Source organism: Photobacterium obscurum (assembly GCF_026191635.1).
Lineage (GTDB): Bacteria > Pseudomonadota > Gammaproteobacteria > Enterobacterales > Vibrionaceae > Photobacterium > Photobacterium obscurum.
Map to the genome: position 1 here is coordinate 1 of NZ_JAKRRW010000028.1, position 57,671 is coordinate 57,671.

The window sequence follows — 57,671 nt, forward strand, 5'->3', positions numbered from 1 at the left end:
GATGGTCAAGAAAAATCATAAATGCCTAGCGAGTAGTGAGCTGTGCGAGCGTCAGGAGTGGCTTTATTATTTTACTTTACCATCATTCCCCTAAACACCCTTTTGGCAGGGTGGTGGTTTCACGCAGTGAGGCCATCGCCTTGCTAAGCCTTCAGGGACAAAAAGCGTACACACTATTATACATAGTATGTACGCTTTGAATATCCATAAGAAGCATTGCTAGTAAAGGGTTGTCACTCACTCACACGCGAGTAGACATGTTTTTTACTATATACTCCTAACAGCTCCCTTTTTTAAGGTTTTACTGTTTTGTGGTGCTTCTTTTTATAGAAGCTCCACGCTTGCTCCAAGGCTTTTTCATGCATCTTTTCTCGTAGTTTTTCGAAGTCGACCTTTTTTCCCACAAGCTACCTCATCAATACGCTAAAAGTATTAAAGCTATATTCTTAAGAGTAGTATAAAACATTGAGTTATATGGACTTTATAATATTTTTTGGCAGAAACAAGATCACTATAGCAAATTGGCATACAAGCTATGTATATGACAGCATAAAAAATGCCAGTCAGATCAACTGACTGGCATTGAAGCATAATAAAGCTGTTTTTTTATACAATCACTTGGGCAATGGTATAGCCAATTGTACAAGCAGATACCACACCGATCAGACCAGGTGCCATGAAGCTGTGGTTAAAATACCATTTACCAATTTTCGTCGTTCCCGTGACATCAAAATTACAAGTTGCAATATCTGATGGATAGTTAGGAATGAAGAAGTAACCATAAGTTGCCGGCATCAGACCAATGAGCAAGGCTGGGTTTAGCCCCATTGCCAAGCCAACCGGTAACATCATACGTGCTGTCGCAGCCTGACTGTTAACCACCACAGAAACAATGAACAGTGCCAATGCAAAGGTCCACGGGTAACCCTGAACCATTTCGGTGATACCCGATTTAAATGAAGGCATCGCATACTGGAAGTAAGTGTCACTCATCCACGCAATACCAAAGATAGCAATTGCGGCTACCATTCCGGACTTGAACACAACACCTTCGGGCACTTTCTGAACATTGGTACGAGTTACCAGTAAGATCAGACCACCAAATGCCAGCATCATCATCTGGATAATCACAGACATTTTAATCGGCTTGGCATCGCCAATCGTACGGATTTCAGGCACCATCGCTACAACAACAATTGAGGCCAGTGCAAGAATAAACAGCATTACCGCATGCTTTGCAGAAGCCGGTAGCTTTTCATCCAACGAAGTCGAAGTGGTGTGTAGAATCTTATCGCGCCATAGCGGATCTCTCAGGCGTCGCTGATACTCAAGATCCTCGCTCAGATCGGCACCACGGCGCAGACTGTATAGTGATAGCAGCAGTGTACCAATCAACGTAGACGGTACTGTTACCATCAGAATCGTTAGTAGGTGAACGCTGTCTTGCATACCTGAAATCTGCGCCAGGTAATACACAACCGCCGCCGAAATCGGACTAGCCGTAATTGCCAACTGAGAAGCGACTGAAGAAGCGGCCATCGGACGCTCTGGTCGAATACCATTTTTCAGTGCGACATCACCGATGATTGGCATGATCGAGTACACCGCATGGCCGGTACCCAACATGAAAGTCATGGTGTACGTGACCAATGGACCTAAGATAGTCACACGTTTAGGGTTACTACGAAGAATTCGCTCAGCAACTTGCAGCATGTATTTCAAGCCACCCGCAGCCTCAAGAATCGATGCACAGGTTACTACCGCAAGAATAATCAACATCACAGTAATCGGCGGTGATGTTGGCGGCATCCGGAAAATGAAGACTTCAACCAGCAAGCCAAGCCCCGATACCACACCTAAACCAATACCACCAAAGCGGCTGCCCGCATACAACACGAGAAGAAGGAATAAGAATTCCAAATACAGCATACTCGTTATCTCCCTATATCGAAAAATGCAGATCTCACTATGAGATCACCAATACTTTAGGGGTAGACTGCCAGCAGCATTACGCTTTGCTTTTGATGAAAATCAAAATAAAACAGCTATTAACTAGTCAGTCATTGATATGTGAAGGCAACCTTAAAAACGACATACTGTAAAGATATATGTGCTACAAGTTTAACTGCATATATTCACCATATATTCAATATTATGCAACATATTAAAATGCAGTTTTTTTGTGCTACTAGCTGTTTATTCACCCTTCCCATCAAGCATTGAAACAATTCAGCCCAGCAGTGCCGGGCTGAATTTCGGTGTCAAACTCACTTAAGCAGCAGGTTAAGTATCACTCCCGTCGGGTTTTGGGCATTCTTTGACATGGCAGAGATTGGCATCAATATCCTGGTTGCCCAGCAGACGAAGCCAGAGGGCGGGCAGATGCTTCGGCCTTACATTAGGACTTTCCAACTGAACAGGAAGCACCGAGGCCCACTCTCCCCCGCCGATTTGGTTAGCGAACACAAACTGGAACGGTAAATAATCGACAACTCCCAAACGCAAGTCCGTCGCGGTTAAGTTATTGCCAACCTGCTCATATTTAACAAAATGACGCGTAAACTCCTCCAGCATCACTAGGTGTTGCGGCTTTTCATCCAACATCCACTGCCCGCGCTCGTGAGCTATAAAATCAATAGTCGGCTCGTCATCAAGCAGCGAGGTTAATCCTTCCCAATAAGTATCGCCATCTAAGACAACGACTCGCCATAGTACGGTGTTGACTGGTGTAGGGGTAATAAATACAGGCCGCTCAGCTAGATCCGTATCTGCCAACTGGTCATGTACGCGATTTTCAACCATATTGAGAGCAATCACAGACCAAAGCAGATACAAACTCGAAACCGCCAATCCGATCCCGCAAAGTTTCGCCATACGATCCCGCCATAACAAACTGGCGACAATCATCACCAACAGAGGAATCGTATAAAGCGGATCAATAATAAAGATGCTGGACACAGCCACACTAACCGGGAAAGGCCAAAACAACTGGGTTCCATAAGAAGTAAACGCATCAAGCAAAGGATGCGTGATAAGACATGCGGCCACTAACAGCCATAACTGGGCAAAGCCAAATGGTGTTGTTCGCCATTTTTGCCATCCCCATGCGAGCAGCAACGAAAAAGGCAGTAATACGAATAATGAATGACTGAAGCCCCTGTGTTTCACCATATCGGAGACAGGATCACCATAGCTTAGCAATACATCCAGATCGGGCAAGGTGCCAAGTGCGGCCCCAGCCAACAATACTTTGGGCGAACATTTTTTACCTGCGACAAGTCCTGCAACGGCGGCACCTAATGCGGCCTGAGTAACTGAATCCAACGTTTTCTCCTTTTTTGGCCAGTTATACCAATCTACATGAATATCGAATCTACTTATCCAAGTTGGTATTATCTGTTTTATTTTCTGGCCATTATCCTCGGCTGATTCGGCACACTCTATCAAAGTTATGCCCCGAAAGGACAAAAAGCCCACCTTATGTAAAGTAAACAAAAGTAAAAGTATGGGCTTGGTCTCAGTTCAGCGATAGTGAATTCGCTACTTTAAATCAGGCAACATCAATTCACTCTGACAAAGGGAAGATGTATATGCCAACAAAAGTTTCTGAATACATGACACGCAAAGTCATCACCATCCAGCCAGAAGCTGGCCTGCGTGAAGCATTCTTTTTAATGCGCGATGAAGCCATCCGCCATTTACCCGTGACCAATGCAGAGGGCGAGCTAGTAGGCATCGTAAGCGACCGTGAGCTGCGGCGGCCAGGCTGGGTAGACGAATCACCAGACATCGGCCACGAATATGACCTGACCGATGATATGCATATCGGCGATGTCATGATCAGAGATATCATTCACGTTCGTACCCATGACACCCTAACCAAAGCAGTCGGAACAATTCTGGACTACCATGTGGGCGCAGCTCCTGTGTTGGATAAAACCGGAGAACTGGTAGGAATGTTGTCAGCTGTCGATTTATTAAAAGCATTTCAGGACACGCTGGAGTCACAAAAATCGAACAAGAAAAAGAGCAAATCAGCCGCCTAATGGTGAGCCATCACAACAGTTGTGATAATGACGCAAAAAAAAGGCTTGCCGCAATGGCAAGCCTTTTAAGTTCTGAAACCGGACAACTAGTTAAACAGCCCTTTCAGTAATTTATCAGCCGCTTTCTTGATATCGTCGTCTTTGGCTTTGTCACCAAGCAGCTTTTCAAGCCCGCGCTCAACTTCCTTGTGCGCTTTCTTCTCTAGCTCGTTGTTCTGCTTTAATAACGCCGCTAAATTTAAGGAAAACTTCGGCTCGGTCCAATTGCCTTTTACGTCAATGGGTACCGTTAAATCTGCCACTTCATCGATCTGTTTTCCACCCTGGCCTTTGCTGGTTGCAACAACTGACGTGTTCACGGTGAAATCGATAACCTCGCTCACAAGGTTCGTCTGGCCTTCGCCGGCAATACGTAGCAAAGGAGAATCAACATCCAGATTATTGGTTGATGCCTTGCCCGAGCCCAGTTTGAACGTCGCCGTCATCGCCGAGAAGTCTGTCTTTTTCTCTTCTTTTACATACTCTGCTTTCTTGCCTTTGAGCGTCGCTCTGGCCTCACGGATCATCTCAGGCACGTTCACACCGTATACCGCGCCGTCGGCAAAATTAATATCAACTGTACCGGCAACATTTTTACGGATACGCTGCTCTGCCAGACCAGAGCCTGAAAGCTTGACTGTAATATCCCCTTTGCCCGCCAAGACGTCATTATCAATCACATCAACCAGCATTGGCTGAACCTGCACACCACGGATCTGCTTGGACACTTTATAGGTAGGCAGCTTGCCATTGGCATTTAATGTTGCTTGCGTTTTGATGTGGCCTTGATAAAGGTCCGCATCAAAATGTTTCAGTGTCAGTATCCCTTTTGCAACTTTGACATCCACCAGCACATTGGCTAGCTTGGCATTGGCGGCTTTCAGCTTGCCCAATTTCATCGTACCGGCAACATCCAAAGTCTTCAGAGCCGAGAGATCCGGTTCGACGTCTTTACTCATGGCAGGCTCAGACGCCGAATAAGGCTTACCAGTAGACGTTGAAGAGGTGTCAGAAGGCTCAACCGCTGGCTCCTCCTTGTTACCCAATCCTAGGAATGCGTCAAGATCAATACTGTCGCTATTTACAGCAAAACGGATCACCGGAATATCGGCACTCTTAAACGACGCATTGCCATCGAGGCTAATTTCATCGATGTCAGTCTGGAACTGACTCAGTGTCGCCATTCCCTTTTTCACATCATATTCAGCGTCGGCATTAAATTTCACAGTCATGTCAGGGCGTGGCAAAGCTGCGCCTTTAAGAGCAGATTGCATCGTCAACTTCTGCAGCTTCACCAAATCAAAAGCTTCGTTCAACTGCAGGCGAGTCTCCCCTTTGGCATCAAAGGCGAGATCCGGCACCTTCCCTTGGGCAGTAAATACCACGGTTGACCAATCACCGGCTTTGAACTTATCGACGTTTAGGCTCAGAGACTGAATATCATTCACTGCGTCTTTGGCAGATGCCGATAATTGAATGTTCTTGAGCTCGGCATTATTCATCTCAGGTACAATAAACAACTCACTTGCCCCCTTCGCCGAGAAGGCTAGTTCACCGTTTTTACCCATGACATCAAAATCAACCTTCGCCCACTCGCCTGGAGCAAACTGGCTCAAAGTAAAGTTCAAGGCACTGATCTGTGTGAAAGTGCCCGCCTTATCGTCACGGATCTCAGCGCTGGCATTAACAAGCTCGATGCCCTCCAGACTGATTGTCCACGGTTCGGCAACCTCTCCAGCCTGTGACTCAGGCTCTGCCTGTACGGGTAATTGCTCCCCCCCAGAGGATTCCACTTCTTGCTCTGGAGCACCTTGCTGCCCAAGTCCGTCAAGGTTGCTTACGCCATCTTTGCGGGTCTGGATAAACACGCGGCCATCATGCAGGCTGATATTGCCAATTTCGAGATGACGAGAAAACAAAGGCATTACCGATACGGAAAGCTCGGCACTTTCCAATTGCACCAAGTTAGGCTCGGAGAAACCGTCAGGGTTACGAAATTCTGTCTGGCCAAGCGTAAAGCCAATACTCGGAAAGAAGCGCCAGCCAATATCTCCGTTAATCACTAAATCACGTCCGGTGGCTTTCTTGACTTGTTCAGATAGGAGCGGCTTAAACTGGTTCGGGTCAACCAGCGCTAGCAAAGCACTCACTCCGATTACCACAACCAGCACAATCGCCAGAACGACATACAAAAGCTTTTTCATCGTGTCCTCGTGTTATCCGTCCACATTAAATTGGGATCAGAGCCACCTTCATCATCAGGGCTCGACTCCATTATGACAGCGAATAGATCTATAAGTTTTTAATTTTTAATGTGATGTTATTTGATTAAAGCAAAAAAATGGGCAGCCGTTAAGGCTGCCCATCAAATATCACAATATAAAATTAAGGCTGACAACGTCAGCCTTAAGAATCAGAATGCTTATGACTTCAGCAGTCTAGCAATGTGTGCTTTCAGCACGTCAATCGCAATACGGTTCTTACCACCACGAGGAACGATGATATCCGCGTATTGTTTTGACGGCTCGATGAACTGCATGAACATTGGGCGAACTGTTTTCTGGTACTGCTCCAGAACAGATTCCATGGTACGGTCACGTTCAGCAACATCACGCTGCAGACGACGTAGCAGACAAATATCTAGTGGCGTATCCATGAAAACACTCGCATGCATGATTTCGCGTAGACGAGGATCTGTCAGCAGCAAGATACCTTCCAGAATGATCACCTTTTTCGGTGTCATCGGCGTCGTTTCTACCATGCGAGTGTGCTCGCTGTAGCTATATTGCGGTACTTCTACCGTTTTACCTTCAACCAGCATCTGCAGGTGATCACAAAGCAAATCATGATCAAGCGCATTCGGGTGGTCATAATTGGTTTTGACCCGCTCATCCATGGTCAGGTGACTTTGATCGTTATAGTAACAATCTTCCGTGATAACACCGATCTGATGATCGCCGACTTTTTCTTTTAGCTCTTTATAAACTGTACTGGCAATCAGACTTTTACCGGACGCAGAAGCGCCTGCGATACCGATAATTACGCATTGGTGTGAGTTTTCAGACATATCAGAAAGCACCTGTAAGACAACGTAGCGAGGTGGAAATACTTTTTAAAACAACTATCTGTCATTCTATATTTGATCAGAGAGTTGTGCGAATAGGTATAATTAAACCGCTTGATTATAGGGATTTGCGTGGCCAGATGCCAGCAAAAATGCGACATCTGACACTTTTGGTTGTAATGCCTTCATAATTTTCACAAATAAAGGCTTACATTGTACGAATAGTAATCTGCTCGGCGACTGGCGTGCCCTGCCAGTAGAGTCGACTCGCCACCGAACCCGCCAATTCGATATATGCCTGTGCCTGTTCAGACTCTGGATCTGACGCTACCGTCGGCTTACCGTTATCAATATCCTCGCGGATTTTGATATGCAGTGGCAATTGCGCCAACAACGGAACCGCATATTCCTGTGACATTCGCTCGGCACCGCCAGTACCAAAAATCGGCTCGTGATGGCCGCAGTTGCTGCAGATATGATAGCTCATGTTTTCCACAACACCGATCACAGAGACATCAACCTTATTAAACATGCTGACGCCTTTAATCGCGTCCGCCAAAGCCAAATCCTGTGGCGTGGTTACCACCACTGCGCCTGTTACCGGGATCTGCTGGGCCAGCGTCAACTGAATATCACCGGTACCCGGCGGCATATCAATCACGAGGTAGTCCAAGCCCGGCCACCATGTCTCATTGATAATCTGCGACAGCGCCTTGGAAGCCATAGGTCCTCGCCAGATGGTAGCGCTCTCGGCCGGCACCAAATAACCCACCGAGTTGGTATACAGCCCACACGACTCAATCGGCATCATCATCTTGCCGTCAGGAGATTGCGGTTTCTCGTCAACAGTCCCCAACATCATGGGAACCGAAGGGCCATAGATATCAGCATCCAGTAGTCCCACTTTGGCACCCTGTGCCTGCAAGCCGAGTGCAAGGTTAACTGACGTCGTCGATTTACCAACGCCCCCCTTGGCTGAGCTGACCACGATAATATTTTTCACGCCCTTGAGCGGTTGCTTGTCTCCACTTGCTAACGGGGCGACCCGGGTAGTGACAGAAAATGAGACGTCACTAGGAATATGATGAAGTTGCTGCTGGGTGATCACCCACTGCTCAAGCAATTCAACCACCGTAGAGGCAGCAAAAGGTAGAGTGATTGAAATCTTGCCGTCGGCTGATACCGATACAATATTGGGCGTGTCAGCCCAGTCGGCATGAAGCCACGGATGTTCAAACTGATTAAGCCAACGGGTAATATCCGCCACGCTTTCAAAACGGGTGATTGAGTCACTACTCATAGTTTTTAGCGCTCCATTTTTGTTCTTCTACTTCATCCTATCACCATTGCCTATTTATCGCCCCCATTTACTCTGATAATCAACAGATCATCCTAGGCAATACGCCGTCCATCAGGTACTATTTAAGGCTACGTTTTTATTACCCATCATGAGCGAAATAAGTAATTATGGCTGCAAATCCAAGAAAAATTCTGGTGACCTGCGCCCTACCGTACGCTAACGGTTCTATCCACTTGGGTCACATGCTTGAGCATGTGCAAGCGGATATCTGGGTGCGCTACCAGCGCCTTCGCGGCAACGAAGTTCATTTCATCTGTGCAGATGATGCACACGGTACTCCAATCATGCTTAAGGCCCAGCAGATGGGTATGGAACCTGAGCAGATGATTGCCGAAGTGAGCAAAGAGCACCAAGCTGACTTTGCTGGCTTCGACATTAGCTTTGACAACTACCACAGCACACACTCTGACGAGAACCGTGAGCTTGCATCGTTCGTCTATACCCAGCTAAAAGACAAAGGCTTTATCACTAGCCGCACAATTTCTCAGCTATTCGACCCTGAGAAAGAGATGTTCCTGCCAGATCGTTTCGTAAAAGGTACCTGCCCGAAATGTAAAGCAGACGATCAATACGGTGATAACTGTGATAACTGTGGCGAAACCTACAGCCCGACAGATCTGATCGATCCTAAATCTGCGGTTTCTGGTGCAACACCAGTGATGAAAGATTCCGAGCACTTCTTCTTCGACCTGCCTCAGTTCGAAGGCATGCTAAAAGAATGGACCACATCAGGCGCGCTTCAGGACGAAACTGCAAACAAAATGCAGGAATGGTTCGAGTCTGGCCTACAGCAGTGGGACATCTCGCGTGATGCGCCATACTTTGGCTTCGAGATCCCAGGCGAAAAAGGCAAATACTTCTACGTATGGCTTGATGCGCCTATCGGCTACATGGGCTCGTTCAAGAACCTTTGTGACAAGCGTGACGATCTAGACTTTGATGAGTTCTGGAACAAAGATAGCTCAACTGAGCTTTACCACTTCATCGGCAAAGACATTGTCTACTTCCACAGCCTGTTCTGGCCTGCAATGCTTGACGGTGCCGGCCTACGTAAGCCTAACAATGTATTCGTGCACGGCTACGTTACAGTAAACGGCGCGAAGATGTCTAAGTCTAAGGGTACCTTTATTAAAGCTGGTACTTACCTTCAGCACCTAGATCCTGAGTGTCTGCGTTACTACTACGCGGCGAAGCTGAACAACCGCATTGATGACTTAGATCTTAATCTTGAAGACTTCACCCAGCGCGTAAACAGCGACGTGGTAAACAAGATTGTCAACCTGGCATCACGCAATGCAGGCTTTATCGCCAAGCGTTTCGAAGGCAAGCTAGCAGACAACTTCGCAGAGCCTGAGCTATATGCAGAGTTTGTTGCAGCTTCAGATCGCATTGCTGAACTTTACGAGAACCGTGAGTACAGCCGTGCCATCCGTGAAATTACGGCCCTTGCTGACAAAGCAAACCAGTACGTTGACGAGAAAGCCCCTTGGGTTGTTGCGAAGCAAGAAGGTAAAGATCAGGAGCTACAGGAAATCTGTTCTGTCGGTATCAACCTGTTCCGCGTTCTAATGACTTACCTGAAACCTGTTATGCCTCAGCTTGCTGAGCGTACAGAAGGTTTCTTAAACGAAACCCTGACTTGGGAAGGCATTGCACAACCGCTAACTGGCCACGAAGTGACTAAGTTCAAGGCGCTGTTCAACCGTATCGATCCTAAGCATGTTGAAGCGATGGTAGATTCTTCTAAAGAAGATGCTGCAGCAGAAAAAGCGGCGGCGGAAGCTGCAGCGAAGCCAGCTGGCCCGCTAGCAGAAGAGCCTATTGAAGCAGAAATCGAATTCGACGATTTTGCTAAAGTTGATATGCGTATTGCTAAAATCGTTTCTTGTGAAGAAGTGCCAAAAGCAAACAAGCTACTGAAGTTCCAGTTGGATATCGGCGGCGAAATGCGTCAGGTCTTCTCAGGGATCAAATCGGCTTACACACCGGAAGAGCTTATTGGCAAACACACCGTTATGGTTGCTAACCTTAAGCCACGCAAAATGAAGTTCGGTATGTCTGAAGGTATGATTCTGGCAGCTGGCCCTGGTGGCAAGGATCTTTGGATTCTAGAACCGCACGAAGGCGCCCAGCCTGGTATGCGTGTGATGTAATTTACACCACTTTTAAAAAGGAGCTTCGGCTCCTTTTTTTTCGTCTAAGACTAAAAATCTGCTGTTTTATTCATACTAGCTATCTACATTCTCCGCTCTGCCACCTACTCCCTTCAGTCCATGAGTGCTCAGCAACTAGATTCTATTAACCAAATTATTACCTACTTAATCAGTATCAACTCCACAGACTATTTTCTCGGCAAACACAGATGTTAACGACTACTTTTATTCTGATGATAAAGTTCGCTTATACTCGGTATAAACGTAACTGTTATTCGTTTTTATCGATGTAACAACATAAAAAACGATTAAATATCAATCACTAGGTTAATATTTGGTTAAATTTAGTGTTTTCAGAACACCATTCTGGCCAAGAAAGTGTGATCTGAAACATACCTTTTAATTTTGAACAGCATTTTACTTCGCATTAACACCTGATCTGCTGTTAATCTGCTCCGCGCTCTGGTGAATGATTTACAGAGTGAATAATTATAAGGAGTGTTCATTTCATGCAAACACAAAAGAAAAAAATGTCCCTAACCGGTCGAGTGATTCTCGGTATGGTATTGGGCATCTTGACAGGATTCGCTATTCGCTCCCTTTTTGCCGAAACCTCATTTGTCCACGAATACATAGTGAACGGCCTGTTTGACGTTGGTGGTGCCATCTTTATCGCTAGCTTGAAAATGCTAGTGGTTCCACTGGTCTTTGTTTCTCTTGTTTGCGGTACCAGTACCCTAAGCGATATCACCACACTGGGTCGCCTAGGCGGAAAAACGCTGCTGTTCTACCTAACCACAACAGCTCTAGCAATTACCCTTGCACTAACCATGGGTAACTTGTTCCAGCCAGGTGCCGGTGCTGATCTGTCTGCAGCAACCACCTTTGCCGCTAAAGAAGCGCCATCACTGGGTGATGTCATCGTCGGTATGTTCCCGACTAACCCAATTAATTCAATGGCACAAGGCAACACATTACAGATCATCGTATTTGCTATCCTGTTCGGTATCGCTATCAGTGCCGCTGGTAAACCAGGCGAGCGTATTGCCGCTGTCTTTGCCGATCTAAACGAAGTGATCATGAAGTTGGTTGCGCTACTGATGAACATTGCCCCTTTCGGTGTGTTCTTCCTAATGGCAAAACTGTTTACCGGTCTTGGCCTGGATGCAATCTTTAACTTATTAGGTTACTTCCTAGTACTAAGCTGTACTCTGTTGATCCACGGTTTAGTAGTTTACACCACGATGCTAAAAGTATTCACTGGCCTTAGCCCGAAAACGTTCCTGAAGAAGATGGAAGATGCAATCATGTTTGCCTTCTCTACCGCTTCTTCTAATGCAACCATTCCGGTAACAATGGAAACGGCAACCAAACGTCTCGGAGTTAAGAACCGCATTGCATCTTTCACTGTACCGCTAGGTGCTACCATCAACATGGATGGTACTGCGATCATGCAAGGTGTTGCTACGGCCTTCATTGCTCAGGCATTCAACATTGACCTGACAATGGGTGACTACATGGCGGTAATCGTAACTGCGACACTAGCCTCTGTAGGTACAGCAGGTGTTCCGGGTGTTGGTCTGATTATGCTGGCGATGGTATTGAACCAGGTAGGTCTGCCTGTGGAAGGTATTGCAATCATTATGGGTGTTGACCGTCTGCTTGATATGATCCGTACCGCAGTCAATATCACAGGTGACTGTGCCGTAACTTGTATTGTAGCGAAGTCTGAAGGTGAACTAGATGTGGATCGCTTTAATGATCCCGCTGCAGGCCAGAAGGATGAAGAAGTCCATCTGCACCCTGAAGCAAAAGCCGCCAATTTTGATTAAAAGCATTGTCTAGTTAGATCTCATTAAAGGCTCCGAAAGGAGCCTTTTTTGCACCATTTCAATGCAACCTGCCCCATAATAGTTCCCCTCCTGTAAACCAACGACAACGAGAAACATTAATACACTGATTTAAAAGGTAAAAATAACAATTCACTTAGCATCTCCCACGGTACAGTTCTTGCTGGATTAAGAACATTAAGCGTCATCCGTGCAGGAGGAAATATGCTGATTCTATCTCTATTAATTGTGTTAATTGCTAGCATTTTCTACTACAACTATCGTGCAAGACAAAGCATGTCCTTACTCCAAAGCCGCTTTAATCAAGTCATTGGCCTACGGCAGTTAATTCATCTGCTACGCTTCCACCGCCGACAAACTCACATGCTGCTGAGCTATTCTTATACCAACATTCAAGAGAGCCAGCCACTAAATGAATCGCTGGCTGTCCAGACCTTGTTACGTACGCTAATTAATCAAGCAGAACAAACCCACAAGCCTATGTACCGGATCTTGATGAAGCGTCTCACCGCCTTGCTTGACGAATGGCCACGATACTCATTGCAGCGCAACCAAGCGGTGCACGGCAAGGCCATCCGCCATGTCCTCTACCTTATTGACGATACCATCACTCTTAGCTTGCTAAGCGCCGACAAGGAACCGCTTTTCAAACAATACCAGGCAACCTGGCCTATAACACTTAACGCTATCGATAGCTTAAGTCGCTTTCGGCATTCGATTAATAACTTTACGCCTGGCAGTACCGCGATGAAACGCGAGCTCAACTTACACATCCAGATATTACGCCGACGCCTGAGTCAAATGGCTATTAGTAGCCACAATCCCGTTTCACCTACCGTGCTTGCTTCGCTGTTTGAACAATTTGACAGTATCAATCTTGACAGCCCCAACCATAGCAAAACCAAAGAACAGCTGTACCATTTCTCACTGCAGGTCTCCGATACCCTATTCAACCTATTTGATTTAATGCTCAACGATATCGCCAGTGATATTCCTATCCGGCTGCCTGAACTGACAATAAATCCAAATAACGTCATCCGTATGGGAACCAAGAGCAAAACAGCCTAAAAACAAAAAACCCAGCCAAGGCTGGGTTTTTGTTCTAAAGAAAGCTATATCTGCTTCAGATTAACCGATATGTGTTTCACCGTTCATGTACTTGCGTAGTACTTCTGGGATCATGATACGACCATCAGCTTCCTGGTTGTTCTCTAGAATCGCAACCATTGTACGGCCAACAGCAAGACCAGAACCGTTTAGTGTGTGAACAAGCTCTGGCTTCTTCTCACCCTTACGACGGAAACGAGCCTGCATACGGCGCGCCTGGAAATCCCACATGTTTGAACAAGACGAAATCTCACGGTAAGTCTCCTGAGCAGGAACCCAAACTTCAAGATCGTATGTCTTCGCAGCGCCAAAGCCCATATCGCCAGTACAAAGAACAACTTTACGGTAAGGCAGTTCTAGCAGCTGAAGTACTTTCTCAGCGTGACCTGTTAGCTCTTCTAGTGCTGCCATTGAATCTTCAGGCTTAGTGATCTGTACTAGTTCAACTTTGTCGAACTGGTGCATACGAATCAGACCACGAGTATCACGACCGTAAGAGCCCGCCTCAGAACGGAAACATGGTGTGTGTGCTGTCATCTTCAGAGGAAGATTCGCTTCATCAGTAATGGTATCGCGAACCATGTTTGTCACTGGTACTTCCGCTGTTGGGATCAGTGACATACCTACGCCTTCTTCAGTAGCAGGCTTGGTATGGAATAGGTCTTCACCAAATTTTGGTAACTGGCCAGTACCGAACAGGCTATCTTTGTTCACTAGGTAAGGAACATACATTTCTGTATAACCATGCTCATCCGTGTGAAGGTCTAGCATAAACTGAGCAATCGCACGGTGCAGGCGAGCAAACTTGCCTTTCATCACGATAAAGCGTGAACCTGAGATCTTAACTGCGCTTGCAAAATCAAGACCGCCAGCAATTTCACCTAGATCAACATGATCTTTAACTTCAAAATCATAAGTCTTAGGCTCGCCCCAACGAGAAATTTCTACGTTCTCGTCTTCGTCTTTACCAGTTGGAACAGCGTCATCTGGAAGGTTAGGCACGGAAAGCGTAATGTCCTGAAGCTCTTCTTGCAGCTCGGCCAGTGCTTTCTTCGCTTCGTCTAGTTCGCCGCCAAGGTTGGCAACTTCAGCAAGAATCTTTTCAGCAGCTTCATGATCGCCTTTAGCTTTAGCTTGGCCAATCGACTTCGATCGCGAGTTACGCAAAGCCTGTAGCTCTTCAGTCTTAACTTGAAGGGACTTACGTTGTTCTTCAAGGTTGCGTAATTTTTCTACATCAAGGGTAAAACCACGACGCGCGAGTTTTGCAGCTGTTTCATCCAGCTCAGTTCGAAGTAATTTAGAATCTAGCATGCTAATCCTGTGCTCTTAATATTCTGAAATGCACGTTATTTAGACAATTCTTGTCAAAATAATCTTAGGTTTACGAAACGCCAGTAAGTCTGACGCCAATTATTCAACGATACCCAAAAAGCCTTATTATTGGTAGCGCTTTAATGCGCTTTTTGCATCTAAAGAAGCAAGATAATCCAACTTTTCGGCAATTTTTGTTTCCAAACCACGATTTGTTGGATGATAGTAACGTGTTCCTTTCATTTCTGGCGGGAAATAACTCTCACCGGCCGCATACGCGCCCGGCTCATCATGGGCATACCGATATTCTTCTCCATAGCCCAAATCTTTCATCAACTTGGTTGGTGCATTGCGTAAGTGGTTTGGTACTTCATAGTCCGGGTGGTTCATTGCATCGGCCTTTGCCTGATTAAAGGCCGTGTAGACCGCATTACTCTTAGCCGCACAAGCTAGATAGACAATTGCCTGAGCTATCGCACGTTCGCCTTCATAAGCGCCCACCCGGGTAAAACAATCCCATGCCGATATAGCTACTTGCATGGCTCTCGGATCGGCATTGCCGATATCCTCCGATGCAATTGCCAATAAGCGTCGAGCAACATAAAGCGGATCACAACCAGCCTGCAGCATACGGGCAAACCAATACAGAGCGCCATCAGGATTCGAGCCACGGATAGACTTATGAACCGCCGATATCATGTCATACCAGAGATCGCCTTTGTTATCGAACCGGGCAATCTTTTCCCCTGCAACTTCGGCTAATAACGGTAAGGTAATCTGCTTGAGGCCTTGCTCATCCTCTTCCGCCATGTCAATCAATTGCTCTAGATAGTTCAGTGACATACGCGCATCACCACACACCAAGTCGGCAAGGCGCTCTTTGACGTCATCGACAAACTGAAGCTTGGTTTCTGTTACCCCGCGGGACTGATCGGTCAAGGCCTGTTCGATCACTTCAAGTATTTCACTACTTTCAAGCGACTTAAGCTTATAGACCCGGGCACGGGACAGCAGTGCATTGTTAAGCTCAAACGATGGGTTTTCCGTTGTCGCACCAATAAAGGTAACAGTTCCATCCTCAATATGCGGCAAAAAGGCATCCTGCTGACTTTTGTTGAAGCGATGTACCTCGTCAACAAATAAAATCGTTCGCCGCCCCGCCATTTTGTTGTCACGGGCTTTATCAATGGCAGCACGAATATCTTTCACCCCGGAGGTCACCGCTGACACCCGCTCCACCTCGGCATTGGCGTAGTTTGCAGCAACTTCAGCCAATGTCGTCTTACCGGTACCCGGTGGCCCCCATAGGATCATCGAATGAAGGTGCCCGGCTTCGAGCGCTCGTCGCAATGGCTTTCCCGGGCCAAGAATATGCTGCTGTCCTACGTACTCATCAACAGTTCGTGGTCGCATTCTCGCCGCTAGCGGGCGGAAGTCAGAAGAAAAATCGAGGCTAAAGTTATTCAAAATAACCGCTCCTTATACCAAACTGAACAATTATCGGATCCAATCCGAGCGATACCAGCCGTTTGAGAGCCACACAAATTGATGAAGATATAGTGGTTCTACATCAAAGCGATTTGGGGCAGATATCGAGCGGCTGGCTCGCTCCAGAAGGGCGAATTGCCAAGGCTCAGCTACTGCGTTGCTTGATTTTGATGGATATGAATACACCTACAATCAAGCGCCTTGTCTCTGAGCCTTTTCAATTTCGCGGATAGGCCAGATAATTGCTCAGCTTGGTATTAATACAGAAAAAGGCGGTACTAAGTACCACCTATTTTAAATAAATTCTAGGTTCTAGGTTCTAAGTTCTAGGTTCTAGGTTCTAGGTTCTAGGTTCTAGGTTCTAGGTTCTAGGTTCTAGGTTCTAGGTTCTAGCAACACCCTTAGTTTCGCTGATCGTCCAGCTCAACACCTTTCGGTGGCGTAAACTTAAACAGATCACCAGCCTGCGCTTTGCCGCTGAATTTGCTAAAAGTAAAGTTACTACGCTGACCGTCCTGCTCGACGACAGTGAAACCACGCACCACACCACTTTTCGCCACAGTGACAACAAACTTGCCCATGGAAGACGTGCTGTCTTTCGGAGTAAGGGTAAAGGTATCGGCAGTCTGAGCCACATTGTACTTCGCCCAGTCTGTAGCGCTATTGCGTGTCAGCAGGACAAACGGCGTTTGCTCTGTAGCATCGTTTAGCCACATCGCGGTAACCTGCTCGATAAACGGGCTGTAGTACCAAAGCGTTTTACCATCTGAAATCAAAATATTTTCATCTGGTACTACGGTGTTCCAGCGAAACAAGTTTGGACGCTGAATAGCCACATCTCCTTCGCCTTCCACCAGCAGGTCCCCTTCTGGGCTAATCACCTTTTGCTGAAAGTCGGCACTAAATGAATTTACCTTACTTAAACGAGTACTTAGCTCCTGCTGAGGATTAGCCCACGCGACAGAAGACAGAAAAACAGGTGCTGCAACCAGCAGGCTCATTACTACTTTTTTAATCATTGTTATATAACCTTATGGCTTACAAGTCGGTTCCAAAAATACTTTCCATCAGTCCCGACTTTAGATTCGAATAACTCAACACCTACCGCCTGTTTCCACAGGCGGTAGATTAAATATAAAAGCTAGTCTCGTGGCGGTGGTGGCGGTGCCAACACTTCACGGTTACCGTTATGACCTGGCGCACTCACGATCCCATGCGCTTCCAGCTGCTCGACAATACGAGCAGCGCGGTTATAACCAATCTTAAATTTACGCTGTACCCCAGATACCGACCCCCTGCGAGATTCAGCAACAAAAGCCGCAACCTGATCAAACAACTGGTCGAGGTCATCTTCACCGCCTGCAGGAGCTTCCCCTGGCAGTAAACCTTCTGAACCCTGATCGGCATTTAAAATACCATCAATATATTGTGGCCTGCCTCGCGCTTTCCAGTCGTTTACAACATTGTGGACATCATCATCGGAGGCAAATGCGCCGTGAACACGAACCGGATGATTTTTACCTGCCGGCAGGTAGAGCATATCACCCATACCTAGCAATGATTCTGCGCCCCCCTGATCAAGAATCGTTCTTGAGTCCGTTTTGGTTGATACCGTAAAGGCCATTCGGCTTGGAATATTGGCCTTGATCAAACCTGTAATAACATCCACCGATGGACGCTGCGTTGCCAGCACCAAGTGGATACCAGCAGCTCGTGCCTTTTGTGCCAAACGGGCGATCAGTTCTTCGACTTTCTTACCCACGACCATCATCAAATCGGCAAACTCATCGACAATAACCACAATACTTGGCATTTTTTCAAGTAACGGCGGGTGCTCGTCCATACTGTCACCCGGTTTCCATAACGGATCGTAAATTGGATGGCCCGCTGCTGCAGCCTCCTCCAACTTCGCGTTATACCCCGCCAAGTTACGAACGCCAACCGCTGCCATCAATTTGTAGCGACGTTCCATCTCCCCGACACACCAACGCAGCGCATTACCCGCATCTTTCATATCGGTAACCACCTCGGTAAGCAGGTGAGGAATACCTTCGTAGATCGACAGCTCGAGCATTTTCGGGTCAATCATAATAAAGCGACAGTCTTCCGGCTTACACTTGTAAAGCAGGCTGACAATCATCACGTTAACACCGACTGATTTACCGGAACCTGTTGTACCAGCCACCAGCAAGTGGGGCATCTTGCTCAGGTCGGCTACTACGGCCTCACCGGCAATGTCGTAGCCCAGCACTATCGGCAACGCCGCATTCATGCTTTGGAACCGCTCACTGCCAACCACTTCTGACATATACACGGTTTCACGGTTTACATTAGGCAGTTCCAATCCGATGTAAGGTTTTCCAGGAATAACATCCACCACCCGCACCGCCGACGCTGATAATGCCCGGGCCAAATCTTTTGAGAGTCCCAAAATTCGGCTGACTTTCACGCCTGGAGCCAGATCAAGCTCGTAGCGAGTAATAACCGGACCAGGGTAAATACCAACCACCTTGGCCTTGATTTTATAGTCAGCCAATTTAGCTTCCAGCAGTGCTGCAGTCTGCTTCAGTTCTTCTTCCGAAGTCGGTTCAACATTTTGCTTGGCCGGTGCCAGCAAATCCAATGTCGGCATTGGTGATGTCGGTACCGGTAAGTCCGCTTCCTTTTTCATCAAAAACGGATTATCTAATCCTGCAGCATGGGCCTGAGCCTGTTGCGCGTCTCGAATTTTCTGTAAAAAGGCGTCCTCGTCACTGACAGTATCTGCCGGTTCCGGACTGTCTTGCTCTGCTCGCTCAAGCTCAGACATGCCGTCATGGACACCGATTTCAATATCGCCCAATACCGGAACGTCGGAATCTTCTGGCTCAATAGGTCGCGCCGAACTAGCTTCAGATATTACCGATCCCATCTGAACTGAATATGAATCTGGCTCTGGCTCTGGCTCTGGCTCTGGAATAGTAACGATATCTGCAGTTGCAGGCGAAGGCTCGAAAATAGGCTGCGTCTCCGCAGCATCGTTCAGCTCAGCAGTTGCCTCAAGTACAGGGGAACTGACTGCATCCGCTGCTTGATTATGCAGCGGCACATCTTCTACGGTCAGCGGCGGCTCAACAACTTGCGGCTCGCTAGATGCGACAAGCTCCGCCTCCTCGACATACACGGTAAAGTTTTCGTCTTTATCCAGCTCTCGCTCCAACTCTGCAATCGTCAGGCCTTTCGCCTGAGTCGTGGAAGTGATTTCTACCGGCTCAGACATTGCAGATTCAGCGTCAACAGTTGGCTCCGGGCTTGCCGGTTGATGTTTCGCTGCCTGTGCATGTACTGGAATGACATCAACTGGCTCCTCAGCCACCATCGAGTTCGGTGCCGATGCAGGTGCAACTGGAGCTAAAATTGGATTCGGCTCAACGTCATGCGCAGCCGTCGCCACCTGGGCCGCTTTTGCCCGTTCAGGCATGATGATTTTTGGTGACGATGGAGAGTCATCCCATTCCGTTTCAGTAAACTGCGGCTCCTGGCGAGCAAGAGTACGATCATCTTTTTGAGGTTCGCTAAACGAAGCAAGTAAGACATCATCGGCATCGGGTGCATCAGGCTGCTTCTCCGGCACAAGCTTCGAGGCATATGCTGTCTGCTGTTCGTCAGGGATCTCTGCGGCAAACGGTGTCAAGGTTTCGGATCTATCTGACCGGACTTTATTGAGCAGCCAGGCTAAAGCCCCCAACGTTGTTTCGCCAAGGGTATCGACAATCGTTAGCCAGGAAATACCGGTAAAAAGCGTAAACCCGACAGCCCAGAAGAACATCAGTACCAGTGTGGCTCCCAGCAGGTTAAATAAGGGTAAGGCCATGTTCGAGACCACATCCCCAATCACCCCACCTGACGAGAAATACCAGATATCATCGAAGTTCAAGTCCGCCAGGCCACAGCTGGTCAAAAAGAGTAGGAGCAGCCCTAATAATCGAGTACCGTAAATCATGTAATCGATTGAATCACGCTCATCTCGACGACGGAACACTATCCAGGCAACCAAAGCCATCGCGACAGGCAACGGATAGGCAAGCGATCCCAGGGTAAAAAAGAAGGTATCAGCAACTAATGCCCCTAGCGCACCCGCTTTATTCTGAACCGGCCCTTCCCAGGCAGTTTGTGACCATGACGGATCGGCAGGATCAAAGCTTACCAAGGCCACCATAATGAATATCGCGGCTAAAATACCGATGATCAGAAAGCTTTCTAGCAGGCGCTGTCCCCCAGAAAGACGTAATTTAGGCTGCAGTTTGCCTTTGACTTTCCTCAAAAAACACTCCGGTGTAACTGTTGTTGTCGCCTGAACGCTACCGTGGCTAATTATGATTGCTCATCTTTGCACGTTATATTGAGTTTGTTGAATAGTGCAAATGGCTATCGTTCAGGACATTTCAAATCTATTGCCCTATCTTATACTACTTGCCATGATTTTTTGACTAATAGAAGAAAAGTGGGCACAAAGCCCCAAACTCATGGCCTTTCTATTTTACGCTGAAAGGCAACTTGCTCATTGTAGACGTATATTCGTTGGAAAAATTCATCACTTTGTCAATTTGTTTTTGCAATTAACTGATTATTTGACCGTTTATTTAGATTGGACACGTTTGGCCAGCGAAAACAAATCAAGCGGCCTGAGCCGCTTGATTATTGACCGTAGAAAACGGTGATATCGAGGAATTAGCGTGTCTTGATAACCAGATTATTCGTCTGCTTCACTTCTTCCATAACAACATAGGTACGAGTGTCATTGACGCCCGGCAAGCGCAGCAGGGTTTCCCCCAGTAGCTTACGGTATGCCGACATATCAGATACACGAGTTTTCAACAAATAGTCAAAATCACCCGAAACCAGGTGGCACTCTTGAATATCTTCCAACTCTTGTACAGATTTGTTGAACTGTTCAAACACATCTGGCGCACCTCGGTTAAGAGTGATCTCAACAAAAACCAGAAGGGATGCATCAAGAAACTGAGGGTTTAGCAGCGCTGTATAGCCGCTGATGTACCCCTGACGCTCCAGTCGACGAACACGCTCAAGACATGGCGTTGGAGATAAGCCTACACGTTTAGATAATTCAACATTTGAAATACGACCGTCTTTTTGCAGTTCATTCAATATGTTACGGTCAATTCTATCCAATTCCTTGGATGGTTTCTTTTTGGTATCTACCATTTTTTATTCCACCTTCTTACTTCCTTGCAAAAAAATATACTACATCTTTCTAATATTTAGAATCAAATACTCTAATAGTCAAACTATACTGCCATTAGATCCGCATTTACAACCTTGTCAATAGCAAATCACTCTATCGTGCCAAGGGAGAAGCAGGATGATCATTGGCGTCCCCAAAGAAATCAAAAACCACGAATATCGCGTTGGACTAGTTAACAGCAGCGTCCGTGAACTCGTTTCGTTTGGCCACCAGGTTCTCATCGAGACCAATGCCGGTATCGGGATTGGGTTATCTGATGCTGACTATCAAGCTGCTGGTGCTTCTATTATATCGACTGCTAAAGAAGTTTTTACCAGATCAGAGATGATTGTCAAAGTAAAAGAGCCTCAGGCAGCAGAAAGAGCCATGCTGCATGAAGGACAAATTTTATTCACCTATCTCCATCTTGCACCAGATTTTCCACAAACAAAAGACCTAATTGACAGCAAAGCTATCTGCATAGCTTATGAAACAGTGACAGATCATCTAGGACGACTGCCTTTATTAGCACCGATGTCTGAAGTTGCCGGCAGAATGTCTATCCAAGCTGGAGCACAAACTCTAGAGAATTCTAATGGCGGGCGTGGGCTGTTACTGAGCGGAGTTCCCGGTGTCGAACCCGCAAAAGTCATCATACTCGGAGGAGGTGTTGTCGGCTCTAATGCCGCAAGAATGGCGGTGGGGATGCGCGCAGACGTTACGATTCTTGACCGCAACCTTGATACACTTCGCGCACTCGATGTCGAATTTCAAGGTAAAGCAAAAGTTAGCTATTCGACCAATGAGGCCATAGACCAACTCGTTCCAGAGGCCGACGTAATTATTGGTGCCGTTCTGATACCGGGAGCTGCAGCACCTAAACTGATCACCGCAGAACATGTTAAGCAGATGAAATCAGGCTCCGCACTGGTTGACGTTGCAATCGACCAAGGTGGCTGCTTTGAAACTTCCCGTCCGACTACACATACAGATCCGACTTACATCGTTGATGGTGTCGTGCACTATTGCGTCGCCAATATGCCCGGAGCAGTCGCCCGTACGTCCGCCTTCGCCTTAAATAATGCGACCTTACCGTATGTCATTAACCTCGCGAATAAAGGCTATAAAAAGGCTCTGCTTGATGATGCTGGCTTCCTGGCCGGACTGAATGTGATACACGGCAAAGTGACCTGCAAGGAAGTTGCCGATACCTTTGATTTACACTTTACCGATCCCGAGGTTGCCATTAGCATGCATTAAGATATGCACACCGGCGCTTATCTCTCAAGGATATAGCCAATAAGAAACTGGCATAATGGGAGGCCTGCGTTCATACTTCCCATTTTTACCTCATTTATTGAGTTTTCTGTATCAACGGACTCGGACCTCCTCTATCAATCGCTATCCATGAAGTTGACTCCCAGTGGTGTTCTGAATGGTTAGATAATTAATGGAATTGGTCTCATAGGGCTCTTTCCTTACGCCCCCAATTTACCTACAATCGCTCTTCTATATAATAATCATCTCATTCAGCCTGGAGAAGTAATGAGTAACGTAAGACATTGTAAACTGCTCATCCTTGGTTCTGGTCCTGCTGGCTACACTGCTGCTGTCTATGCAGCCCGTGCTAACTTAAACCCTGTTATGGTGACAGGTATGCAGCAAGGCGGTCAGCTAACAACAACAACCGAGGTAGAAAACTGGCCGGGTGATGCTGAAGGCCTTACAGGTCCTGCACTAATGGACCGTATGAAAGCCCATGCGGAAAAGTTCGAAACAGAAATCATCTTTGATCACATCAGTGAAACTGATTTCAGCCAACGCCCGTTCCGCCTAAAAGGGGACAACGGCGAATATACCTGCGATGCACTTATCATTGCGACGGGCGCTTCTGCCAAATACCTGGGCCTAGAATCAGAAGAGAACTTCAAAGGTCGTGGTGTTTCAGCCTGTGCGACTTGTGATGGTTTCTTTTACCGCAACCAGAAAGTGGCTGTCGTGGGTGGTGGCAATACTGCTGTTGAAGAAGCGCTTTACCTATCTAACATTGCTTCCGAGGTTCACTTAATTCACCGCCGTGATAGCTTCCGCTCCGAGAAGATCCTTATCAAGCGTCTGATGGACAAGGTAGAAAACGGTAACATCATCCTTCACACTGACCGTACTCTGGATGAGGTGCTGGGTGATGACATGGGCGTAACCGCTGTTCGCATCAAGGACACAAAGTCTGACGCAACAGAAACACTTGATGTGATGGGTGCATTTATCGCTATCGGCCACCAGCCGAATACCGGTATTTTCGAAGGTCAGCTGGATATGGCTAATGGCTATATCAAGGTCCAGTCGGGTACTGAAGGTAATGCTACCCAAACAAGTGTTGAAGGTGTTTTTGCAGCTGGGGATGTTATGGATCATACCTACCGCCAGGCAATCACATCTGCGGGTACCGGTTGTATGGCTGCACTTGATGCAGAGCGCTACCTTGACGCACTAGAAGAACAAAAATAATCCTATCCGGCCGCTACCTATGTAGCGGCCGCTTTAGCCTTCTACCTTTCTGCTCGTTGCAACTTGCAGCTCAAGATATCTTATGGACAAACAACTACAACGCAACTTGACCAAGTGGTTAAAGTCACAAAGCAAGCTGGCTAAACGCTGGCTAATGCTGAGTGTCGGACTTGGGTTTATTTCGGGGTTGCTATTAGTCGGCCAAGCGGCACTGCTAGCACATATTCTTCACCAATTAATTATCGAACACACCGACAAGTCTGAGCTGGTTAGCAGCTTCATCGGTCTAATCCTGATTGTCGGACTCCGGGCGGCATGCAGCTGGGGCCGTGAAATTTTCGGCTATCGCTGCGGCGAACAAATTCGCCTGCATATCCGTCAGCTGATCCTCAACCGCCTGCACAGCCTGGGTCCTGCCTATATTAAGGGAAAACCTGCCGGCACCTGGGCCAGTCTTGTGCTGGAGCAAGTTGAGGAAATGCAGGATTTCTTTGCCCGCTACATTCCCCAGATGTCTATTGCCGTTCTGGTTCCGCTGGTTATCCTGTTTGCCGTTTTCCCGCTCAACTGGGCGGCTGGCCTCGTGTTCCTTATCACAGCGCCGCTGGTGCCTATTTTTATGGCTCTGGTAGGCTTAGGGGCAGCAGATGCTAACCGACGTAACTTTAAAGCCCTACAGCGTCTTTCAGGGCACTTCTACGACCGTCTTCAGGGGCTATCAACTCTTCGCCTCTTTAACCGTGCTGAGGCTGAAGCTGAGAACCTTCATGCTGCCTCTCATGTTCTACGCAAACGAACCATGGAGGTCTTGAGGCTCGCCTTCCTGTCATCAGCCGTATTGGAGTTTTTCTCTGCCATCTCCGTTGCTATTGTTGCCGTTTACTTTGGTTTCTCTTACATCGGTGAACTGAACTTTGGTAACTATGGTGTACCTATCACACTGTTTACCGGTCTTTTTGTTCTTGTTTTGGCACCGGAGTTCTACCAGCCGCTGCGTGATCTTGGTACGTTCTACCATGCCAAGGCGCAGGCAATTGGTGCTGCAGAATCGATTGTCGAGTTCCTGAATGCCGAAGCGGATGAAATGGCTCAGGGTAACGAGGAGCTTCCTTCCCCGGAAACTATCACAATCAGTGTACAGGATCTGGAAGTGCTCAGCCCGCAGGGACAGGTACTGGCTGGGCCGCTGAGCTTTGATATTCAGGCCCGCGAGCAAATTGCCCTTGTCGGGCCAAGCGGTGCCGGCAAAACCAGTTTGCTCAATGCGCTACTGGGTTTCCTGCCCTACCGTGGCAGCCTGAAAATCAATGGGATTGAGCTCAAGCAGCTTGATCACAGCGAATGGCGCCAGACTATCAGCTGGGTCGGCCAAAACCCACTGCTGGTACACGGGACTGTCCGTGACAATATTACCCTTGGCAACCCGCTGGCTACCGACGAGCACGTTAGGCAGGTCGCACAGCAGGCTTATGCCGACGAGTTTATCAGCCGCCTTGAGAAGGGCTATAACCATCAGGTGGGTGACCGTTCTGGCGGCTTGTCGGTCGGTCAGGCTCAACGTCTCGCCGTTGCCCGTGCAATGCTGCAAAATGGCGCGTTCTGGCTGCTCGACGAACCAACCGCAAGTTTGGATGCCAACAGTGAGCACCTGGTTCTGGAAAGCCTGACAATGGCCGTGAAGGGGCAAACGACCCTGATGGTCAGCCACCGCCTTGATCAATTAGCAGCGATAGACCGTGTGCTGGTGATGGAAAACGGTAAGCTGGTTCAAGACGGCCACTTCGATCACATTCGACACCAAGGTCTACTCGCCGATATGCTCGCTCACACTGATAAGAGGGATCTCGATGCGTGATTTAATCCCTTACCTGAAACTCTATCGCAAACACTGGTTCGGCCTGACCCTGGGCATGCTGCTCGGCCTGGCGACCCTATTGTCGGCACTTAGCCTGTTGACCCTGTCAGGTTGGTTTATCGCCGCTTCTGCCGTTGCAGGCCTAACCATAGCAAGAGAAACATTTAACTATATGCTTCCGGGGGCTGGTGTTCGAGGCTTCTCGATGGCACGAACCGCAGGCCGCTGGGGAGAGCGTGTTGTTAGCCACAATGCGACTTTCAAATTGCTGGCAGATCTGCGGCTGTTCTTTTTCCGCAAGCTAACGCCACTGATCCCGGGGCGGCAGGCAAACCTGCGTGATGCCGATCTGCTTAACCGCCTGGTTGCCGATGTTGATGCGATGGACCATGTCTACCTCCGACTTGTCAGCCCGCTGATAATCGGTGTTATTGGCCTGATATCAATCACCTGCTTTTTGGCATGGTTTGATTTGGCGATTGGCCTGACTCTTGGCTTCATCTTGTTAGTACTGATGCTTGCCCTGCCAGTGATTTTCTATCGCTTGGGTAAAACCAACGGTGAAGCCCTGACCTATGCCAAGGCCAACTATCGGGTGAAGCTACTCGACTGGATCCAGGGCCATGCTGAACTGCTGCTGTTCAATGCCGAAGAGCGTTACCGAGAGCAGGCAGTAAACGAGCAAGATGCCCTATTGGCAGCCCAGCGTAAGATGGCCAGCCTAACTGGTCTTGCCAATGCCATTCTAATGGCGGCAACAGGCTGGACACTGGTATTAATCACCTGGATTGCCGCAGACGGTATCGGTGGTGCCGCACCGGATCCATTCATCGCGTTGGTTGCCTTTGCCACGATGGCCAGCTTCGAGATGATGATGCCCGTTGCAGGAGCCTTCCAGTACTTAGGTCAAACCCTCACCTCTGCCCGCCGATTGAATGAGATCATTGAAGCGACACCGGATACGCCATTTGATCCAAACGGTCATCAGGCGCAGGTCAATGGCGACATCTGTCTCGACGATATCAGCTATACCTATTACGGTAGCGATCAGCCAGTACTGAAAAATGTGTCAATTAACCTGAAACAAGGCGAAAAAATGGCACTGCTTGGTCGAACCGGCTGTGGTAAATCTACGCTGCTGCAATTGCTTACCCGTAACTGGGATCCGCAGCAGGGAGCTATCAGCATCGATGGGGTCGAATTACCTAAATGGCATGAAGGCTCACTACGCAAAGCCATTACCGTTGTCAGCCAGCGCGTTGATGTATTCAACGGTTCACTGCGTGAAAACCTTGTGCTCGCCAAACCAGAAGGCACCGACGAAGAATTCAAGAGTGTACTGACAAAAGTTGGACTTGAGACACTATTTGAAGGCAAAGGCTTAGATACTTGGCTAGGTGAAGGTGGCCGTCAGATCTCCGGTGGTGAACGCCGCCGTATCGGCATTGCCCGCGCTCTTCTGCATGATGCCCCTATTCTGCTAATGGATGAGCCAACAGAAGGGCTTGATCGCCGTACTGAACAGCAAATTATCTCGCTGCTTTTACAGCATGCACAAGAGAAAACCGTACTGTTCATCACCCACCGTCTGGTTGGACTTGAACAGATGGATCAAATCTGCCTGATGGACGAAGGAGAGATCATCGAACGCGGCAAGCATAATGACCTTCTGGCTCAAAATGGTCGCTATGCGGAACTGTGCAATCGGATTTAGGACCTAGATCCTAGCTCCTAGAAAAAGAAAAAAGCGAGAGGTGAAAGCCTCTCGCTTTTTGTTACAAAACCTTATCGACCCTAACCCCGTCATCAAAATACAGGATCCGGACATGATCACCGCGTTGAAATAACATCTGCTGGTCAACATCCTGGATAACATCAATCAACCTGCCGTCATCGGCTTTAATCAATAGCTCCACCAAGCGATAGTTTACGATTTTCTGGCTAGGCTGACGGTTATGGGCAATACTAGCACCGGCCACAGCCCCGACCGCAGTGGCGACCTCACGTCCGGAACCTCCCCCAAACTGGTTACCAATCAATCCCCCGACAACCCCACCCAACAGTGTCTCCCAACCATTTCGCTGCGAGTTGATAACTTCCTGGTGAGTGATGTAACGTACTGTATCGACTTGGCCAAATACCACCTGATTAACCGCTCTGGCCTCATTACGATTGTATGGCGCCGCGGTGGTAGTTAGAGGAAGTAATAGAAGTAACATTAAAAACGTTCTCATAATATAATTTCCTCACAGACAGTAATTTTTGTAATTTTATGGCTATTTATCTGCCGGAACTTGATCCGGTTCATACTCATTTTCCTGCACCTGAAACAGCGTTGGATGATCCCAACGGGCTACTGGCCTTTGGTGGCGACCTACGACCAGAGCGCTTGGTTTCAGCCTACCGCCAAGGTATTTTCCCCTGGTTTTCGGAAGGTGAACCAATTCTTTGGTGGAGCCCAGCCCCGCGTGCTGTCTTCTTGCCTGATCAGTTTAAGCCAAGCAAAAGTTTGCGTAAATTCTACCGAAAATCAGGGTACCAGATCACCTTGAACCAGGCCTGTCATGATGTAATCCGTCTCTGTGCCGAATGTCGCGGCCCAGAAGAGACCTGGATCACTAGCGATATGATGCAAGCGTACCAGCTCATGCATAATCTTGGCTACTGTCACTCCGTTGAAGTCTGGCATGACGACCAACTGGTCGGTGGCTTGTATGGCATTCAGGTTGGTACGGTATTTTGCGGTGAATCGATGTTCTCGCTGGCAGACAACGCATCAAAGATTGCTTTATGGTTCTTCTGCCAACATTTTAGTGCGCATGGCGGTAGCTTAATTGACTGCCAAATTATGAATAGCCACCTGGCCTCATTAGGCGCCGTCGAAATTGACCGCTCCCCATTCATGGAGTTTTTGCAACAGCAAAGAGATGCCATACTAGAAGAAGGCTGTTACCAACCTCGGGAGCTGCAGCAAGCAAACTCATGACCAGCTATAACAAACTTTCGCTTCGAATTGGGTTAACACCCAGTTCAGTATGTAACTATCTGCCTAACGAGCAAGAGCAGCTTGGCGTCGTTATGGATCATCACTGGCTAACACCACAGGGATACGGCGTACTCATTGCCTCGGGCTATCGTCGTAGTGGTAATGCCGTTTATAGGCCAATGTGCCAGCATTGCCAGGCCTGTACACCGCTCCGAGTAGATTGCGAGCACTTTACCCCGTCAAAGAGCCAGAAACGCCAACAGAACCAGATGAAGACTTTGCGCTGGGAGTTTAAAACCAAGCTCGACAGCAACTGGTTCGCCCTGTATGAAAAATATATCCGAGTACGCCACTCAAATGGCAGCATGTATCCAGCCAACAAAGAGCAGTTTTTCGATTTTTGTACTGCAGAATGGATGGACACGCTTTTTTTGCACGTCTATGACGGTGATACCTTAATCGCAGTAGCGGTTACCGATGTCTTAGATGATGCCCTGAGTGCGGTATACAGTTTTTTTGAACCAGACTCATCGCTATCGCTCGGTACACTCTGCGTGCTCTATCAAATACAATACGGCAGGCAAACCGGCAGAAAATGGCTTTACCCCGGCTATCAGATCGACCGCTGTAATGCGATGAACTATAAGATCCGCTTCAAGCCCTATCAAAAACTACTCAATGGTGGCTGGAAATAAACCATTGTTGTCAGTATTGTCTCTTGATTCGCATGAGAATCTGACAAATTCTAGAGAAAATACGTTTTAATACGTCACAATAGCTGACAAAGAGTAACAGCAAGGGTAAAATTGCGGCCTAAACTTTACACTCAAACAGTTTCGAGGCATTATCCAGCCCGATCAGAAGAATGGCTGGTAGCCTAAGAGGATTCAATGGCAAAAGAAGACGTAATTGAAATGCAAGGTACTGTACTTGATACACTACCTAACACAATGTTCCGCGTTGAGCTGGAAAACGGTCACGTAGTTACCGCTCACATCTCTGGTAAAATGCGCAAGAACTACATCCGTATTCTTACTGGTGATAAGGTGACTGTGGAACTGACTCCATACGACCTAACTAAAGGCCGCATCGTCTTCCGCGCGCGTTAATCTTGAATCAAGATTAAAGAATACAAATAAAACCCGGCCTATGTGCCGGGTTTTATTTTTGTAATGATAAAAAATAACCGCCATCAGGCGGTTATTTCTTAATGAAAACATCGGCAATTAATGTGCGGGTTCCATTTCGCTGCTGAACTGAAAATCCAACTGATCATTTACGATATCAACACGTACCGAACCGCCGTTGACCAGGCAACCAAACAGCAATTCATTTGCCATTGGCTTCTTCAGGCTATCCTGGATAACACGTGCCATCGGACGCGCCCCCATTGCTTTGTCATAGCCTTTATTCGCCAACCATTCACGGGCTCCGGACGATACTTCCATAGAAACACCACGCGCATCAAGTTGTGCTTGCAGCTCGACGATGAACTTATCAACCACTTGCGAAATAACATCTTTCTCCAGATGGTTGAACCAGATAATACCATCTAGGCGGTTACGGAATTCAGGCGTAAACACGCGCTTGATTTCCGACATCGCATCAAGGCTGTGATCTTGCTGGATCAAGCCAATCGATTTACGTACCGTCTCTGTTACACCCGCATTGGTAGTCATCACCAGGATAACATTACGGAAGTCAGCCTTGCGGCCGTTGTTATCGGTAAGCGTACCGTTATCCATCACCTGCAGAAGTAAGTTAAACACATCCGGGTGAGCTTTCTCGATTTCGTCCAGCAGCACCACAGAGTGCGGGTTCTTGATCACCGCATCAGTCAGCAAACCGCCCTGATCATAACCGACATAGCCAGGAGGCGCACCGATCAAGCGGCTCACGGTATGACGCTCCATGTACTCTGACATATCGAAGCGCAGCAGCTCGATACCCAGCGTACGTGCCAACTGTACCGTCACCTCAGTCTTACCAACCCCTGTAGGACCGGCAAACAGGAAGGAACCAACCGGCTTATTGTCAGCACCCAAACCAGCACGACTCAGCTTAATGGCCTCAGTCAAGACATCAATGGCCGGATCCTGACCGAATACCAGCATTTTCAGCTTGCTATCCAGTTTCTGCAATACATCTCGATCGCTCGAGGAAACCGACTTCTCAGGGATGCGTGCCATCTTGGCAATCATCGCCTCGATATCGCTGACATTGACTGTTTTCTTACGTCGGCTGGCTGGCGCCAAGCGACAACGGGCACCGGCTTCATCAATCACGTCAATGGCTTTATCAGGCAGATGACGCTCGTTGATGTATTTCGCAGAGAGCTCTACCGCTGCACGGATCGCTTTATTGGTAAAGCGTACCTCATGATGGGCTTCATACTTTGGTTTCAACCCCATCAGGATCTTGGTGGTATCGTCCAATGAAGGCTCGACAATATCAATTTTCTGGAAGCGGCGTGACAAGGCACGTTCTTTCTCAAAGATATTGCTGTATTCCTGATAGGTCGTTGACCCCATACAGCGAATTTTACCGCTGCTTAGCAATGGCTTGATCAGGTTGGCGGCATCTACCTGTCCGCCTGAAGCAGCACCGGCACCAATGATAGTGTGGATCTCATCAATGAACAGCACGGCATGATCTTCTTTTTCCAGCTGCTTCAGAATGCCTTTAAAGCGCTTCTCGAAATCACCGCGGTATTTGGTACCCGCAAGCAAGGAGCCGATATCCAGTGAGTAAATCACACAGTCTTTGATAATATCCGGCACCTGGCCTTCAACGATGCGCCATGCCAATCCTTCCGCAATCGCCGTTTTACCGACACCGGCTTCACCGACGAGCAGCGGATTGTTTTTTCTACGCCGACACAGAACCTGCACCGTACGTTCTAATTCATGATCCCGCCCAATCAACGGGTCGATACCACCAGCACGCGCCAGCTGGTTAAGATTAGTCGCAAAATTCTCTAGCTTGTCTTCAGCGCTTTGCTCGGCACGTGGTTCATCGCCACCGACATCAGAACCGTTAAGATCATCATTGTCGCTGTCTTTGACAGTACCGTGAGAAATAAAGTTAACCACATCAAGGCGGCTGATATCGCTTTTCTTCAACAGATAGGCTGCGTGAGACTCTTGTTCACTGAAAATGGCCACCAGCACATTGGCGCCGGTAACTTCACTGCGACCAGAAGACTGAACGTGGAAGACTGCACGCTGAAGCACACGCTGGAAGCTCAGCGTCGGTTGAGTCTCGCGACTTTCATCGTCAGTCGGAATCAGCGGCGTTGTTTGCTCGATGAATGAATCAAGCTCTTTACGTAATGTATCGAGATCCGCGCGACAAGCTAGCAAGGCCTCTTGGGCTGCCGCGTTTTCTAACAATGCCAAGAGCAGATGCTCTACAGTCATAAACTCATGGCGCTTTTCCCTTGCCCGTGCAAATGCACCGTTCAAGCTAGCTTCAAGTTCTTTATTTAGCATAAGGCACCTCCCCTAAATACCACTCAAAATGGCGTGCCGGAAAAAGTTTAAGCTTTTTCCATCGTACACAGTAGCGGATGTTCATGCTCCCTTGCATACATCATCACTTGCGCCACCTTCGTCTCGGCGACTTCAGCAGTAAAGGTTCCACATACGGCTTTCCCTTCGTAATGTACAGTAAGCATCAACTGCGTTGCTTTCTCCAGATCCATGGAGAAGAACTTCTGTAACACTTCTATCACAAAATCCATCGGAGTGTAATCATCATTGTTTAAAATTACTTTATACATCGATGGTGGCTTAACCTGAGTATCCTCCTCGTCTAGTACGTCAGACTCAGGAATAATCCATTCATATAACTTGCTCATAATCTCATCTTAGTCATTTGTTCAAGTGCTTGCTACAACATCTACATATAAACAGGGATTTTATGAAAATGTTATAATATGCACTTGACTGTCTAGCTCTTTTTACTAAAGTGTAACCTGTAGTAGATATTAACTGCATCAAAATAGCATTAGTATGCAAGTCGTGGTAAAAATAGACGATGCACTAATGCAAAATGGAACTTGAATGCAAAGAGGGATGTAAAGCATGGCAACAGGTACAGTTAAATGGTTCAATAACGCAAAAGGTTTCGGTTTTATTTGCCCAGAAAGTGGCGAAGGCGATATTTTTGCACACTATTCAACTATCCAGATGGATGGATACCGAACTCTCAAGGCTGGCCAACAGGTCAACTACACAGTAGAGACGGGTCCCAAGGGTTTCCATGCCAGAGAGATAGTCCCCGTTGAAGGTGAGATTGCAAAATAAGCCATTTCAACCTTGTACTTCAAATTCTAAGGTGAGCTAATGCTCACCTTTTTAATATCCATTCTTGCCACATTACCTATCAATCCCTGCAATCCATATTATTCACACCACCACGAACTCGCTAGCTTCCCAGCCACCAGAAAAGAAGTGAATAAATCATGAATAACATAGAAAGCTCTTATTAACATTTCTGTTAACAAGCAGGCGCGCTTTACACACTCACCTTTATCATAAGCTAAAATGTGTCCTGCGAACATCCGCCCTGACTACACATTGGTAGAAATGCGGATAGGCGCACCAGTTTCAGGCAGTTACAGTGAAAGATGCTAAGATGGTACGTAACGTCAACAAAATAAAAAAGGCTCAGCCGAAGCTGAACCTTTCACTTAATAATTCAGATGGATAAAAGTTTATTTCATTTGCTCAATCATATCATCAGCAAACTCGGAGCACTTACGCAAAGTTGCACCTTCCATCTGGCGCTCAAAGTCATAAGTCACAGTCTTGTTGCTGATTGCAGCTTCCATCGAGCTGATAATCAAATCTGCAGCTTCAGTCCAGCCTAGGTGGCGAAGCATCATTTCAGCAGAAAGGATCAGTGAGCCAGGGTTTACTTTATCCTGACCAGCATACTTAGGTGCCGTACCGTGAGTTGCTTCGAACAGTGCCACACCATCACCGATGTTTGCACCCGGAGCAATACCGATACCACCAACCTGCGCAGCCAATGCATCAGAGATGTAGTCACCGTTAAGGTTCATTGTAGCAATGACATCATACTCAGCTGGACGAAGCAGGATCTGTTGCAGGAACGCATCAGCAATGCTGTCCTTGACGATGATCTCTTTACCTGTGTTCGGGTTCTTCAGCGTCATCCACGGGCCGCCATCTAGCAGCTCTGCACCAAACTCAGCCGCCACTTCGTAACCCCAATCTTTGAAGGCACCTTCGGTGAACTTCATGATGTTGCCTTTGTGAACCAGCGTCAGAGAGTCACGATCGTTATCGATGGTGTACTGAAGTGCTGCACGTACAAGGCGCTTGGTACCTTCTTCAGAAACCGGCTTAATTCCGATACCACAGTCCTGCGGGAAACGAATCTTGGTTGCGCCCATTTCGTCTTGTAGGAATTTGATAACCTTATCAGCTTCCTCGGTTCCTGCCTGGAATTCAACACCGGCATAGATATCTTCTGAGTTCTCACGGTAAATTACCATGTCTGTCAGATCAGGCCGCTTAAGTGGGCTTGGTACGCCATCAAAATAACGTACAGGGCGAGCACAAATGTACAGGTCCAGCTCTTGACGTAGGGCAACGTTTAAAGAACGAATACCGCCACCAACAGGTGTCGTCAGAGGGCCTTTGATTGCAACTTTGTATTCACGAATGAAGTCTAAAGTTTCTTGCGGTAGCCATGCGTCTTCGCCATAAACTTGAGTTGATTTCTCACCGGTATAGATTTCCATCCACTCAATTTTACGATCGCCAGCGTACGCCTTGTTCACTGCCGCATCGACAACTTTAATCATTGCAGGGCTTACATCAACACCGATACCATCACCTTCGATGTATGGAATTACCGGGTTGTTAGGAACGACCAGTTTACCTTCTGCGTCAAGAGTAATTTTCTGACCTTCAACTGGTACAACTACTTTACTATCCATTTAAATCTCCTAGCGTCCATTTGTTATCTTTTTGTAAGATGCGGGCAAATCATACTTGAAATTTTATCGATACGCCACTCAGGATATTTTTAGCGTATAATGGGCGTGTCAATTTAGTCACCCCCAGTACAGCACGCTACTTATGAAGCCAAACACATCTTCACGTCAACCAAAACGTTCTAATAATGAGCGTAGAGCATCAAGAAAATTAAATAAACCCAAACGACCTCGCGGCCCGCAAAAGATCATATTATTTAACAAACCTTATAACGTTTTGACCCAGTTTTCTGGCGAGCCAGGGGATAAAACTCTGGCTGACTTTATCCCGGTTAAAGATGTTTATCCCGCAGGACGCCTGGATAAAGACAGTGAAGGCTTACTCGTCCTGACCAATGATGGGGTATTGCAGGCTCGCCTGACACAACCTAAATCCAAACAGCCGAAAATATATTGGGTGCAGGTTGAAGGGGCGCCAGGAGACGAAGACCTTGAACGCCTGCGCAAAGGTGTCACGCTGAAGGATGGTCCTACCCTACCGGCTGGTGTCGAGCGTATCGAACAACCGTCCGTATGGGACCGAAACCCGCCGATCCGCGAGCGCAAAAACATCCCAACCACTTGGTTGGCTATCACCCTAAAAGAAGGGCGCAACCGTCAGGTTCGCCGCATGACGGCCCACATTGGCTTCCCGACCTTACGCCTGATCCGCTACAAAATGGCAGACTGGAATGTCGCTGATCTCGCACCAGGCGAATGGCGTGAAGTCACTCAACCGCCTGCCGCAAGATAAGCCAGCTGACAGAAAAATATGCCGGCTGGTATCCCTAGTCGGCATAGCAAAAACTTTTCTTTCCCTGCACGAAAAAGACTACACATTAGCCTCGGCTTCATCTATCATGGCCGCAAAAGGCAAACGTTTGCGTCACCACATAAACTGAGCTGAGAATTCGAAGGTACATGTACATTTTTGCCGTTACATTGTCGTTTATACGGTTATTTTTCGTTACTTTTCGGGAAATCTTCGAAGTAATCGAGAAAGACGATAAAATTATTAAAGTGTGATTCTGCTCTCGCTCTGTTTCGCGAAAAAGCTTTCTGTTAGAATTACGCTCTTAACACTATTTACGACTGAAGAGAAATATGTCAGATAACAGCCAGAAAAAAGTCATTGTCGGCATGTCCGGCGGCGTTGATTCCTCTGTATCAGCTTACTTACTGCTTCAACAGGGCTACCAAGTTGAAGGCCTGTTCATGAAGAACTGGGAAGAAGACGATAACGAAGAGTACTGCTCTGCCGCAGAAGATCTCGCTGATGCACAAGCTGTATGTGACAAACTGGGTATCCACCTTCATACCATTAACTTTGCTGCTGAGTATTGGGACAATGTCTTTGAGTACTTCCTGGCTGAGTATAAAGCAGGTCGTACCCCTAACCCTGACATTCTTTGTAACAAAGAAATCAAATTCAAAGCGTTTCTAGAGTTTGCTGATGAAGTTCTGGAAGCCGATTACATTGCTATGGGTCACTACACCCGCCGCAGCTTCCCTACTGCAGAAGGCGAGAAGCCTCAGATGCTGCGCGGCGTAGATAACAACAAAGATCAGAGCTACTTCCTGTATACCCTTAGCCATGAGCAAATCGCTCGCAGCCTGTTCCCTGTTGGCGAGCTGGAAAAACCAGAAGTACGCCGTATTGCAGAAGAGCAAGGCCTGATTACCGCGAAGAAGAAAGATTCAACCGGTATTTGCTTTATCGGTGAACGTAAATTTACCGAGTTCTTAGGCAAATACCTGCCAGCACAGCCGGGCAAGATTGAAACGGCTGACGAAGGCAAAGTGATTGGTGAGCACCAAGGTCTGATGTACCACACCTTGGGTCAGCGTAAAGGCTTGCACATTGGTGGCCAGAAAGGCGGTGGCGGTAATGAAGATGCTTGGTACGTTGTCGATAAAGATGTTGAGCGCAACGTACTTATTGTCGGCCAGGGTAAAGATCACCCACGTCTGAAGTCAGACGGTTTGATTGCCGCTCAGCTACATTGGGTTGACCGTCAACCAATTCGTGAGCCGCTTAAATGTACGGTGAAAACCCGTTACCGTCAGCAAGATATTCCTTGTACTATCATCCCTATCGATGATGAGAACATCAAAGTTATTTTTGATGAGCCTCAAATAGCTGTTACTCCTGGCCAGTCCGCTGTGTTCTACAACGGTGAGGTATGTATGGGTGGCGGTATTATTGAGCAGCGAATCTAAAGGAGTGGTCGCACGTGGCACAGACTTTATATGACCGTACCATCGCGTTTGCCGGTATTTGCCAGGCTGTGAAACTAGTTCAGAAGGTTGCCCGTGACGGCACTTGTGATCGCGATGCGTTGGAAGCCTGTTTAAACAGTATTGTGGTAACAGATCCGTCCAACACAATCGAAATCTATGGTAATGAGTCCAACCTTCGCGTTGGTCTTGAAACATTATCAGCCGAGATCGACAGCACACCGTCGGGTAACGAAATTACTCGCTATCTGGTTAGTGTCATGGCACTGGAACGTAAATTGGCTAGCCGTCGAGATAGCATGGCTCAGCTAGGTGATCGAATTGATACCGCCAAGCGCCAGATCGACCATTTCGAGTTACTCGATGATCAGATGGTGAGCAACCTAGCCAATATTTATCTGGATATTATCAGCCCACTCGGGCCTCGCATTCAGGTAACTGGCACACCGGCACACCTACAGCAGCAAAATGTGCAGCACAAAGTACGTGCTCTGTTGCTTGCTGCAGTACGTGGTGCGGTATTGTGGCGCCAGGTGGGGGGGAAACGCCGCCACCTCATTTTTGGCCGCAAACAAATGGTCGAGCAAGCTAAGATCTTACTCGCCCGCAGCTAAAAATACTCAGAGGTACGCTTTGATTTATCAGTAAGCGCAACCTTATAGATAACGGCTAAATCCATCACGAGTTCCTCACCGAGCTCGTGTGAAATATCCGTTCCGTAACAAATTGATTTAATCCCTTATTAATCAGGAGAGAGCAACATGGAACTGTCAGCATTGACTGCTGTTTCCCCGGTAGACGGCCGCTACGGAAGTAAAACTAGTGCACTTCGCAGCATCTTCAGTGAATTTGGTCTGCTAAAGTACCGCACTATTGTTGAAATCCGTTGGTTACAAAAACTGGCTGCTACTGACGCTATCGTGGAAGTTCCTGCATTCAGCGACGAAGCAAACGCATTCCTAGATCGCATTGCTGCTGAATTTAGTGAAGAAGATGCGCTACGTATTAAAACTATCGAGCGTACAACTAACCACGATGTTAAAGCTGTTGAATACTTCCTGAAAGAAAAAGTAGCTGAAGTACCAGAACTGCACGCTGTGAACGAGTTTATTCACTTTGCTTGTACGTCTGAAGATATCAACAATACCTCTCACGCTCTGATGCTGCACGAAGCGCGTGAGACAGTGATCCTGCCTGAAATTCGTAACGTTATCGATGCGATTAAAGGTTTAGCAAACGAATACCGTGAAGTACCTCTACTGTCTCGTACCCACGGTCAGCCAGCTTCCCCATCAACGATGGGTAAAGAAATGGCAAACGTTGCGTACCGTATGGAGCGTCAATTCAAGCAAATCGAAAGTGTTGAAATACTTGCGAAAATCAACGGTGCCGTGGGCAACTACAACGCACACCTTTCTGCTTATCCTGATGTTGACTGGCACCAATTCAGCGAAGAATTCATCACAGAATCTCTTGGCGTGACTTGGAACCCATACACAACACAAATCGAACCACACGACTACATCGCAGAGCTGTTCGACGCAATTGCGCGCTTCAACACCATTCTTCTAGACTTCGACCGTGATGTTTGGGGCTATATTGCTCTAGGCCACTTCAAGCAAAAGACGATTGCTGGCGAGATTGGTTCTTCAACCATGCCGCACAAAGTTAACCCAATCGACTTCGAGAACTCTGAAGGTAACCTGGGCCTGGCAAATGCTATCTTTGCCCACCTAGCGCAGAAGCTGCCTGTTTCTCGCTGGCAGCGTGACCTGACTGACTCAACGGTTCTACGTAACCTGGGTGTTGGCTGTGGCTATGCGATCATTGCTTACACTTCTACCCTAAAAGGTATTAGCAAGCTAGAAGTTAACCAGGCGGCACTTGAAGCTGAACTAGACAAGAACTGGGAAGTACTGGCTGAGCCGGTACAGACAGTAATGCGTCGTTACGGTATCGAAAAACCATACGAAAAGCTAAAAGAGCTAACTCGTGGTAAGCGTGTAGACGGCGAAGGCATGCGTAACTTCATTGACGGTCTTGAGCTTCCTGAGCACGAGAAAACACGTCTGAAAGAAATGACACCTGCTAACTACATCGGTGATGCAGTGAAGCTGACTGACAAGCTTTAATCGCTTTCAATCTGTTTTCAAAGGCCAGCTTTTTGCTGGCCTTTTTTATATTCGATGTTTCCATCTTCCTCCCCCTTCTTGCAAATAACTTTATTCCCTTAAAAATCAAAAGCATATGCTAAAGATGCATTTTTAATACAACTTTAAGCTTGACCAAGCTCATACTGAGACTTAACATGCATTCAAAATACATGTTAAGCATTCTATAGGTAAGTTGTATGTCTATTCACGTTAAGAACAATATTCACTGGGTTGGTCAGCGCGACTGGGAAATTCGTGATTTTCACGGCACGGAATATAAAACCTTGAAAGGTACCAGCTACAACAGTTACCTGATCCGTGAAGGTAAAAACGTGCTAATTGACACTGTCGACCATAAGTTCAGCTACGACTTCGTACAGAAACTCGAGCAAGAAATCGACCTGAATGACATCGATCTGATTGTTATTAACCATGCAGAAGAAGATCACGCCGGTGCACTTTCTCTGTTGATGTCGAAGATCCCCAATACACCAATTTACTGTACGGAAAATGCTGTTGATTCCATTACCGGCCATCACCACCATCCAGAATGGAACTTCAACACCGTAAAAACCGGTGACAGCATTGATATCGGCAACGGCAAGTCACTGGTATTTATCGAAACGCCGATGCTGCACTGGCCTGACAGCATGATGACTTATATGACTGAAGACGCGGTACTGTTCAGTAACGACGCCTTTGGCCAGCACTATTGTGACGAACGCCTGTTCAACGACGAAGTTGAATACAACGAGCTGATGGAACAGTGCCTGCGTTACTACTCCAACATCCTGACGCCATTTAGCCCGCTGGTAACCGCTAAAATCCACGAAGTTCTGGGCTTCAATCTACCAGTAGATATGGTTGCGACCTCTCATGGTGTGATCTGGCGTGATAACCCAACTCAGATTATCGAAAAATACCTTGAGTGGGCTGATGAATATAAAGAAGACAAAATCACAATCTTCTATGACTCAATGTCGAACAACACCCGGATGATGGCGGATGGTATCGCCCAGGGGATCACAGAAACCGATCCCAATGTTTCCGTGAAGATCTTCAACGTATCGCGTCACGATAAAAATGAAATCCTGGCAAATGTTTTCTGTTCAAAAGGTATTCTGGTTGGTTCATCAACCATGAATAACGTGATGATGCCTAAAGTCGCAGGCATGCTAGAAGAAATTACCGGGCTGCGCTTCAAAGGTAAAAAAGCCGGCGCATTCGGAAGTTATGGCTGGAATGGTGGTGCGGTTGACCGTATTCATGCCCGCCTGACGGATGCTGGATTCTTTACCACTGTCGGCATGAAAACCAAATGGCGCCCAGACGGCAAGGCTTTGGAAGAATGTCGCGAACATGGGCGTAAAATTGCTCGTGAATGGGCACTTCAACCTCTTGTCGAGCCTGAAATATCGGCAGTACAAACTGAAGTGAAGAAAACAGCGGAAGTATCCATAGCTCAGCCAGCAGCACTTCGGACAAATAATACAGCACCTGCAGATCAAGCAGCTTCATCGGCTTGCAGTGAGCAAAAACAAATCTGTACCGTCTGCCAATGGGTTTACGATCCAGAGCAAGGTGAGCCGAACCAAGATGTTGCACCGGGCACTGCTTGGGTTGACGTACCTGACTATTTCCTTTGCCCAGATTGCGGCATCGGTAAAGAAGTCTTTGAACCTGTTGCCTGAGGAATCGAGGATGGATAAACACATTGTGATCATTGGAAGCGGCTTTGCCGCTTACCAATTAGTAAAGTCGCTTCGAAAGCTCAATGCTGAAACGCCAATCACTGTCATTACCGGTGATAATGGTGATGATTACTCTAAGCCAGATATCAGCCATGTCTTTAGCAAGCAACAGACGGCTAATGATCTGGTAAAACAGACGGCCAGTGAATTTGCCTCCGCGAATAACATTTTGCTCATCAACAACACCCGTGTTGATGCGATTGATACAAAGAGCAAAACGATTCACTACGGCAGCCAATCTCTTGTGTATTCTGAGTTAGTGCTAGCCACAGGCGCATCTGCATTCGTGCCTGGATTTGCAGGTAATGCAACCGATGAGATCGTCACTCTAAATAGCCTTGTCGAGTACCAGGGTCAGCAAGATAAACTTGCCCGAGCAAAGTCAGTCTTGGTATTGGGCGCTGGTTTGATCGGTACCGAGATTGCAATGGATTTAGCGAGTTCAGGTAAGCAGGTAACACTTTGCGACAAAGCGGCCAACTTAATGCCAACCTTACTACCGCCATTTATAAGTGCTAGCCTGTATCAGGCAATGGTGGAAAAAGGTATCAATATTCAACTAAATCGCACCGTCACGAGCATCAACCGCCATCATCAACAGCTAGTTATCTCTCTGGCTGATGAGCAACACATTGAATCCGATGTGGTTATTGCCGCAATGGGATTGATGCCAAATACTCAGTTAGCCCAGCAAGCCAACATTAGGGTTAATCGCGGCATTGTGGTTGATAGAATGATGCAGACATCTGCACCTAGTGTGTTTGCCTTAGGTGATTGTGCCGAACTAGATGGCAAGGTACGTGCGTTTATTCAGCCAGCAATGCTATGTGCAATGGCACTAGCAAAAACGTTGATGGGCACGCCGAACCCGGTCCATCTTCCAGCTAGTCTGATTAAAGCGAAAACACCATGGTTGCCACTGCATTTATCTGGCGATACAACCTCTGAAAATGCCACATGGGAAGTGACTAACGAACCCGATGGTTTAATCGCCAAGGCTTTCGATAAAGAGACAGCCAATCTGATTGGTTTTGTAGTCAGTCACGATCAGATGAAAGCCGCCTTCCCATTATTACGCCTGCTGCCAGCTGAATAGCTGGTTTGAGAATAGCGCTCTCAATATAGACAAGACACTGCACAAAATAGATTTTAGTTAGGGAAGCTGCTTCAGCTTCCCTTTTTTTCACCTCAATCTAAACGTTGCGCTATACTCGGCACTTAGCTCAACAATAAAAGTCTGTACATGTACCAGCTTACTTTCTCATTAGAAGAATTTCTTTCCGAATACTGGCAGAAAAAGCCCACCGTCATCAAAGGCGGTTTCCAAGACTTCATCGATCCAATCAGCCCGGATGAACTTGCCGGACTTGCCATGGAAGAAGAAGTAGACTCTCGTTATATCGCCAAGCAAGGCAATGAATGGGATGTTCGCCACGGTCCGCTGACCTTTGACAAAGTGCCAGAGGAAAACTGGTCATTCATTGTTCAGGCAGCCAACCATTGGCATGAAGGTGCCGCACAGTTAGTCTCTCCTTTCCGCCAGTTACCTAACTGGCTATTTGATGATCTGATGATCAGCTATTCCACCCCTGGTGGTGGTGTTGGACCGCATATTGATCAGTATGACGTGTTCATCATCCAGGGTTCGGGAAAACGTCGTTGGCGGGTCGGACCGAAAAAAGATGATTACGAAGAAGAATTCGGCCATCCGGCCCTGCGTCAAATCAAAGGGTTTGAAGCTATGATTGATGAAACCCTCGAGCCGGGTGATATCCTATACGTTCCACCGGGGTTTCCGCATGATGGCTATGCCATCGAAACATCGATGAGTTTTTCAGTCGGCTTCCGTTCTCCTAAAAAGCAAGAGCTTCTAAGCAGCTTTGCCGACTTTATCATCGCCAATGACGTCGGCGACGTTCATTACCATAATCCTGACTTACCGGCGCGCAGCAACAGCGGCGCAATCCTCGACGCCGAATATCAGGATCTGCAAGCCATGATGCGCAGCCTGATGGACCACCCCAATATGATGAAACAGTGGATGGGCGAACACTTAAGTCATAGCCGCCATGAACTGGACATCATTTCTGCCGAACCCCCGTGGCAAAACAGCGAAACCTACCAGTTTTTGGAAGAAGGCGAAACCATGAGGCGCCTGGGAGGCCTGCGCGCGTTTTATTATCCAGAACAACCGCATATTCTGTATATCAATGGCGAGCGCTATGAATTGCCTGAAGAATGCGGTCATACCGCGACATATCTCTGCGACGAAGAGCAAGTGACCCGTGAGCAACTGGGCAAACAGCTAGACCATCCTGCTTTCATTGCCCTGTTAACCCAACTCGTTAATTTGGGCTACTGGTATCCTGTCGAGTAATAGTGTTAACGGCGAAGGCCCGTTAATCCATTTTGAAAAGACTATCAGGGCTATCCCCCAATAAGTAGGTATAGATTGAGCTGATATTCAAACGAAAAAAAGCGCGGCTTTAACACCGCGCTTAAAGCCTGTCACAGGCTTGAATTAGTGCACATTCAGACAAGCAACCGCATGAACGTCACCACCTTCCAGCTGAGGTTTCTTCTCAGCGCAGCCAGCCGTTGCCTGAGGGCAACGCGTACGGAACACACAACCAGACGGCGGGTTCATTGGCGACGGTAGTTCACCTTCTAGCAACTCAATATGCTTGTTTCGCTCCAGGTCCGGATCCGGGATCGGTACGGCAGACATCAATGCCTTCGTATACGGGTGCTTCGGCTCAGCGAACAGCGCATCGCCTTCTCCCATCTCAACCGCATTACCCAGATACATCACCAAGACACGATCCGAGATATGTTTAACCACGGACAGGTCGTGGGCAATAAAGATAAGGCTTAAACCCATTTCTTTCTGCAGAGATTTAAGAAGGTTAACAACCTGAGCCTGAATCGAAACGTCAAGAGCCGAAACGGGTTCGTCACAGATAATCAGTTTAGGCTTCAAGATCAGAGCACGTGCAATACCAATACGCTGACACTGACCGCCGGAGAATTCATGCGGGTAACGGTTGATGACGTTCGGTAGCAGACCAACCTTGGCCATCATTGCTTTTACCTGCTGTTTGACATCATCAGCAGCGAGCTCAGGGTAGAAAGCCTTCAACGGCTCGGCAATGATCTCGCCAACCGTCATCCGCGGGTTCAATGAAGCCAGCGGATCCTGGAAAATCATCTGGATTTCTTTACGCTTTTCGCGCATGCCGACGTGATCAAGCTTTGTCAGATCCTGCCCCAGCCATACGACGTTACCATCAGTAGCTTCAACCAGACCAATTACGGCACGAGCAAACGTCGACTTACCGCAACCAGACTCGCCAACCACTCCGAGTGTTTCACCTTCATACAGGCGAATACCGACACCATCGACCGCCTTCAGCTTTGACGGTTTGCTCCACGGCCAGGCTGATTTAGCCGCAATATCGAAGTGAACTTTCAGATCTTTAATATCTAACAGTAGATTTTTTTGTGCTTCCATTACCACGTCCCCACATCAGAAAAACACGCACGTAAACGACCTTCTGCAAAGTCCTTCAAAGCAGGAGCTTCCTGCGTACAACGGCTTGACGCCCTGTGGCAACGCTCCTGATAAGGGCAGCCAACAGGTAGGCGCAGTAAGTTAGGCGGATTACCCGGAATAGTCGGTAGCTCCTCCCCTTCCGTATCAAGACGTGGGATCGCCTTGAGCAGACCTTCTGTGTAAGGGTGCGAGGGTTTATAGAAAATTTCGTTAATCTTGCCGTACTCCATGGTACGGCCGGCGTACATTACCAGTACTTTGTCACAGCTGCCGGCAACCACACCCAGATCATGGGTGATCATAATGATCGCGGTATTAAAATCGCTTTTCAGCTCATTCAACATTTCCATGATCTGCGCCTGAACTGTCACGTCCAGTGCCGTTGTTGGTTCATCGGCAATCAATAACTTAGGACGGCATAGCAATGCCATTGCAATCATGACACGCTGACGCATACCACCGGAAAACTCATGCGGATACATAGTAATACGCTTGCGAGCTTCTGGGATTTTTACCGCATCCAACATACGGACACTTTCTTCAAAGGCTTCTGCCCTGCCCATCCCCTTGTGTAGCATCAGCACTTCCATTAGCTGATCGCTCACTTTCATGTAAGGATTAAGTGAAGTCATTGGATCCTGGAAAATCATCGCGATCTGCTCGGCGCGGATCTTGTTTAGCTCACGCTCCGATAGGTTGAGAATTTCGCGACCTTCAAACTTGGCACTGCCGCTAATAATACCGTTCTTGGCCAGCAGGCCCATAATAGCAAAAACAGTCTGGCTTTTACCTGAGCCGGACTCGCCCACAATACCTAGGGTCTCACCCTGTTTCAGAGAGAAATTAAGATCATTAACCGCGGTGACAATACCGTCTTGTGTTGTAAATTCTACGCGTAGATCTTTGACATCTAATAAGCTCATAATACTTCCTTATAACTCTTCGCCCCTAGCTCACAGCATTGATTTGTTCCGCCATGAGCTAAAGTGCTACTTATTCTTATCTGTCTTTTGGATCCAGTGCGTCACGCAAACCGTCACCCACATAGTTAAAGCAGAATAAAGTTACGACCATGAATGCCGCCGGGAACATCAGCTGCCAAATAGCAACTTCCATTGTCTGAGAACCTTCCTGAAGCAAGGCCCCCCAGCTAGTCATTGGCTCCTGAACACCTAGGCCAAGGAAACTTAAGAATGATTCAGTCAGGATCATCGACGGTACCAGTAGGGTTGAGTACACAGCAACAATACCTAGAACGTTTGGTACGATATGGCGCGTAATGATCCGCCAACGGCTAACACCAGATACATGTGCCGCTTCAATAAACTCTTTGCTACGCAGTGACAAGGTCTGACCACGAACAATACGAGCCATATCCAGCCAGGAAATTGCCCCAATCGCCACGAAAATCAGCATGATATTACGACCAAAGAAGGTCACCAGAACGATCACGAAGAACATGAACGGAATAGAGTAAAGAATTTCGAGGATACGCATCATCACTCGGTCAGTACGGCCACCGACAAAGCCCGACGTTGCCCCATAGAGAGTACCAATCACCACCGCAACCAGCGCACCAAGAATACCCACCATCAGGGAAATCCGGCCACCAATCAGGGTACGGGTATACAGATCACGCCCTAAGCTATCGGTTCCGAAGAAATGACCTTCGGCACCTAAGCTTGGTGCCGCATGCAGCGCATACCAATCGGTATCATCGAAGGCATACGAGCTGAACATTGGGCCAAAGATAACAGCCAGGGTGATGAAGAACAGAATAGTCAGGCTGATCATCGCCGCTTTATTTCGCATAAAACGGATACGGGCATCTTGCCACAAACTACGACCTTCAATTTCCAGTTGCTCTGAAAACTTTTCAACGGCCTCTACATTGTCTTTTTTAGTAAGCATCATTTGTTCGGCCCCTTAGTAACGAATTTTCGGATCAATGTACGCCAGCACAATATCGACAATGGCATTGAAGATAATAGTCAGCGTACCGATAAGAATAGTGATACCAAGAACCAGCGAGTAATCACGGTTAAAGGCAGCGTTTACAAAGAGTTTTCCGATACCAGGCAAACCAAAAATGGTTTCGATAACAACCGAGCCAGTAATGATACCAACGAAAGCCGGGCCCATATAAGACACAACTGGCAGTAGTGCAGGACGCAGGGCATGCTTAATAATGATATACGGGTAGCTCAATCCTTTTGCACGCGCGGTACGAATGAAGTTACTGTTTAGCGTTTCGATCATGCTACCGCGAGTAATACGCGCAAACGTAGCAACATACAGTAGCGACATACCAAACATTGGCAGCAGCATGTATATCATTGAACCATCGTTCCAACCACCGGCCGGCAGCCAACCGAGGTTAATCGAGAAAATATAAATCAATACCGGGGCTAATATAAAGGATGGCATGACCACCCCGGCCATGGCCGTGGACATTATCGTATAGTCTATCCAACTATTTTGTTTCAATGCGGCAATGGTTCCGACGGTTACCCCCATCACCAACGCAAAGATAAAGGCAAAGAAACCAATTTTGGCTGACACTGGCAACGCCTTGGTCACCAACTCATTTACTGTGAAATCTTTGTATTTAAAAGATGGGCCGAAATCACCCTGAACGATATTGCCGAGGTAGGTTGTATATTGCTCGAAGACAGGCTTATCTAGGCCGTATTTGGCTTCGATATTGGCCATTACTTCGGGAGGAAGCGGGCGCTCACTTGAAAATGGATTACCAGGCGCGAAGCGCATCAGGAAAAACGAGATTGTGATTAATACCAACAGAGTTGGTATTGCTTCAAAAATCCGTTTTGCGATGAATTTAATCATAAACTCCACCGTTTATTTAAGTCTGTGACAGTTAGGATGATTGCCAGATGCAAAAAATGACAATCAGCACTGCCCCCACCCTGGGAGCAGCGCTTATTTATTATCTTGCTGTTTATTAGTCAGCAATGATGTACATATCTTTCGAGAACAGCTTGTCTTCAGCGTTGTTTGAAGGATAACCACCAACTTTGGTGCTAACCAAACGCGCTTTTACATACTGATAGATAGGAGCAATCGGCATATCTTTGGCAAGTTGCTTTTCAGCTTGGATATAAAGCTGCTCACGCTCAGACTCTGAGGTTGAGTTAAGTGCTTTTTCCATGATCGCATCATAAGCTTTGCTGTGATACTTAGGATCGTTCGAGCTGTTATTGCTCTGCATTAGAGATAGGAAGCTAGACGCTTCGTTGTAGTCACCACACCAGCCGGCACGAGTCACGTCGAAGTTACCTTGACGGCGGTTATCTAGATAAGTCTTCCACTCTTGGTTTTCAAGGTTTGCTGTAACACCCAAGTTCTTTTTCCACATAGAAGCAATTGCCACGGCAATTTTCTTGTGGTTTTCAGACGTGTTATACAGCAACGTGAACTCTAGAGGCTTACCTTTGCCAAAACCTGCTTCTTCAAGCAGCTCTTTCGCTTTCGCATTACGCTCTTTCTGAGTCAGCTTACCGTACTCAGGAGTTACCGGGTTAAAGTTAGCGGTAATTTCCGGGGTTAGGAAGTAGCCAGATTTTTGGCCTTGGCCCAACAGCGCCTTGGTCACGATATCACGGTCAATCGCATAAGACAGTGCTTTACGAACACGAACATCGTCAAATGGCGCTTTCGCGTTGTTGAAACCGTAGTAGTACGAACATAGATTGCCTGAAATGGAAACGACGTCCGAATGATCCTTCTTCAAACGACGGAAGTGCTCGTTTGGTAGTTCATTCGTGATATCAATTTCACCGGCCAGGAAGCGGTTCATTTCAGCAACTTGGTTTTCAATCGGCAGGAAAGTTACCTGGTCGATAACCGTCTTGTCGTTGTCCCAGTACTGAGGGTTACGCTTGAGAACGATACGTTCGTTCACAACCCACTTGTCCAGGGCGAAAGCACCGTTACCTACAAAGTTTTCTGGCTTAGTCCAGTCGTCACCGTACTTCTCAACCACTTTCTGGTTAACAGGCTTCACTGTTGTGTGACCCATCATTTTTACAAAGTATGGTACAGCAGCTTCAAGCTCAATCTTCAGAGTGTTATCGTCGATTGCCGTCACACCAAGCGTTTCTTTATCCGCTTTGCCCGCAATGATCTCATCAGCATTCTTCATGGTCGTCATTTCTAGATACCATGAGTAAGGAGAAGCTGTTGCCGGATCGACTGCACGCTTAAAGCTGTAAACAAAGTCGTGCGCGGTCACAGGATCACCGTTTGACCATTTTGCATCTTTGCGAAGGTGGAAAGTGAACGTGCGGTTATCTGTGGTTTCCCAGCTTTCTGCAACACCAGGGACAGTGTTACCGTTTTCGTCTTGGTTAACCAGGCCTTCCAGCAAGTCACGAATAACATGAGACTCTGGGACACCTTCGGTTTTGTGTGGATCCAGTGAAGCGACTTCTGTGCCGTTACCACGAACCAGTTCTTGTTTCGCGGCCAGCTTTACACCAGCTGGTACTTCTGCAGCAAGAGTTGAAAAAGAGGTGGCTGCTACGGTCATACCCGCGCCAAGTAAAAGCGCTTGAGTAATTTTGTTCTTATACATGCATTAACTCCAATACATTTAGCAATACGTCCATGACGGTCTTCAGCCGGCGCATAAAATGTCAGCAATATCTGCATCGTTAATCCTAAACAATGCAAAGCAAACCGAAGAATTGGTCAAAAGATTATCAGGCATTGAAGCAATTTGCCACAAATCCATTACAAAAAGTAATATTATTCTTAATATAAACCCCTAAGCCAACACAAATGACCAGCTCAAAGTTTAGCTGCAGCTCATTCTGTCACAAAAACTACGTATTAGAGGAAAATCCGCCAGAAACGCCAAAAAAAATCAAAATTTGCATAAATAATTGTAGTTTTGAATAATTAATCAGCACAAAACCCTCAAACGAGCAACAAAAATCACATTAGTCAATAACAATCACTTAAAAACATGACCTTCAGGCATAAAAAAAGCGCCTTTTTTAAGGCGCTTTCGAAAACGGGATTTTACTTATTCTCACTGTCTATATTGAGATTAGGTGGATTCTCACTCGTTGATTGGTGCTTTTTTTCTACTAATGTTTGATCACTGTCTCTACTAGGTGATTGACCACTTGAATCATCGTATATTATTTCACCTAAAATCTGCTTCATTCGTCTGTTTGATACACGCTTGTGTTTCATGGAACCCTCCGCTGTTAACCTCAGCAACAGAAATTTCAACCAGATACTTCACTCGACACGCCACGTCCAGTAGCTATTTTCGAAATCACCAATTGAATAATTATCCCGACATCAAATATATCTCAAAGCAAATTGCTTAGGCCGGGTTTTAAATATGGCACAAAAGCTATAAACACGCCTGTAGCACACCTCTTAATAACGAAAGTGAATAAAAAAAACACTGATAGATTAACTTTTCACAAAGGCATTTTTTAACAATTTTCAAGTACCTATAACAGGTCAATAACGCTAGTATCTTCTTTATCGAAGCGGTTATTTTTTTTGACACAGCGAATTTCCGCTTTGATGTTCCGTTCCCGTTCCGTTACATCTTGAGAGTTGAAATATGAGACCAGCTGGTTGTTTCTCACGTCCAAGTCCTTCCCGTGTTCGCCATGGTTATGTGCCACCAGCACATAAAGCTAAAAGGTGAACCTAACGGTGTAAAATAAGCTGCTCCGGCATCTTCAAATCACCGTCTTAGCCCCTTCTCAAGGGGCTAATTTTTTGCCATTACATATCACTTTCACCTCAGGCTTCTTCGCTACTACTTGTCAATAACACGCCCCTATGGAATCATCATGACTCATTAGATTGGAGCCTGTTTATCTTTCATTGCCTCCAGCTGGAAAGGCGATGTAAAGATAAACTGGCCCTAGGGTCACGGATATGATCGCAAAGAAAACGGAATTATTCCCAATGAATAAGTATAGAAATGATATTGACGAGACTTACACCATCTCGCAGTTGGCAAAAGAGTTCTCGGTTACCCTTAGGAGCATTCGCTTCTATGAAGATCAGGGATTATTAAGCCCCAGAAGAGAGGGGAACAGCCGGATTTTTTCACGTCAGGATCGCGCCCGTTTAAAGCTCATTTTACGCGGTAAACGTCTTGGTTTTAGCCTCGCTAATATTCACGAGTTATTTCATCTCTACGATTCGGACAAACGTAACAAGAAGCAACTGCAAGAGATGCTAAACGCAATAAAACATCGACAGAAACTATTGCTCCAGCAGCAGGCCGATATCCAATCCGTTATGATGGAACTCAATGCCGCCGAACGTAACTGCTACCAACATTTAGCCAAGCTCAGCTAACCGCGCCTATAAACTTAACTACTTAAGATTATATTCACATAAGGTTGTTCTAATGAAACATCAACCTCCCCCCAAACTCCCTACTCTATTCACTGATTTAATTCTCCCTCCTTATATAGGTACCTATTTACTACAAAAGAAATGGTCAAATACAAGACACCTTTACACAAATAAAAAAGCCCGGCTCTATAGAGCCGGGCAAAAGAAATAAGACAATGAATGTTCTAGGGCTTACCAATAAACGCGAGCACCTACTGCAAATGAACTCTCGCCATCCGCTGATGCTACACCCACGAAGCTATCGCTACCTTTGTTGGTGTAACCTAGCGTATCACCATCAGCGTAGCCGTATTCTACATAGATACGTGACCAGCTGTTGAAGTGGTAATCAGTACCAACATAGATTAGTGTGCCGTCACCATCGGCATCCAGCACTTTTGAGTCCTGCTCAGTGTATTCATAACCAGCATAAGCTGTCGCATTATCGGCCCAGCTATAAGTACCTGCCAGGCTGTACGCGTTCTCATCGATAGTCGCGCCTGTTGCTTTATTTTCTAGTTCTGCATTGTAGTAAGTAAAGCCAATCAGAGCAGGACCAAAGGTATATTCAACCGTACCTTCGAAATATGTGTTTTCGATATCAGCGTTAGTGCCCTCTTCAACAGTGAAATCTTTATCACGGTTTACACCACCACCAACATGGAAATTGAAGCCCGCAGCACTTGAAGACAAGTACAACTCAGCTAGCTCTTGGTTTGAATCATCTTCGTCTAGACCATAGTTACCAGCAAGCAGGAACTGTTCGCCTTCATAAGTGTACTTGATCAAAGAATCATGGCGAGCACCTGAAAGTGTTGAGTAACGAAGAGCGGTGCCACCGAAGAAATAAGAATAATCAGCACCGTAGATGTCATCCGCAACTACCCACTGGCGACCGAAAGAAAACTTACCAAAATTTGTACTCACACCAGCGAAGTGCAGGCGGTTTTTCATTGTGTAATCCGAACCGTCTGCGGCATAATTCAGGCCGAACTCGACTTTACCGAACACATCCACTGTATCGGTAATAGCATACTCGGCCTGTACGCCAGTACGAGAAGAGCCCGCGTTCAAAGTCACATCTTTATCTTCTAGTTTTTTCACTTCCGTACGAAGCTGGCCATAGAAGTCGACCATAGCTTCATCGGTTTTTAGAAGTTCAACAGCGCTGACAGCGTTGCTAAAAATAACGGCGGGAATTGCTACTGCTAATAGTGTTTTTTTCATTTTACTTACCTGTAATAATTTTTTTGTTTATTGCGACTCATCCCGAGTCGAAATGAAACATATCAGCAACAAAAAAACACCGCAACACGATAAATCACCACAAAAAAATACAAATGCAATATTTTGCACCTGACAACCCCCAAAGGAAAAATGAATAAAAATCCATATTCAATCCAAAAGCGGCACATTAATGCAATTGCATTCACCAATAACGCATTTTAAACGACACTTAATGTCAATATCATCAATAACCAAATGGAATACAAAATAACAAAAAAGTTAAAAAAAATATAAAAAAAACACAAAACCTCTGCTACAAGGTGCACTAAAAACCTAAAAACAGATTAATATTTGAGCAACTCTACCATGCGAAAAATATCTTATTTTTCGGGTTGTTGATAAAAAAATAAAGGCGACCTGTAAGAGGTCGCCTATTTATTAGGTGCGAGAATATAGGGTTATTAATGAAGGGCGATATGAACTAACCATATATCATGCTTTTCTTGAATGTATGCTCTTTGTTCAATAAGACTTTTTAAATATCCGAGACGATGGTGACCTTCCAATAAATTATAGGGGGCACGTAATACTCGGCCATTTGTTGCATACAGGTCTCTTTCATAATGCAGTACAATCGGAGGTATTGGCCACGAGCCATTCTCCTGCATATTCTGCACCAACCAACTACGCTGAAAAATTGGGTTATTCATCCGCTTAGCGAACTTACTCACCACATCATCATGTGGCGTTTTAATCTTTGAGACGATATCTTCAGTATCCCAACTTTCTCGAGTAAATGACATACGCTGAAAGTCTAACCATCCCCAATTACAAAGCACCCCTTTCCAATGGCGATAAACCCACTGTTCCAGCACCTCGTCAGGAAAATTTGGCAACAGGATCTGTGCCCTGTCACGCCATTGCTCCCAGGGTTCACAGTGTCTAGCACCAAAGCCTTCTGGTGCAATTTCGTAGAGTAATCGATCGCTCCTGATCATAGTCACACTCCCTTCATTACCGAGCACCACAAACACCATAACCATTCATTTTTAGTGGTTATTTATTTCTATATTTTGAACATAGCACAGCAATGTTTGAAAAAAAACCGGAATATTAGGGAAAGATTATGCGCGAACTTATTAGGTATGTATGAATGGTAATTTGCGCACCTTACTACATGGCATAAGGAAAGGTTAATACAGTGTATTCAATAGTGGAGGGATTACTAAATATGCAGAACGGGGATAGTGAAGATAATGATGGAATATGCAAAGAATCAAATCAGATCCTAGTTCCGGGATGTTAGAAAAAATATATACCCCAGCTAGGTCAAAATGCAGAGTGATATCAGCATGTCCAGTTCAAGGAAACCGACGGCAGGAATAGGCTTTCAGAATCACTCCCTCAGGGCGAATCGAAACAATCATCTTGGGACAGTTAAAGAATAGAGCAGATACTTACTTCTGCTCTATTCTAGCTACCAGAGTCGAGATACAGTCGCTTATTGTTCTTTATGCCAGCGATCAGCCGCTGAAGTGTCGGTTTCACGGGCATCAACCCAACGGGACTCGTCAGGAGTCTGCTCCTTTTTCCAGAATGGAGCACGGGTTTTTAGATAGTCCATGATGAACTCGCACGCCTGAAATGCTGCACCACGATGAGCACTAGACACACCCACAAAAACGATTTGATCACCCAATTCCAGATCACCGACACGATGAATGACTCGAGTTTTCAGCAATGGCCAGCGTTCGCATGCTTGCTCAACAATTTCTGCCAGTGCCTTTTCTGTCATTCCAGGGTAGTGCTCAAGAGATAAACCGGTAACGGCATCGCCTTGGTTAAAATCGCGCACTTTACCAATAAAGGTAACAACAGCGCCTGCATCAGTACCTTCCGCCAGCTTAGCGTACTCATCGGCAACAGAGAAATCTTCAAACTGTACTGAAATCATCAATTAGCCTCCGGTTACAGGCGGGAAGAACGCAATTTCATCCCCGTCTTTAATTTCGCTGTCTAATGAGCAGATTGTCTGATTCACCGCGACCAGCAACTTACCCGACTCTAATGCCAGCTGCCATTTATCACCGCGCTCAGCTAAATGAGCTCGCAGTGCATCTGCTGTTGCAAATTCAGCCTTTACTTCCAGGCGGTCAATACCTACCAGCTCTTTTACCTGTGCAAAGAAAAGTACGTTAATCATGCTTCCACCTTAAAATGACCAGACTTGCCGCCTGTTTTTTCTAGCAAGCGAACCTGACCGATAACCATATCTTTCTGAACCGCTTTACACATATCGTAAATCGTCAGAGCGGCTACCGATGCTGCGGTTAACGCTTCCATTTCAACACCTGTTTTGCCCGCCAGCTTACAGCATGACTCAATTCGGACCATATTTTCAGCTTCAATAGCTTCCAGCTGTACCTCTACCTTAGACAGCAATAGCGGATGACAAAGCGGGATCAGATCCCAAGTTTTCTTCGCTGCCTGAATACCGGCAATACGCGCCGTAGCAAATACATCACCTTTATGGTGTTTACCTGACACAATAAGTGCCAATGTTTCTGGCGCCATGTGGACAAATGCTTCAGCGCGTGCTTCTCTGACGGTTTCAGCTTTGGCAGAAACATCAACCATGTTAGCTTCACCTGAAGCATTAATATGTGTGAATTGAGTCATTTTGTTTATTTCCCTAGGTGAGGCATAAAGTTACACGGACGATGGCTGGCATCCAGCTGTTCTTTAATTATCTTCGTCCATCCGGTACGGCAGGCTCCCGTCGAGCCAGGCATGGCAAAAATAACGGTCTTATTCGCCATTCCCGCAACAGCCCGAGATTGAATCGTTGAGGTTCCAATCTCCTGATAAGATACCATTCGGAAGATCTCACCAAAACCCTCAACCTGCTTGTCAAATAATGGCAACAATGCCTCTGGCGTATTGTCACGAGAAGTAAAGCCGGTGCCACCAGTGATCAGTACGGCCTGTACCTTATCATCAGCAATCCACTGCGATACGATCGCACGAATTTGGTAGACATCATCAATAACGATTTTTTTGTCGGCCAGAATATGGCCAGCATCTTGTAGCGACTCGGCGAGGTAGTGGCCCGAGGTATCATTCTCGTCGGTACGCGTATCCGACACGGTTAAAACAGCGACACGAGCTGATTCAAACGCAGCATTTGCATGACCCATAACAGTATTTCCCAACTGAAAAGATATGAATATAGAAATTAGGCAAATGGCTAGCTCCAAAAGCTAGCCTGATATCAATCTTATCCGCCAATTGACGCAAGGTGCGGTGTCTGACCGGTCTTCCCTTCATCAAGGAAATGGCCAACAGCTTTTTGATCAAGTCCACTCCGGATGCGATCGATTAAAGCCGGTCGCTGATCATCTGCTTGCAGTAAGTCTCGCAAGTCAACTCCCTGCTCACCGAACAAGCATAGGTGCAACTTACCTTTCGCCGAAATGCGTAGACGGTTACAGCTTTGGCAGAAGTCCTTCTCATAAGGCATGATCAGGCCAATTTCTCCCAGGAAGTCAGGGTGACAGAATACCTGGGCAGGGCCATCGTTATGGCTCTTCACTTTGAGCAACCAACCATTGGCAATTAAATGATTGCGGATGCTGACTCCGGAAACATGATGATGATTAAATAAATCATTCATTTCACCGGTTTGCATCAGTTCAATAAATCGCAACTGGATCGGGCGGGTCTTTATCCAATCAAGAAATTTGGGTAATTCTTGTGAATTAAGATCTTTAAGGAGAACGGTATTGATTTTCACCTGCTCAAAACCGGCATCAAACGCCGCATCTATCCCCGACATCACCTGGTGGAACATATTCTCACCGGTGATCTGGTAGAACATTTTCGGGTCGAGGCTATCCACACTCACGTTGATATGAGTTAGCCCCGCATCACGCCATTCTTGAATATGTTTCGCCATACGGTAGCCATTGGTTGTTGTTGCTACCTTGGTAATACCCGGCTGTTCGGCCACGGTTCGAATAATGTCGGTAAAATCACGACGCAAGCTTGGCTCTCCGCCTGTAATACGAACTTTCGTCGTACCACATTCGGCAAATGCGCCAGTTACTCGCTGGATTTCTTCAAGCGTCAGAAAAGAAGGCTTCTTTTTCTCAGCCGGTTGATAGCCATCAGGCAGGCAGTATGTACATTTGAAATTACAAACGTCAGTGACTGATAGTCGCAAGTAATAAAACTTGCGATGAAAATTATCTTCGAATTGTTTCGCCACGGAACACCTTTCCAAACACGGGAGGCCGATGCATTTCTTTATCGACCCTGGTGACAATCTGTCACGGCTTTATTCCCCTATTGTCATCCCGGGACGGGCTGCAACTTAGTGAATAAAGCTCGGAGTTATGGCTATTATGCCTGAGTTTTTTATATAAAAACCCAACACACAACGGCTTAATAGTAATAAAAGTATCAGAAAAATTGTCTGAGTGACAAATCTTCTAAAAAAAACGTGCTGCATTCTACCTTTCACGGGAATTCACGACAATACTACTAAAGGGATTATAGGTAAAAAATTCTCATAGAAAGTGAGGGTATTATGTCCAACATTATCGAATCCGCGACTGTTGATGATATTGCACTCTATCTGCAGCGTGAAGAGGGACTAGACGCGAAACGGGCACACGAACAGGCACTACGAGTTGTCGATGGCTTCAATGACATGCTGGCCAAAGGGATCATAAAAGGTTGGTACTTTAATGAGCAAAGTCATTTAGAGCTGCTTCCAAGTGACAGTGCTTTAAAAATTATTGCAAATCAAAAGTAATTCGCAAATTGCGTCGTGCAATTTACAGTTTGGCTTTGCATTATGCAAACACGCGCTTATCTATCACTACTTCAGAGCAAAAAAGTCACAGAATAGCGGTATGAAATTCCGGCACCACATTTGCAGTGTCTATATTACCAGACATAAAAACGACAGTCGGAGCCAACTATGACCCAGTCCATACCGCTACTTTTTCAACAGCGCCATGTTCTGCCGGGCGGGCGCATGCCAATCCGAATTGCACCAGGCCAGCAAATGGAAGCCTTTAAAGCTGCATTAAAATCCTGCGATGGATTTGGTGTCTGTATGTTTGATGAAGCCGAACATGGCCATCATTTTTTCCATATCGGCACACGAGTTACTGTCGAAGACTTTGACATATCAGCCTATGATGGCTCTCTTATTGCGACGGTCTACGGCCATGAAAACTTCCGCATCAACGCCCTCGAGCAAAGTGATGACGGTATTTTTTGTGGTGAGTATGAAGCAATTCCGCGTTGGCCTGAAATCAAAATTCGTAACGATCAGCGCATCCT

The 57,671-nt window shown here is 46.8% G+C and carries 49 protein-coding genes and 1 riboswitch (1 of these 50 running past the window's edge); of the genes, 22 read left to right on the top strand and 27 right to left on the bottom strand.

Annotated features, from left to right (window positions below; genetic code table 11):
- Window positions 1-606: 606 nt before the first annotated feature.
- The gene (locus tag MD588_RS22925; protein WP_265700138.1) at window positions 607-1,929 is read right to left on the bottom strand and encodes an anaerobic C4-dicarboxylate transporter; all 1,323 of its coding nucleotides are present in this window, start codon (window positions 1,927-1,929) and stop codon (window positions 607-609) included.
- 354 nt (window positions 1,930-2,283) lie between these two features.
- Window positions 2,284-3,324, bottom strand: a complete 1,041-nt coding sequence (locus MD588_RS22930; RefSeq protein ID WP_265700139.1) for a metal-dependent hydrolase — start codon at window positions 3,322-3,324, stop codon at window positions 2,284-2,286.
- 266 nt (window positions 3,325-3,590) lie between these two features.
- Here MD588_RS22930 and MD588_RS22935 point away from each other — a divergent pair, with 266 nt between their 5' ends.
- Window positions 3,591-4,046: a CBS domain-containing protein gene (locus MD588_RS22935; protein ID WP_265700140.1), complete on the top strand. Its 456-nt coding sequence runs from the start codon at window positions 3,591-3,593 to the stop codon at window positions 4,044-4,046.
- A gap of 86 nt (window positions 4,047-4,132) precedes the next feature.
- Here MD588_RS22935 and MD588_RS22940 read toward each other — a convergent pair whose 3' ends face one another.
- The 3 genes from MD588_RS22940 to apbC all read right to left on the bottom strand — a co-directional run bounded on the left by MD588_RS22940 (window position 4,133) and on the right by apbC (window position 8,449).
- A complete protein-coding gene (locus MD588_RS22940) occupies window positions 4,133-6,289 on the bottom strand; it encodes an AsmA family protein (RefSeq protein WP_265700141.1) in 2,157 nt (718 codons plus the stop codon).
- 218 nt (window positions 6,290-6,507) lie between these two features.
- Window positions 6,508-7,152: a uridine kinase gene (udk, locus tag MD588_RS22945; RefSeq protein WP_265700142.1), complete on the bottom strand. Its 645-nt coding sequence runs from the start codon at window positions 7,150-7,152 to the stop codon at window positions 6,508-6,510.
- A gap of 205 nt (window positions 7,153-7,357) precedes the next feature.
- Window positions 7,358-8,449, bottom strand: coding sequence for an iron-sulfur cluster carrier protein ApbC (gene apbC, locus MD588_RS22950; RefSeq protein WP_265700143.1), 1,092 nt, complete (start codon window positions 8,447-8,449; stop codon window positions 7,358-7,360).
- 167 nt (window positions 8,450-8,616) lie between these two features.
- Here apbC and metG point away from each other — a divergent pair, with 167 nt between their 5' ends.
- The 3 genes from metG (at window position 8,617) to MD588_RS22965 (ending at window position 13,580) form a co-directional block, all read left to right on the top strand.
- The gene (gene metG / locus MD588_RS22955) at window positions 8,617-10,662 is read left to right on the top strand and encodes a methionine--tRNA ligase (protein WP_265700144.1); all 2,046 of its coding nucleotides are present in this window, start codon (window positions 8,617-8,619) and stop codon (window positions 10,660-10,662) included.
- Window positions 10,663-11,171: 509 nt separating this feature from the next.
- Window positions 11,172-12,494 (top strand): dicarboxylate/amino acid:cation symporter, encoded by a 1,323-nt coding sequence (locus tag MD588_RS22960; protein ID WP_265700145.1) that lies wholly within the window; start codon window positions 11,172-11,174, stop codon window positions 12,492-12,494.
- 222 nt (window positions 12,495-12,716) lie between these two features.
- Entirely contained in the window at window positions 12,717-13,580 is an 864-nt protein-coding gene (locus MD588_RS22965; protein ID WP_265700146.1) for a hypothetical protein, read from the top strand.
- A gap of 60 nt (window positions 13,581-13,640) precedes the next feature.
- Here MD588_RS22965 and serS read toward each other — a convergent pair whose 3' ends face one another.
- From serS to lrp, 5 genes are all read right to left on the bottom strand, one after another.
- Window positions 13,641-14,933 carry a serine--tRNA ligase gene (gene serS / locus MD588_RS22970; RefSeq protein ID WP_265700147.1) on the bottom strand — a complete coding sequence of 431 codons (1,293 nt, stop codon included), beginning with the start codon at window positions 14,931-14,933 and terminating at the stop codon, window positions 13,641-13,643.
- Between the two features lie 126 nt (window positions 14,934-15,059).
- Window positions 15,060-16,400, bottom strand: a complete 1,341-nt coding sequence (locus MD588_RS22975) for a replication-associated recombination protein A (protein WP_265700148.1) — start codon at window positions 16,398-16,400, stop codon at window positions 15,060-15,062.
- Between the two features lie 422 nt (window positions 16,401-16,822).
- Window positions 16,823-17,440 (bottom strand): outer membrane lipoprotein chaperone LolA, encoded by a 618-nt coding sequence (lolA, locus tag MD588_RS22980; RefSeq protein ID WP_265700149.1) that lies wholly within the window; start codon window positions 17,438-17,440, stop codon window positions 16,823-16,825.
- Between the two features lie 122 nt (window positions 17,441-17,562).
- The gene (locus MD588_RS22985; RefSeq protein ID WP_265700150.1) at window positions 17,563-20,724 is read right to left on the bottom strand and encodes a DNA translocase FtsK 4TM domain-containing protein; all 3,162 of its coding nucleotides are present in this window, start codon (window positions 20,722-20,724) and stop codon (window positions 17,563-17,565) included.
- A gap of 407 nt (window positions 20,725-21,131) precedes the next feature.
- The gene (gene lrp, locus MD588_RS22990; RefSeq protein ID WP_007467256.1) at window positions 21,132-21,626 is read right to left on the bottom strand and encodes a leucine-responsive transcriptional regulator Lrp; all 495 of its coding nucleotides are present in this window, start codon (window positions 21,624-21,626) and stop codon (window positions 21,132-21,134) included.
- Between the two features lie 157 nt (window positions 21,627-21,783).
- On the opposite strand from lrp, the gene ald reads away from it, so the two are divergent.
- The 4 genes from ald (at window position 21,784) to cydC (ending at window position 27,722) form a co-directional block, all read left to right on the top strand.
- On the top strand, window positions 21,784-22,905 hold the full coding sequence (gene ald, locus MD588_RS22995) for an alanine dehydrogenase (protein WP_265700151.1): 1,122 nt from the start codon (window positions 21,784-21,786) through the stop codon (window positions 22,903-22,905).
- A gap of 285 nt (window positions 22,906-23,190) precedes the next feature.
- A complete protein-coding gene (trxB, locus tag MD588_RS23000) occupies window positions 23,191-24,153 on the top strand; it encodes a thioredoxin-disulfide reductase (RefSeq protein ID WP_265700152.1) in 963 nt (320 codons plus the stop codon).
- An 82-nt stretch (window positions 24,154-24,235) separates the two neighbouring features.
- Window positions 24,236-26,008 carry a heme ABC transporter permease/ATP-binding protein CydD gene (cydD, locus tag MD588_RS23005; RefSeq protein WP_265700154.1) on the top strand — a complete coding sequence of 591 codons (1,773 nt, stop codon included), beginning with the start codon at window positions 24,236-24,238 and terminating at the stop codon, window positions 26,006-26,008.
- Window positions 26,001-27,722 carry a heme ABC transporter ATP-binding protein/permease CydC gene (cydC, locus tag MD588_RS23010; RefSeq protein WP_265700155.1) on the top strand — a complete coding sequence of 574 codons (1,722 nt, stop codon included), beginning with the start codon at window positions 26,001-26,003 and terminating at the stop codon, window positions 27,720-27,722. The genes cydD and cydC overlap by 8 nt, the downstream gene beginning before the upstream one ends.
- Window positions 27,723-27,783: 61 nt before the next feature.
- Here the strand turns inward: cydC and MD588_RS23015 are convergent, their stop codons facing one another.
- Window positions 27,784-28,242 carry a glycine zipper 2TM domain-containing protein gene (locus tag MD588_RS23015; RefSeq protein ID WP_265700157.1) on the bottom strand — a complete coding sequence of 153 codons (459 nt, stop codon included), beginning with the start codon at window positions 28,240-28,242 and terminating at the stop codon, window positions 27,784-27,786.
- 38 nt (window positions 28,243-28,280) lie between these two features.
- Here MD588_RS23015 and aat point away from each other — a divergent pair, with 38 nt between their 5' ends.
- The 3 genes from aat (at window position 28,281) to infA (ending at window position 30,103) form a co-directional block, all read left to right on the top strand.
- Entirely contained in the window at window positions 28,281-28,994 is a 714-nt protein-coding gene (gene aat / locus MD588_RS23020) for a leucyl/phenylalanyl-tRNA--protein transferase (RefSeq protein ID WP_265700159.1), read from the top strand.
- Window positions 28,991-29,689, top strand: a complete 699-nt coding sequence (locus MD588_RS23025; RefSeq protein WP_265700160.1) for an arginyltransferase — start codon at window positions 28,991-28,993, stop codon at window positions 29,687-29,689. Before aat ends, MD588_RS23025 begins: the two co-directional genes overlap by 4 nt.
- A gap of 195 nt (window positions 29,690-29,884) precedes the next feature.
- Window positions 29,885-30,103 carry a translation initiation factor IF-1 gene (gene infA / locus MD588_RS23030; protein WP_005298441.1) on the top strand — a complete coding sequence of 73 codons (219 nt, stop codon included), beginning with the start codon at window positions 29,885-29,887 and terminating at the stop codon, window positions 30,101-30,103.
- Window positions 30,104-30,220: 117 nt separating this feature from the next.
- On the opposite strand, the gene clpA is transcribed toward infA, so the two are convergent.
- Window positions 30,221-32,485, bottom strand: a complete 2,265-nt coding sequence (clpA, locus tag MD588_RS23035) for an ATP-dependent Clp protease ATP-binding subunit ClpA (RefSeq protein ID WP_265700161.1) — start codon at window positions 32,483-32,485, stop codon at window positions 30,221-30,223.
- Window positions 32,486-32,532: 47 nt separating this feature from the next.
- On the bottom strand, window positions 32,533-32,853 hold the full coding sequence (clpS, locus tag MD588_RS23040; RefSeq protein ID WP_265700162.1) for an ATP-dependent Clp protease adapter ClpS: 321 nt from the start codon (window positions 32,851-32,853) through the stop codon (window positions 32,533-32,535).
- Between the two features lie 226 nt (window positions 32,854-33,079).
- Between clpS and cspD the strand changes: the two genes are divergently transcribed.
- Window positions 33,080-33,301 (top strand): cold shock domain-containing protein CspD, encoded by a 222-nt coding sequence (gene cspD, locus MD588_RS23045; RefSeq protein WP_265700163.1) that lies wholly within the window; start codon window positions 33,080-33,082, stop codon window positions 33,299-33,301.
- A 410-nt stretch (window positions 33,302-33,711) separates the two neighbouring features.
- Here the strand turns inward: cspD and icd are convergent, their stop codons facing one another.
- Window positions 33,712-34,965, bottom strand: a complete 1,254-nt coding sequence (icd, locus tag MD588_RS23050) for an NADP-dependent isocitrate dehydrogenase (RefSeq protein WP_265700164.1) — start codon at window positions 34,963-34,965, stop codon at window positions 33,712-33,714.
- A gap of 142 nt (window positions 34,966-35,107) precedes the next feature.
- Here icd and rluE point away from each other — a divergent pair, with 142 nt between their 5' ends.
- From rluE to MD588_RS23085, 7 genes are all read left to right on the top strand, one after another.
- Window positions 35,108-35,755: a 23S rRNA pseudouridine(2457) synthase RluE gene (gene rluE / locus MD588_RS23055; RefSeq protein WP_265700165.1), complete on the top strand. Its 648-nt coding sequence runs from the start codon at window positions 35,108-35,110 to the stop codon at window positions 35,753-35,755.
- Between the two features lie 350 nt (window positions 35,756-36,105).
- Complete coding sequence (mnmA, locus tag MD588_RS23060; RefSeq protein WP_265700166.1) at window positions 36,106-37,221, top strand: tRNA 2-thiouridine(34) synthase MnmA; 1,116 nt, start codon at window positions 36,106-36,108, stop codon at window positions 37,219-37,221.
- A 14-nt stretch (window positions 37,222-37,235) separates the two neighbouring features.
- Window positions 37,236-37,853 carry a high frequency lysogenization protein HflD gene (gene hflD / locus MD588_RS23065; protein ID WP_265700167.1) on the top strand — a complete coding sequence of 206 codons (618 nt, stop codon included), beginning with the start codon at window positions 37,236-37,238 and terminating at the stop codon, window positions 37,851-37,853.
- Between the two features lie 147 nt (window positions 37,854-38,000).
- A complete protein-coding gene (purB, locus tag MD588_RS23070) occupies window positions 38,001-39,371 on the top strand; it encodes an adenylosuccinate lyase (RefSeq protein WP_265700168.1) in 1,371 nt (456 codons plus the stop codon).
- A 218-nt stretch (window positions 39,372-39,589) separates the two neighbouring features.
- On the top strand, window positions 39,590-41,083 hold the full coding sequence (gene norV / locus MD588_RS23075; protein WP_265700169.1) for an anaerobic nitric oxide reductase flavorubredoxin: 1,494 nt from the start codon (window positions 39,590-39,592) through the stop codon (window positions 41,081-41,083).
- Window positions 41,084-41,093: 10 nt separating this feature from the next.
- On the top strand, window positions 41,094-42,239 hold the full coding sequence (gene norW, locus MD588_RS23080; protein WP_265700170.1) for an NADH:flavorubredoxin reductase NorW: 1,146 nt from the start codon (window positions 41,094-41,096) through the stop codon (window positions 42,237-42,239).
- 147 nt (window positions 42,240-42,386) lie between these two features.
- Window positions 42,387-43,520, top strand: coding sequence for a ribosomal protein uL16 3-hydroxylase (locus MD588_RS23085; protein ID WP_265700171.1), 1,134 nt, complete (start codon window positions 42,387-42,389; stop codon window positions 43,518-43,520).
- 144 nt (window positions 43,521-43,664) lie between these two features.
- Here the strand turns inward: MD588_RS23085 and oppF are convergent, their stop codons facing one another.
- From oppF to MD588_RS23115, 6 genes are all read right to left on the bottom strand, one after another.
- Complete coding sequence (oppF, locus tag MD588_RS23090) at window positions 43,665-44,654, bottom strand: murein tripeptide/oligopeptide ABC transporter ATP binding protein OppF (protein ID WP_265700172.1); 990 nt, start codon at window positions 44,652-44,654, stop codon at window positions 43,665-43,667.
- Window positions 44,654-45,619, bottom strand: coding sequence for an ABC transporter ATP-binding protein (oppD, locus tag MD588_RS23095; RefSeq protein ID WP_265700173.1), 966 nt, complete (start codon window positions 45,617-45,619; stop codon window positions 44,654-44,656). Before oppD ends, oppF begins: the two co-directional genes overlap by 1 nt.
- Window positions 45,620-45,695: 76 nt before the next feature.
- On the bottom strand, window positions 45,696-46,607 hold the full coding sequence (oppC, locus tag MD588_RS23100) for an oligopeptide ABC transporter permease OppC (protein ID WP_265700195.1): 912 nt from the start codon (window positions 46,605-46,607) through the stop codon (window positions 45,696-45,698).
- A 15-nt stretch (window positions 46,608-46,622) separates the two neighbouring features.
- Window positions 46,623-47,543: an oligopeptide ABC transporter permease OppB gene (oppB, locus tag MD588_RS23105; protein ID WP_265700174.1), complete on the bottom strand. Its 921-nt coding sequence runs from the start codon at window positions 47,541-47,543 to the stop codon at window positions 46,623-46,625.
- Window positions 47,544-47,658: 115 nt separating this feature from the next.
- Window positions 47,659-49,290 (bottom strand): ABC transporter substrate-binding protein, encoded by a 1,632-nt coding sequence (locus tag MD588_RS23110; RefSeq protein ID WP_265700176.1) that lies wholly within the window; start codon window positions 49,288-49,290, stop codon window positions 47,659-47,661.
- Between the two features lie 449 nt (window positions 49,291-49,739).
- On the bottom strand, window positions 49,740-49,916 hold the full coding sequence (locus MD588_RS23115; RefSeq protein WP_265700177.1) for a hypothetical protein: 177 nt from the start codon (window positions 49,914-49,916) through the stop codon (window positions 49,740-49,742).
- Window positions 49,917-50,654: 738 nt separating this feature from the next.
- Here MD588_RS23115 and MD588_RS23120 point away from each other — a divergent pair.
- Window positions 50,655-51,053 (top strand): MerR family transcriptional regulator, encoded by a 399-nt coding sequence (locus MD588_RS23120; protein WP_322784271.1) that lies wholly within the window; start codon window positions 50,655-50,657, stop codon window positions 51,051-51,053.
- 231 nt (window positions 51,054-51,284) lie between these two features.
- On the opposite strand, the gene MD588_RS23125 is transcribed toward MD588_RS23120, so the two are convergent.
- From MD588_RS23125 to moaA, 7 genes are all read right to left on the bottom strand, one after another.
- A complete protein-coding gene (locus tag MD588_RS23125) occupies window positions 51,285-52,319 on the bottom strand; it encodes a porin (RefSeq protein WP_265700178.1) in 1,035 nt (344 codons plus the stop codon).
- 461 nt (window positions 52,320-52,780) lie between these two features.
- On the bottom strand, window positions 52,781-53,317 hold the full coding sequence (locus MD588_RS23130; RefSeq protein ID WP_265700181.1) for a hypothetical protein: 537 nt from the start codon (window positions 53,315-53,317) through the stop codon (window positions 52,781-52,783).
- A 503-nt stretch (window positions 53,318-53,820) separates the two neighbouring features.
- The gene (gene moaE, locus MD588_RS23135) at window positions 53,821-54,273 is read right to left on the bottom strand and encodes a molybdopterin synthase catalytic subunit MoaE (RefSeq protein WP_265700182.1); all 453 of its coding nucleotides are present in this window, start codon (window positions 54,271-54,273) and stop codon (window positions 53,821-53,823) included.
- A gap of 3 nt (window positions 54,274-54,276) precedes the next feature.
- Window positions 54,277-54,522 carry a molybdopterin synthase sulfur carrier subunit gene (gene moaD / locus MD588_RS23140; protein ID WP_265700183.1) on the bottom strand — a complete coding sequence of 82 codons (246 nt, stop codon included), beginning with the start codon at window positions 54,520-54,522 and terminating at the stop codon, window positions 54,277-54,279.
- The gene (gene moaC, locus MD588_RS23145) at window positions 54,519-54,998 is read right to left on the bottom strand and encodes a cyclic pyranopterin monophosphate synthase MoaC (protein ID WP_265700185.1); all 480 of its coding nucleotides are present in this window, start codon (window positions 54,996-54,998) and stop codon (window positions 54,519-54,521) included. Before moaC ends, moaD begins: the two co-directional genes overlap by 4 nt.
- A 5-nt stretch (window positions 54,999-55,003) precedes the next feature.
- On the bottom strand, window positions 55,004-55,516 hold the full coding sequence (gene moaB, locus MD588_RS23150) for a molybdenum cofactor biosynthesis protein B (protein ID WP_265700186.1): 513 nt from the start codon (window positions 55,514-55,516) through the stop codon (window positions 55,004-55,006).
- Window positions 55,517-55,596: 80 nt separating this feature from the next.
- Window positions 55,597-56,586: a GTP 3',8-cyclase MoaA gene (gene moaA, locus MD588_RS23155; RefSeq protein WP_265700188.1), complete on the bottom strand. Its 990-nt coding sequence runs from the start codon at window positions 56,584-56,586 to the stop codon at window positions 55,597-55,599.
- Window positions 56,575-56,723, bottom strand: a riboswitch (molybdenum cofactor riboswitch). (Overlaps the previous gene by 12 nt.)
- A gap of 184 nt (window positions 56,724-56,907) precedes the next feature.
- Between moaA and MD588_RS23160 the strand changes: the two genes are divergently transcribed.
- Both MD588_RS23160 and MD588_RS23165 read left to right on the top strand, forming a co-directional pair.
- Window positions 56,908-57,135: a hypothetical protein gene (locus MD588_RS23160; RefSeq protein ID WP_265700189.1), complete on the top strand. Its 228-nt coding sequence runs from the start codon at window positions 56,908-56,910 to the stop codon at window positions 57,133-57,135.
- 168 nt (window positions 57,136-57,303) lie between these two features.
- Window positions 57,304-57,671: the 5' portion of an LON peptidase substrate-binding domain-containing protein gene (locus tag MD588_RS23165; RefSeq protein ID WP_265700190.1), read on the top strand. The gene runs 208 nt beyond the window's last position; the window shows 368 of its 576 coding nt (coding positions 1-368); its start codon is at window positions 57,304-57,306; its stop codon lies beyond the right edge, outside the window.

Coding starts and splice junctions, on each gene's coding strand:
- ald (WP_265700151.1), top strand. CDS start 21,784: ATGATCATTGGCGTCCCCAAAGAAATCAAAAACCACGAATATCGCGTT.
- aat (WP_265700159.1), top strand. CDS start 28,281: ATGGCTATTTATCTGCCGGAACTTGATCCGGTTCATACTCATTTTCCT.
- MD588_RS22935 (WP_265700140.1), top strand. CDS start 3,591: ATGCCAACAAAAGTTTCTGAATACATGACACGCAAAGTCATCACCATC.
- lolA (WP_265700149.1), bottom strand. CDS start 17,440: ATGATTAAAAAAGTAGTAATGAGCCTGCTGGTTGCAGCACCTGTTTTT.
- metG (WP_265700144.1), top strand. CDS start 8,617: ATGGCTGCAAATCCAAGAAAAATTCTGGTGACCTGCGCCCTACCGTAC.
- MD588_RS23015 (WP_265700157.1), bottom strand. CDS start 28,242: ATGAGAACGTTTTTAATGTTACTTCTATTACTTCCTCTAACTACCACC.
- clpS (WP_265700162.1), bottom strand. CDS start 32,853: ATGAGCAAGTTATATGAATGGATTATTCCTGAGTCTGACGTACTAGAC.
- moaC (WP_265700185.1), bottom strand. CDS start 54,998: ATGACTCAATTCACACATATTAATGCTTCAGGTGAAGCTAACATGGTT.
- MD588_RS22925 (WP_265700138.1), bottom strand. CDS start 1,929: ATGCTGTATTTGGAATTCTTATTCCTTCTTCTCGTGTTGTATGCGGGC.
- moaB (WP_265700186.1), bottom strand. CDS start 55,516: ATGGGTCATGCAAATGCTGCGTTTGAATCAGCTCGTGTCGCTGTTTTA.
- MD588_RS23025 (WP_265700160.1), top strand. CDS start 28,991: ATGACCAGCTATAACAAACTTTCGCTTCGAATTGGGTTAACACCCAGT.
- apbC (WP_265700143.1), bottom strand. CDS start 8,449: ATGAGTAGTGACTCAATCACCCGTTTTGAAAGCGTGGCGGATATTACC.
- MD588_RS23125 (WP_265700178.1), bottom strand. CDS start 52,319: ATGAAAAAAACACTATTAGCAGTAGCAATTCCCGCCGTTATTTTTAGC.
- MD588_RS23085 (WP_265700171.1), top strand. CDS start 42,387: ATGTACCAGCTTACTTTCTCATTAGAAGAATTTCTTTCCGAATACTGG.
- MD588_RS23160 (WP_265700189.1), top strand. CDS start 56,908: ATGTCCAACATTATCGAATCCGCGACTGTTGATGATATTGCACTCTAT.
- trxB (WP_265700152.1), top strand. CDS start 23,191: ATGAGTAACGTAAGACATTGTAAACTGCTCATCCTTGGTTCTGGTCCT.
- udk (WP_265700142.1), bottom strand. CDS start 7,152: ATGTCTGAAAACTCACACCAATGCGTAATTATCGGTATCGCAGGCGCT.
- MD588_RS22965 (WP_265700146.1), top strand. CDS start 12,717: ATGCTGATTCTATCTCTATTAATTGTGTTAATTGCTAGCATTTTCTAC.
- icd (WP_265700164.1), bottom strand. CDS start 34,965: ATGGATAGTAAAGTAGTTGTACCAGTTGAAGGTCAGAAAATTACTCTT.
- cspD (WP_265700163.1), top strand. CDS start 33,080: ATGGCAACAGGTACAGTTAAATGGTTCAATAACGCAAAAGGTTTCGGT.
- moaE (WP_265700182.1), bottom strand. CDS start 54,273: ATGATTTCAGTACAGTTTGAAGATTTCTCTGTTGCCGATGAGTACGCT.
- oppC (WP_265700195.1), bottom strand. CDS start 46,607: ATGCTTACTAAAAAAGACAATGTAGAGGCCGTTGAAAAGTTTTCAGAG.
- serS (WP_265700147.1), bottom strand. CDS start 14,933: ATGCTAGATTCTAAATTACTTCGAACTGAGCTGGATGAAACAGCTGCA.
- MD588_RS23120 (WP_322784271.1), top strand. CDS start 50,655: ATGAATAAGTATAGAAATGATATTGACGAGACTTACACCATCTCGCAG.
- MD588_RS22960 (WP_265700145.1), top strand. CDS start 11,172: ATGCAAACACAAAAGAAAAAAATGTCCCTAACCGGTCGAGTGATTCTC.
- moaD (WP_265700183.1), bottom strand. CDS start 54,522: ATGATTAACGTACTTTTCTTTGCACAGGTAAAAGAGCTGGTAGGTATT.
- lrp (WP_007467256.1), bottom strand. CDS start 21,626: ATGGTAGATACCAAAAAGAAACCATCCAAGGAATTGGATAGAATTGAC.
- oppF (WP_265700172.1), bottom strand. CDS start 44,654: ATGGAAGCACAAAAAAATCTACTGTTAGATATTAAAGATCTGAAAGTT.
- MD588_RS23110 (WP_265700176.1), bottom strand. CDS start 49,290: ATGTATAAGAACAAAATTACTCAAGCGCTTTTACTTGGCGCGGGTATG.
- cydD (WP_265700154.1), top strand. CDS start 24,236: ATGGACAAACAACTACAACGCAACTTGACCAAGTGGTTAAAGTCACAA.
- MD588_RS22940 (WP_265700141.1), bottom strand. CDS start 6,289: ATGAAAAAGCTTTTGTATGTCGTTCTGGCGATTGTGCTGGTTGTGGTA.
- clpA (WP_265700161.1), bottom strand. CDS start 32,485: ATGCTAAATAAAGAACTTGAAGCTAGCTTGAACGGTGCATTTGCACGG.
- mnmA (WP_265700166.1), top strand. CDS start 36,106: ATGTCAGATAACAGCCAGAAAAAAGTCATTGTCGGCATGTCCGGCGGC.
- oppD (WP_265700173.1), bottom strand. CDS start 45,619: ATGAGCTTATTAGATGTCAAAGATCTACGCGTAGAATTTACAACACAA.
- MD588_RS23130 (WP_265700181.1), bottom strand. CDS start 53,317: ATGATCAGGAGCGATCGATTACTCTACGAAATTGCACCAGAAGGCTTT.
- infA (WP_005298441.1), top strand. CDS start 29,885: ATGGCAAAAGAAGACGTAATTGAAATGCAAGGTACTGTACTTGATACA.
- norW (WP_265700170.1), top strand. CDS start 41,094: ATGGATAAACACATTGTGATCATTGGAAGCGGCTTTGCCGCTTACCAA.
- oppB (WP_265700174.1), bottom strand. CDS start 47,543: ATGATTAAATTCATCGCAAAACGGATTTTTGAAGCAATACCAACTCTG.
- norV (WP_265700169.1), top strand. CDS start 39,590: ATGTCTATTCACGTTAAGAACAATATTCACTGGGTTGGTCAGCGCGAC.
- MD588_RS23115 (WP_265700177.1), bottom strand. CDS start 49,916: ATGAAACACAAGCGTGTATCAAACAGACGAATGAAGCAGATTTTAGGT.
- purB (WP_265700168.1), top strand. CDS start 38,001: ATGGAACTGTCAGCATTGACTGCTGTTTCCCCGGTAGACGGCCGCTAC.
- cydC (WP_265700155.1), top strand. CDS start 26,001: ATGCGTGATTTAATCCCTTACCTGAAACTCTATCGCAAACACTGGTTC.
- rluE (WP_265700165.1), top strand. CDS start 35,108: ATGAAGCCAAACACATCTTCACGTCAACCAAAACGTTCTAATAATGAG.